The sequence below is a fragment of the Pantoea sp. Nvir genome, from assembly GCF_009829915.1.
Lineage (GTDB): Bacteria > Pseudomonadota > Gammaproteobacteria > Enterobacterales > Enterobacteriaceae > Pantoea.
Map to the genome: position 1 here is coordinate 1 of NZ_SZZW01000006.1, position 57,671 is coordinate 57,671.

At 40.6% G+C, this 57,671-nt stretch carries 38 protein-coding genes, 4 tRNA genes and 4 pseudogenes (1 of these 46 running past the window's edge); 15 read left to right on the forward strand and 31 right to left on the reverse strand.

The features are described 5' to 3' along the window. Positions 1 to 167 precede the first annotated feature (167 nt). Positions 168 to 752: a D-glycero-beta-D-manno-heptose 1,7-bisphosphate 7-phosphatase gene (gmhB, locus tag FD729_RS04330; protein ID WP_159932064.1), complete on the reverse strand. Its 585-nt coding sequence runs from the start codon at positions 750 to 752 to the stop codon at positions 168 to 170. 963 nt (positions 753 to 1,715) lie between these two features. On the opposite strand from gmhB, the gene FD729_RS04335 reads away from it, so the two are divergent. Continuing rightward, the gene (locus FD729_RS04335; protein WP_159932065.1) at positions 1,716 to 1,913 is read left to right on the forward strand and encodes a hypothetical protein; all 198 of its coding nucleotides are present in this window, start codon (positions 1,716 to 1,718) and stop codon (positions 1,911 to 1,913) included. A gap of 332 nt (positions 1,914 to 2,245) precedes the next feature. Here FD729_RS04335 and tatC read toward each other — a convergent pair whose 3' ends face one another. From tatC to metE, 5 genes are all read right to left on the reverse strand, one after another. Next, positions 2,246 to 3,007: a Sec-independent protein translocase subunit TatC gene (tatC, locus tag FD729_RS04340; protein ID WP_159932066.1), complete on the reverse strand. Its 762-nt coding sequence runs from the start codon at positions 3,005 to 3,007 to the stop codon at positions 2,246 to 2,248. Between the two features lie 2 nt (positions 3,008 to 3,009). Next, the gene (tatB, locus tag FD729_RS04345) at positions 3,010 to 3,549 is read right to left on the reverse strand and encodes a Sec-independent protein translocase protein TatB (RefSeq protein WP_159932067.1); all 540 of its coding nucleotides are present in this window, start codon (positions 3,547 to 3,549) and stop codon (positions 3,010 to 3,012) included. Between the two features lie 371 nt (positions 3,550 to 3,920). Then, positions 3,921 to 5,558: a ubiquinone biosynthesis regulatory protein kinase UbiB gene (gene ubiB / locus FD729_RS04350; RefSeq protein WP_159932068.1), complete on the reverse strand. Its 1,638-nt coding sequence runs from the start codon at positions 5,556 to 5,558 to the stop codon at positions 3,921 to 3,923. A gap of 432 nt (positions 5,559 to 5,990) precedes the next feature. Then, positions 5,991 to 7,466, reverse strand: coding sequence for a DNA recombination protein RmuC (rmuC, locus tag FD729_RS04355; RefSeq protein WP_159932069.1), 1,476 nt, complete (start codon positions 7,464 to 7,466; stop codon positions 5,991 to 5,993). 1,264 nt (positions 7,467 to 8,730) lie between these two features. Continuing rightward, on the reverse strand, positions 8,731 to 11,001 hold the full coding sequence (gene metE, locus FD729_RS04360; RefSeq protein WP_159932070.1) for a 5-methyltetrahydropteroyltriglutamate--homocysteine S-methyltransferase: 2,271 nt from the start codon (positions 10,999 to 11,001) through the stop codon (positions 8,731 to 8,733). Between the two features lie 144 nt (positions 11,002 to 11,145). Here metE and metR point away from each other — a divergent pair, with 144 nt between their 5' ends. Continuing rightward, positions 11,146 to 12,066 (forward strand): HTH-type transcriptional regulator MetR, encoded by a 921-nt coding sequence (metR, locus tag FD729_RS04365; protein WP_159932071.1) that lies wholly within the window; start codon positions 11,146 to 11,148, stop codon positions 12,064 to 12,066. Positions 12,067 to 12,097: 31 nt separating this feature from the next. On the opposite strand, the pseudogene recQ reads toward metR, so the two are convergent. Then, positions 12,098 to 13,969, reverse strand: a pseudogene (gene recQ, locus FD729_RS04370) (ATP-dependent DNA helicase RecQ). A gap of 279 nt (positions 13,970 to 14,248) precedes the next feature. Between recQ and FD729_RS04375 the strand changes: the two are divergent. Then, the gene (locus FD729_RS04375; protein WP_159932072.1) at positions 14,249 to 14,425 is read left to right on the forward strand and encodes a hypothetical protein; all 177 of its coding nucleotides are present in this window, start codon (positions 14,249 to 14,251) and stop codon (positions 14,423 to 14,425) included. 570 nt (positions 14,426 to 14,995) lie between these two features. On the opposite strand, the gene corA is transcribed toward FD729_RS04375, so the two are convergent. From corA to FD729_RS04410, 7 genes and pseudogenes are all read right to left on the reverse strand, one after another. Further along, positions 14,996 to 15,952, reverse strand: a complete 957-nt coding sequence (gene corA / locus FD729_RS04380) for a magnesium/cobalt transporter CorA (protein ID WP_159932073.1) — start codon at positions 15,950 to 15,952, stop codon at positions 14,996 to 14,998. Positions 15,953 to 16,140: 188 nt separating this feature from the next. Next, a complete protein-coding gene (locus FD729_RS04385; protein ID WP_159932074.1) occupies positions 16,141 to 16,305 on the reverse strand; it encodes a hypothetical protein in 165 nt (54 codons plus the stop codon). 32 nt (positions 16,306 to 16,337) lie between these two features. After that, a pseudogene (locus FD729_RS04390) lies at positions 16,338 to 18,441 on the reverse strand (UvrD-helicase domain-containing protein); the annotation flags it as partial. 88 nt (positions 18,442 to 18,529) lie between these two features. Continuing rightward, positions 18,530 to 19,246, reverse strand: a complete 717-nt coding sequence (yigB, locus tag FD729_RS04395; RefSeq protein ID WP_159932075.1) for a 5-amino-6-(5-phospho-D-ribitylamino)uracil phosphatase YigB — start codon at positions 19,244 to 19,246, stop codon at positions 18,530 to 18,532. Between the two features lie 296 nt (positions 19,247 to 19,542). Next, positions 19,543 to 20,367 (reverse strand): diaminopimelate epimerase, encoded by an 825-nt coding sequence (gene dapF / locus FD729_RS04400; protein ID WP_159932127.1) that lies wholly within the window; start codon positions 20,365 to 20,367, stop codon positions 19,543 to 19,545. Between the two features lie 29 nt (positions 20,368 to 20,396). Continuing rightward, on the reverse strand, positions 20,397 to 20,621 hold the full coding sequence (locus FD729_RS04405) for a lipoprotein (RefSeq protein ID WP_159932076.1): 225 nt from the start codon (positions 20,619 to 20,621) through the stop codon (positions 20,397 to 20,399). 88 nt (positions 20,622 to 20,709) lie between these two features. Further along, positions 20,710 to 23,265 carry a class I adenylate cyclase gene (locus tag FD729_RS04410; RefSeq protein ID WP_159932077.1) on the reverse strand — a complete coding sequence of 852 codons (2,556 nt, stop codon included), beginning with the start codon at positions 23,263 to 23,265 and terminating at the stop codon, positions 20,710 to 20,712. Positions 23,266 to 23,562: 297 nt separating this feature from the next. Here FD729_RS04410 and hemC point away from each other — a divergent pair, with 297 nt between their 5' ends. Both hemC and hemD read left to right on the forward strand, forming a co-directional pair. Beyond that, on the forward strand, positions 23,563 to 24,492 hold the full coding sequence (gene hemC, locus FD729_RS04415; protein ID WP_159932078.1) for a hydroxymethylbilane synthase: 930 nt from the start codon (positions 23,563 to 23,565) through the stop codon (positions 24,490 to 24,492). 8 nt (positions 24,493 to 24,500) lie between these two features. Continuing rightward, positions 24,501 to 25,241 carry a uroporphyrinogen-III synthase gene (hemD, locus tag FD729_RS04420; RefSeq protein ID WP_159932079.1) on the forward strand — a complete coding sequence of 247 codons (741 nt, stop codon included), beginning with the start codon at positions 24,501 to 24,503 and terminating at the stop codon, positions 25,239 to 25,241. 859 nt (positions 25,242 to 26,100) lie between these two features. Here hemD and FD729_RS04425 read toward each other — a convergent pair. From FD729_RS04425 to trxA, 6 genes are all read right to left on the reverse strand, one after another. Further along, positions 26,101 to 26,174: transfer RNA gene (locus FD729_RS04425), tRNA-Pro, on the reverse strand. 35 nt (positions 26,175 to 26,209) lie between these two features. Then, positions 26,210 to 26,292 (reverse strand) — tRNA-Leu (locus FD729_RS04430). Positions 26,293 to 26,309: 17 nt separating this feature from the next. Beyond that, positions 26,310 to 26,385, reverse strand: a tRNA-His gene (locus FD729_RS04435). 73 nt (positions 26,386 to 26,458) lie between these two features. Beyond that, a tRNA-Arg gene (locus FD729_RS04440) sits at positions 26,459 to 26,532 on the reverse strand. Positions 26,533 to 26,947: 415 nt separating this feature from the next. Beyond that, a complete protein-coding gene (rho, locus tag FD729_RS04445; protein WP_159932080.1) occupies positions 26,948 to 28,207 on the reverse strand; it encodes a transcription termination factor Rho in 1,260 nt (419 codons plus the stop codon). Between the two features lie 370 nt (positions 28,208 to 28,577). After that, complete coding sequence (gene trxA / locus FD729_RS04450) at positions 28,578 to 28,910, reverse strand: thioredoxin TrxA (protein ID WP_159932081.1); 333 nt, start codon at positions 28,908 to 28,910, stop codon at positions 28,578 to 28,580. A gap of 115 nt (positions 28,911 to 29,025) precedes the next feature. On the opposite strand from trxA, the pseudogene FD729_RS04455 reads away from it, so the two are divergent. Together FD729_RS04455 and FD729_RS05255 are read left to right on the forward strand one after the other, a co-directional pair. After that, positions 29,026 to 30,252 (forward strand): annotated as a pseudogene (locus FD729_RS04455) (DEAD/DEAH box helicase). Positions 30,253 to 30,261: 9 nt separating this feature from the next. Further along, a pseudogene (locus FD729_RS05255) lies at positions 30,262 to 31,403 on the forward strand (hypothetical protein); the annotation flags it as partial. 23 nt (positions 31,404 to 31,426) lie between these two features. Here the strand turns inward: FD729_RS05255 and rep are convergent. The 3 genes from rep to metB form a co-directional block, all read right to left on the reverse strand. Next, entirely contained in the window at positions 31,427 to 33,448 is a 2,022-nt protein-coding gene (gene rep, locus FD729_RS04470) for a DNA helicase Rep (RefSeq protein ID WP_159932083.1), read from the reverse strand. 666 nt (positions 33,449 to 34,114) lie between these two features. After that, positions 34,115 to 35,011, reverse strand: coding sequence for a methylenetetrahydrofolate reductase (gene metF / locus FD729_RS04475; RefSeq protein ID WP_159932084.1), 897 nt, complete (start codon positions 35,009 to 35,011; stop codon positions 34,115 to 34,117). A gap of 721 nt (positions 35,012 to 35,732) precedes the next feature. Then, on the reverse strand, positions 35,733 to 36,893 hold the full coding sequence (metB, locus tag FD729_RS04480) for a cystathionine gamma-synthase (protein WP_159932085.1): 1,161 nt from the start codon (positions 36,891 to 36,893) through the stop codon (positions 35,733 to 35,735). A gap of 284 nt (positions 36,894 to 37,177) precedes the next feature. Here metB and metJ point away from each other — a divergent pair, with 284 nt between their 5' ends. Next, on the forward strand, positions 37,178 to 37,495 hold the full coding sequence (gene metJ, locus FD729_RS04485; RefSeq protein WP_159932086.1) for a met regulon transcriptional regulator MetJ: 318 nt from the start codon (positions 37,178 to 37,180) through the stop codon (positions 37,493 to 37,495). A gap of 72 nt (positions 37,496 to 37,567) precedes the next feature. Here the strand turns inward: metJ and rpmE are convergent, their stop codons facing one another. Next, complete coding sequence (gene rpmE, locus FD729_RS04490; RefSeq protein ID WP_159932087.1) at positions 37,568 to 37,783, reverse strand: 50S ribosomal protein L31; 216 nt, start codon at positions 37,781 to 37,783, stop codon at positions 37,568 to 37,570. A 230-nt stretch (positions 37,784 to 38,013) separates the two neighbouring features. On the opposite strand from rpmE, the gene priA reads away from it, so the two are divergent. The 6 genes from priA (at position 38,014) to tpiA (ending at position 47,941) form a co-directional block, all read left to right on the forward strand. Then, positions 38,014 to 40,221 carry a primosomal protein N' gene (gene priA / locus FD729_RS04495; RefSeq protein ID WP_159932088.1) on the forward strand — a complete coding sequence of 736 codons (2,208 nt, stop codon included), beginning with the start codon at positions 38,014 to 38,016 and terminating at the stop codon, positions 40,219 to 40,221. Between the two features lie 1,064 nt (positions 40,222 to 41,285). Beyond that, the gene (gene hslV / locus FD729_RS04500; RefSeq protein ID WP_159932089.1) at positions 41,286 to 41,816 is read left to right on the forward strand and encodes an ATP-dependent protease subunit HslV; all 531 of its coding nucleotides are present in this window, start codon (positions 41,286 to 41,288) and stop codon (positions 41,814 to 41,816) included. 9 nt (positions 41,817 to 41,825) lie between these two features. Beyond that, positions 41,826 to 43,160, forward strand: coding sequence for an HslU--HslV peptidase ATPase subunit (gene hslU, locus FD729_RS04505; RefSeq protein WP_159932090.1), 1,335 nt, complete (start codon positions 41,826 to 41,828; stop codon positions 43,158 to 43,160). Positions 43,161 to 43,301: 141 nt separating this feature from the next. Then, the gene (gene rraA / locus FD729_RS04510) at positions 43,302 to 43,787 is read left to right on the forward strand and encodes a ribonuclease E activity regulator RraA (RefSeq protein ID WP_159932091.1); all 486 of its coding nucleotides are present in this window, start codon (positions 43,302 to 43,304) and stop codon (positions 43,785 to 43,787) included. Positions 43,788 to 45,938: 2,151 nt separating this feature from the next. Continuing rightward, positions 45,939 to 46,685 carry a ferredoxin--NADP(+) reductase gene (gene fpr, locus FD729_RS04515; RefSeq protein ID WP_159932128.1) on the forward strand — a complete coding sequence of 249 codons (747 nt, stop codon included), beginning with the start codon at positions 45,939 to 45,941 and terminating at the stop codon, positions 46,683 to 46,685. Between the two features lie 476 nt (positions 46,686 to 47,161). Beyond that, positions 47,162 to 47,941, forward strand: coding sequence for a triose-phosphate isomerase (gene tpiA / locus FD729_RS04520; protein ID WP_159932092.1), 780 nt, complete (start codon positions 47,162 to 47,164; stop codon positions 47,939 to 47,941). A 714-nt stretch (positions 47,942 to 48,655) separates the two neighbouring features. On the opposite strand, the gene pfkA is transcribed toward tpiA, so the two are convergent. The 6 genes from pfkA to FD729_RS04550 all read right to left on the reverse strand — a co-directional run bounded on the left by pfkA (position 48,656) and on the right by FD729_RS04550 (position 54,986). Further along, positions 48,656 to 49,618: a 6-phosphofructokinase gene (gene pfkA / locus FD729_RS04525; protein WP_159932093.1), complete on the reverse strand. Its 963-nt coding sequence runs from the start codon at positions 49,616 to 49,618 to the stop codon at positions 48,656 to 48,658. Positions 49,619 to 51,870: 2,252 nt separating this feature from the next. Beyond that, positions 51,871 to 52,692 carry a serine O-acetyltransferase gene (cysE, locus tag FD729_RS04530; protein WP_159932094.1) on the reverse strand — a complete coding sequence of 274 codons (822 nt, stop codon included), beginning with the start codon at positions 52,690 to 52,692 and terminating at the stop codon, positions 51,871 to 51,873. 69 nt (positions 52,693 to 52,761) lie between these two features. Further along, positions 52,762 to 53,778 carry an NAD(P)H-dependent glycerol-3-phosphate dehydrogenase gene (gene gpsA / locus FD729_RS04535; protein ID WP_204162614.1) on the reverse strand — a complete coding sequence of 339 codons (1,017 nt, stop codon included), beginning with the start codon at positions 53,776 to 53,778 and terminating at the stop codon, positions 52,762 to 52,764. Further along, entirely contained in the window at positions 53,778 to 54,242 is a 465-nt protein-coding gene (secB, locus tag FD729_RS04540) for a protein-export chaperone SecB (RefSeq protein WP_159932095.1), read from the reverse strand. The genes gpsA and secB overlap by 1 nt, the downstream gene beginning before the upstream one ends. Before the next feature lie 36 nt (positions 54,243 to 54,278). Continuing rightward, the gene (gene grxC / locus FD729_RS04545; protein WP_159932096.1) at positions 54,279 to 54,533 is read right to left on the reverse strand and encodes a glutaredoxin 3; all 255 of its coding nucleotides are present in this window, start codon (positions 54,531 to 54,533) and stop codon (positions 54,279 to 54,281) included. Positions 54,534 to 54,554: 21 nt separating this feature from the next. Further along, positions 54,555 to 54,986: a rhodanese-like domain-containing protein gene (locus tag FD729_RS04550; protein ID WP_159932097.1), complete on the reverse strand. Its 432-nt coding sequence runs from the start codon at positions 54,984 to 54,986 to the stop codon at positions 54,555 to 54,557. 312 nt (positions 54,987 to 55,298) lie between these two features. Here FD729_RS04550 and FD729_RS04555 point away from each other — a divergent pair, with 312 nt between their 5' ends. Beyond that, positions 55,299 to 56,291, forward strand: coding sequence for a glycosyltransferase family 9 protein (locus FD729_RS04555; protein ID WP_159932098.1), 993 nt, complete (start codon positions 55,299 to 55,301; stop codon positions 56,289 to 56,291). A gap of 841 nt (positions 56,292 to 57,132) precedes the next feature. Here the strand turns inward: FD729_RS04555 and FD729_RS04560 are convergent. Then, positions 57,133 to 57,671 carry the 3' portion of a sugar glycosyltransferase gene (locus FD729_RS04560; RefSeq protein ID WP_159932099.1) on the reverse strand. The gene runs 358 nt beyond the window's last position, so 539 of the gene's 897 nt are visible here — the last part of the coding sequence; its start codon lies off the right edge, out of view; its stop codon occupies positions 57,133 to 57,135.

Below are 57,671 nucleotides of genomic sequence, written 5' to 3' on the forward strand. Positions count from 1 at the left end.
GCTTTTATTCTTCAGAGTCAATCTCTTTTTTCAGAGATTTTCTCCGGGTTACTTAGCTGCTAAGTCTCCTGAATATCATACTCCGTTAGCTTTCGCGAGTGTCAGTAAAAATGCATTATAGGAAGTTCTCTTAAAAAGGAGCTTTTTAAAATTTTGTATGGCGCATCTTATTTTTGCAAAGAGCGAAATGTTGATTGATTTCTGATGGCTCGCGGTAGTGCAGCCAGGCTATCAATAACCCAGTCAGCTACAGCCTTTCCTTCCGATGTAACAATTTTACCACTGCGTACTAGTACTTTTGTACCTACTCCTGCTGCTTTACCAGCCAACATATCCTCAGTTTTGTCACCAATCATATAAGAAGCGGCTATATCAATATTAAGATTCTTCTGTGCAGAAAGTAGCATGCCCGGCTGCGGTTTACGGCAGTCGCATGCTTGACGATATTTTTTAACTTTGGCATCCGGCAAATGCGGACAAAAATAAATGCCGTAAAAATCAACATGATGTTGTGCCAACGAGTAATTCATCCATTCGGTTAATTGCATAAATAGATCTTTTGTGAAAATCCCCCTACCAATACCAGATTGATTGGTCACTAGCACCAAAGCAAACCCCATTTTTTTTAATTCTTTTAGTGCTTCAATAGCACCGTCGATAAATTTAAAATTATCAATTTTGTATACGTAACCACGATCAACATTTAAAGTGCCATCGCGATCGATGAAAATGGACGGAACTTTATTTACCACTAAGAAATTCCTATTACTTAATATTTTGCTAAAAAATTTAATAACTAAAAAAGATCAAAGTAATCTATCAAAATTCATATTTCACTTAACGCTGGTAAAGAAAATTTCATACACTGCAGTAACTTACTAAACTAGTAAACTCAGTTTATATATCTAGTGAACAACCGCTTTTGACCATTTTAAGTGCACTTTAGCTGACACTGGTATACTATCGTATTTAACTCATTTTCTGAGAGATTTACTTTAAGTATTTAATGAATTTATCTACGTTTTTTGTTTGCAAAAGCATACACAGTGGCGCTCTAAAATTAAGAAAACATATGATGTACTGACTTAAAACGTTTAGCCTAGCTGAAAAAACACAATATTATAATGCTTCACCTAAAATCATCTTTGATAAACAGAAATTTTATTTGACTTAAATGACCGGTGCTAAGAAAAATACTAAAAAGTCGCCCCTATAAAGAATTTTTGTTCCATGAGCCGCTCGCCATTCAATAGTCTTATAATTATAAACCCCGGAAAGGTGCACATATCGTACTTTCTAAAGATGAGATCAACCTAGTTCGATATTTTCTATCGTAAAAATTAAAAATGTACTTAGTTCAGTTAAAAAATAGCATATTATGTCTTGCCTCAAATAAAATAAAACGCGTCACAAAAGTCTGTGGTTTTTACTCTTCCCGCTTGATACAGAAGCAATCGAGCACAATGGTTACTAATTCAAGGCGTCCGGCAATACAGATATAATACTCCTTTAGAGTAATATCATCTTTTATTACTGCAGTTATTACTGTACGGGATGTCTCTTATACCCATCTCCCAACTCCTCAAGCAGAGGAATCACTTTCAGATTAATGTAATTCACTGCTCGTATGTTGAATTCAAATAGACCTTAAATATTCTGTAGTTCGCTATCACCCGAGCAAATTCTAATATATTCTTTTGGCTATTGAGAAAGGCATGAAAGTCAGCAATATCGAACGAGAACAGGAGAAGCCGGTTCCACCGGAAATCAACACAATTAATGGTGTACTTTCTTCTCACAAACAAGCGTCGCAATACAGTACCTCAACAATCATCCGGCAATTATCGAGATACGATCTGTCACTGCCATGGTATTATGGAGATCTAAATCAGATGCGCCAATGTGTATTTTAATAATTTTTTTCATCGGTGTCGAGGTAAGTTAAAAGGGATTTTTATCATACTCGTCCATCATTAATATTAAGTATTTCACCGTACAAAAAGTAAAAGCGGCTTCAGGAATTCGATCAACACGATACACGATTGCAGTAATCTTTTTAACATTCTCCTTATTTCTCTCAGAGGATACCGCCCGCTATGGTAAGATATATAGAAAAATAGTCTTCATTAAATTATGAGATATTTATTGGAAATGCATATCACTTCACAAAAATAATATTTACTTTCTTCAGCAGCATTTAATGCACTAGTGTCAAAGGATAATCCGGTGAGAAGTATTGAGAACATTAGATATTTTGGTGTGGTACCTTACTTTTTCTTTGACTAGACTCACTACTAACGTAGTAACGCGAAAAAAATACTCCGACTTCGAATAGGCAGTACATCGGAATAGCGAGTAAAGTTTGTGAAAAAACGTCTGGTGGTGTGAATAACATTCCTATTATGAACATGCCAACCAGAATATAAGAACGTTTTTTTTTCAAATATTCCGGCGTAGTTATACCGCTCCAGCACAGCAACACAATCACCACCGGCACTTCGAAAGAAACACCAAACGCCATAAATAGTGTCATCATGAAGTCGAGATAATGAGTAATATCGGTCGCAATAGTCACGCCCTGCGGCGCAATTTTAGCAAAGAAGCCGAACGCTAGCGGGCAGATGATGAAATAGGCAAAAGCTACTCCTACGTAGAACAGTAGTGTACTGAAGAAGAGCAGCGGCATAACCAGATTACGTTCGTGACGATAGAGTGCTGGCGCAACAAATGCCCAGACCTGGTACAAGATTATCGGTACTGCAATAAAGATGGAAACAATAATAGTAAGCTTAATCGGTGTAAAAAATGGCGAAGCGACGTCAGTAGCGATCATACTTGCCCCTGCAGGCATTTGAAGAATCATTGGTGCGGCAACTAAATGATATATATCGTTGGCAAAATAGATCAGCGCTAAGAAAATTACAAAAACTGCGATAATACAGTTCAGAAGGCGCTTTCGTAATTCGATTAAATGACTGATAAGCGATTGGGTATCTTCGATCACCATGATTATCGTTCATCATTTACAGAAATAGTTATGCCGGGCAGCGCAGCTGGTTCAGAGTTAACAACTGGTGCTTCCTTTTTCGAATTCATTTTAGATTTTATAATATTGTCAGTAGATTCAAGTAACTGTGCGGTAACGCTAGTGCTCATATCATGAGTCGTCAACGGTGTTACATGTTCTGCCATGCGTTGACACAGAGTATCTCTTGTATGAGATTCATACTCAGCCTTTTCGATATCAATTCTTTGCTGAACTGCGCGCTTCATCGAATCAGCAGTTTTACGCATCTCTTCCATAGACTTTTTTAGCTCCGGTGATGTAGTGGTACTACAGCTCATTTCTTCTACTTTTTTCAAGCTGTCCTGCAATTCCTGTAGTTTCAGTTCCTGAGCTAGCTCGTGCTGTACGTTGGCAGCTAGCGAGCGTATCGCCCGAATCCAACCTAATACAGTTTTTATTGCAACCGGCAATCGTTGCGGACCAAGGAAAATTAGCCCAATCACGAATACCAACACCAATTCACTAAAATTAATATCAAACACGTCTTATACCTTTACCTTCTTGTTGTTTTTGTTTTCTTATGTTAGCCGACATTTACTCTACCTCCTGATCATTTTGTTGATCAAGTTAACGTACTGCTCTTCGTATCATGTTTTTCATTATAACTTGTGATTCATGAGGCACTCACTCGATGAAGAAATCAAGATTTGAATATAAAGTTTTTAACTTATTAATTCTTAAAAAATATAAAGATGAAGGTAATGTTTAAAAATTGATCAGTACTGATACTACTCATAAAATATAATCTCTATTTTTATAAAAATTTATATCAAGGGACACGATGTTCCCTAAAAGTTATGATACCACCGTATTTAGCTTAATTTATTACCTAAATACAAAAAATAGCTGATAATTAATTTGTTTTATGCCAGCCAATTAACCAAATGAGGATACCTGTCACTATCCATATAAATGGAAGAAAATAGCAGTCTTGGCGGCTCAGTAACAAGGCTGTACCGCTTAATAGAAGTATCGCGCCTACTCCAAATAGATAGCTCGCTTTATAATGTCGTGTACGCTGAGCATGTATGTCGCCTACTAGCTTATCAACGCTATGATGTAAAAGCTCATGCTGATGCATGATGTCATAGAAAAGTTCTGGTAGCTCTGGAAATTTCTCTGCCCAGAAATAAGCTTGCTCTTTTAGAGAATGCAGCATTGCAGTTAACCCTATTTGGTCCTTAATCCAGTTTTCAAGAAATGGCTTCGCTGTTTTCCAAAGGTCGAGTTGTGGATAGAGCTGCCGGCTAATACCTTCAATACAAAGTAGTGTTTTCTGCAACAATACTAGCTGAGGCTGCACTTCCATATTGAAACGGCGTGCGGTGCTAAACAGATCTAATAATACATGACCGAATGAAATATCTGCTAAGGGTTTCTCAAAAATGGGCTCGCAGACAGTACGAATAGCGAACTCAAAATCTTCAACGCTAGTATCTGGTGGCACCCATCCCGAATCGACATGCAATTCAGCAACTTTTCGATAATTGCGATTAAAGAAAGCAATAAAGTTTTCAGCCAAATAGCGCTTATCTTTTTTATTCAAAGAACCAACAATGCCATAATCAATAGAGATATATTTCGGATCTTCCGGGTGATCATAACTGACGAAGATATTACCTGGATGCATGTCAGCGTGGAAGAAACTATCTCGAAACACTTGAGTAAAAAAAATTTGTACGCCGCGCTCAGCTAGCAGCTTCATATTGACGCCGTGATGTGATAGTGTTGCCATATCAGAGATTGGAATACCATAGATGCGCTCCATTACTAGCATAGTTTCGCTGCAGTATTCTGAATAGACTTCTGGCACGTAGAGAATATTACTGTCTGCAAAATTTCGTCGCAATTGAATTGCATTAGCTGCTTCACGTAGTAAATTTAGCTCATCGATTAACGTTTTTTCGTAATCGCGTACTACTTCCATTGAATGTAGACGCCGTCCTTCCCGCAGGAACCGTGGTACCCAGCAAGCCAAACGATACATTAGCTTCATATCTATTCTAATGACTGGTAGTATGTCCGGACGAATGACCTTTATCACCACTTTTTTATTATTACTTTTTAAAGATGCGGCATGCACCTGTGCAATTGACGCAGATGCCAGTGGTTTGATATCGAAATCATTGAACCAAGTTTCAATTGGGCCGCCGATCGATTTTTCTATCTGCTTTTTAGCTTTCACGCCATCAAATGGCGCAACACCATCTTGCAATATTGCCAGCTGATCAGCAATAACTCGCGGAAAGAGATCACGGCGTGTTGAAAGCATCTGACCAAACTTAATCCAGACTGGACCGAGCTGCTCTATTGCCAAACGCATCCTAACGCCAATATCTTTATGTTGATGACAGTGAGGAATCCATAAGACAGTGAAACGCCAGAGGCGTATCGGAAAAGTAAGACGCATAGGGGGAATCAGTTCATAAAGACCATAGGTCAAAAAGATTTTGATGATAAAATATAAACGGTGAATCTCACTAAACGTCATTTCGCCTCCAACTATGTTATGCTGAATGATTATTTAACGCATCAAGCGATAATCCATCGTGTCAAACTACTTACAGACCATCTAATGCGAAGCACCACTCTCCAAGTCAATACACTGTCTTAAATAGTTCCTCCGCGATGAGTACCTTGCTACCATACATTCTCTGTTATAATGGTAGAGGGGAAAACTTAGCGGTCAAATATCAGCTAGTGCTGATAAACAGATCTAATAGGAGATCTCTGTAGCACATGTTGCCACTATCTATAGTAAAATGTTACAGATAAGGTAAATCTCAAGTGGGACTAGAGCGTTCATCATATAAAATGCCACTGCTACTAAGGTAACCTTATTTGCAATACCTACTGTTGTACAGATAACACTCATCTACTTGTATTAGAGTCAGGATAATCAAGCGTACAACTGTCAGGTTATTCATAAATCCATTGCTTCAGTAACACCTCCTGGTCTATCCTTTTCATCCCATGTTTCCGGCATGGCTCGCTCAACTAACTGAGAATTAATTGACCGTTTTACTTCAATACCTAAGGCTTTAAAAGCCTCGCTCTGCGCAATTAAATTTCCACGTCCCTCCACTAGCTTTTTCATTGCTCCATGGTAACTATTTTGCACTTTATCCAGATTAAGGCCGATGCTACTCAGATCGTCGACAAACAGCCGTATCTTATCGTACAGACGAGCCGCATGTTCAGCAATATGCTGTGCATTACGGCTTTGATTTTCATAGCGCCAGAGATTATTAATAGTACGCAACGCCACCAACAGCGTAGTGGGACTAACCAACATGATATTCTGCTGTAATGCCTCACTGATTAACTCTGGCTGGCGGTCGATAGCCAGAAGAAATGCCGGCTCAACCGGGATAAACATCAATACATAATCGAGTGAACGTAACCCGACTAGTCGCTGATAATCTTTGCGTGCTAGCAAACGAATATGGCTACGTACTGCAGCGATATGTTCCTGAAGTGCTTGCTTACGCATAGCTTCATCTTCTGCATTAAAGTAGCGTTCATAGGCCACCAGTGTCATCTTGGCGTCTAACACCACATCCTTGCCTTGCGGCAGACGTACGATAACATCTGGTTGCATTCTCTCCTGTTGTTCCGATTGTAAACTTACCTGTATCTGATACTCATATCCTTCGCGTAGTCCAGAAATTTCTAGAACGCGGTTTAGCACTAATTCGCCCCAGTTTCCCTGAATTTTTTTATCACCTTTTAAGGCCTTAGTTAGATTAATCGTCTCCTGTGCCATCTGCGTGTTCAGATTCTGTAGCTGACGGATTTCATGTGCCAGTGTGTGTCGCTCTCGCGCCTCCTGACTAAAGCTGTACTGCACCTGATGACTGAAACCTTCAAGCTGCTCACGCAATGGAGTCAGCAAATTACTGAGGCTTTGGCGGTTCTGTTCATCCATGCGGCGTCCGCTGTTTTCAAAGATACGATTGGCTAGATTTTCGAACTGTGTGCTTAAAAGTTTTTCGCTGTTTGTGAGTAACCGCTGCTTCTCCTCGACAGCGAAGCACGTCTCTTCAAAGCGGATAGTAACTTCACTTAGCTTAGCTGCTTGTATGCTGTTTGCTTCTATCTGATTGCGCAGCTCACAGTTGAGTTTTTCACATTCTCCGCGCCAATAGTCGAGTTGTGTCAGCCGTTCCTGTGCACTACTCAGCTCGTTGAGAAGCTGACGTAGCTCCTTGTCACGCTGCTGCTGCTGCTGCTGGAATTGTTCAATCTGCTTTTGCTGGCGCTGCTGCACTTCCTGAAGCAAACGACGCTCGGTGAGAAAGCTAACAGTCTGATGGCTAGAGCGCAATAGTGACATAATCCACCCAATACTAAATCCGGCCAACACCAGAAAGGAGTTGATAATAATCTGATAATACATAACACCCTCACGATGCACGTTGCTGGGAAAAGATAGAATTACACTATATGGATATATAGATTTTTTACACTTAGATAAAAAATTACAGAACTGTTACCTAGAGGCAGACTTCTCTTAATGTATATGTAAAACAAAAAAGCATCAGCGCACTCTACTGAGTACTTTTTACTTGAATTAGAGACATGATGACTTGCTGCCTGCAGTCAATTTAATGGAGTGATTACGTTTCCTCTCTTTGACATCGTCTTACCTACCATGCTGAAGATGGATAAAGAATGATATTAATAATTAATAAGTCGTACTAATCAGTAAAGCTCTAGGTTCTGCTATAACTAGCTATAAAATTGTGCATGTAGTGGATATAATTAAGAGGAACTGCGACTGCAGTGACTTCGTGCTTCCGTATCACTAAAAATAAGTCATCAGTGTGATTGATGAATTGGCTAAAACAATTAATATAGTTACTTATAATGTAGTACGTATCTTATCAAGCTAGACACTGCAATTTTTAACGTAGCTTTTCAAGTATCTACCTACCATAGCTCTAGAGTAGCGTACCCATGTATAAGTTAGGTTTTGTAGAGATACATAAACATATTCTGAATAAGTCTTCCTCTACTTTATTACAGGGCTGACTGAAAAATGTCATAACAAATAGTACGCTACTTAAACTTTAATATTTAGAAGTTCTTTCTAACCATTGAAAATAATTCGTCACCACGCCGCTCTATTTAGAACTTAAAAGATCTCTAATACCGTTCAAACAAAGCACGGAATAATTTTCTGTGTACATCCAATTTTATCCGCTTATGATACGATATCCGTAGACCTATTTAAGAAATAAAATTCATAACAATAACCATCATTAAAGATAAATATCTCTTATTACTATAAGCAAGTTTTCAGAGCTCTCTTTATACTAATCATGTGCACTAAAATTTAGTGATAGTATTAAGATAGATTAATTTTGAATGGTCTTTATTCTCTTCCAGTCTTTCATGCACTTTATAACCTATAGATTATAGTAGAATTAACTTCCTGCCATCCTGGTAGAAAAAATAAAAAATACGGTACAAACATTCTTTACTATTAAATTTATAGTCGGCCTCGCACGCAGCTGACCGACACAATAAGAATATACACCAAAAAAACAGCTTGAATACACAAGCACAACCTCAGTGTAAAGATAAGGAAAAGAATACGACTACCTCACATGGAGATAAAAAGGTGTCGTGTTGACCAGTATTAAAAATATATAGCGAACTCAGGTAATTTTACTACGGAGTTTCTTCGCTGCTTTCACCATGTTGGCCAACGTTTGCCTAGTTTCTATCCAGCTACGTGTTTTCAGACCACAGTCCGGATTTACCCAAAGACGCTCTTTCGGGATGCTTTGTGCTGCTTTGCACAATAAATTTTCCATCCATTCGACGCTTGGTACGTTTGGAGAGTGAATATCATAGACACCTGGGCCTACTTCATTCGGATATTGGAATTTTTTAAAAGCTTCCAGTAGTTCCATATTAGAACGCGAGGTCTCAATAGTGATCACATCCGCATCTAGTGCTGCAATAGATTCCATAATGTCATTGAACTCGCAATAACACATATGACTATGGATCTGGGTTTCATCTTTTGCAACGGCTGCGTTCAGACGGAATGCATCTACTGCCCAAGTTAGGTATGCTTCCCAGTCAGATTGGTGTAGTGGAAGACCTTCGCGCAGCGCCGGTTCGTCAATTTGGATAATACCGATGCCGGCTTTTTCTAGATCTGCTACTTCATCGCGCAACGCCAGTGCAATTTGTTTCGCGATACTTTCGCGCGACATATCCTCACGAGGAAATGACCAACAAAGAATAGTTACTGGACCGGTTAGCATTCCTTTTACCGGTTTTTTAGTAAGAGACTGTGCATACTTTGCCCACTCTATGGTAATTGGTTGCGGACGGCTGATATCGCCAATAATCACTGGTGGCTTGACACATCGCGACCCGTAGCTCTGTACCCAGCCATTTTGAGTAAAAACGAAGCCATCGAGGTTTTCACCAAAGTACTCCACCATATCATTACGTTCAGCTTCGCCATGAACTAATACATCTAAACCTAAAAGTTCCTGCTCAATAATCGCTTGTTTAATGTGCTTAGCAATGCCGGTGCGGTAGCTATTGTCATCAATATTACCTTTTTTGAAGTCGAGACGTAGTCTGCGAATTTCAGTAGTCTGTGGGAAAGAACCGATTGTTGTTGTTGGCCAAGCTGGTAAATTAAAACGACGGCGCTGAGCCTTAGCACGTTCTGTATAAGGACTCCGACGTTGGATATCATGTTCAGAGATCGCTGCCAACCGTTTGCTAACCGCTGCGTTATTCACTCGGCTGGAATAAGCGCGATTACGGATAGGTTTGCTCCAAACTTCTAGAGAAGTTGCGTTATTCTCATTGAGAGCATCACTCAGTAACTTTAGCTCAGCACATTTTTGCAGCGCAAAGGAAAACCAACTCTTTATTTCATCATCTATATAGGTTTCAACGCTTAAGTCGATCGGGCTGTGCAACAGGGAACATGATGAGCCAATCCACAATTGCTTACGCTTATCGACTAGCGGCTGTAAGCGCTCAAACCAACTACTCAGATCAGCACGCCAGATATTACGACCGTTGATGACACCCAGCGATAACACCCACTCCGGAGGTAGTTGCTGATTTAGTTTCTCGATATCGTCATGGCCATGCACCAGATCTACATGTAGGCCATGCACAGTCAGTTCGCGAATTACGTCGAGATTTTGGCTGATACTATCAAAATAAGTAGTCAGCATCAGTTTTATATTGCTCTGGAAGGCATGATATGCAGGTTTAAAGGCATCACGCCACCCTTGCGGCAACTCTAGTGCCAGCGCTGGCTCATCAATCTGTACCCACTCGATATCACGTTTCTGCAACTCAGAAAGCACCTGCTGATAAACCGGTATAATATTATTCAGCAACTCTAGACGGTCAAACTGCTCACCCCTTACTTTCCCTAACCATAAATAAGTTACCGGACCAAGCAACACTGGCTTCACCTTATGCCCTAACGTCAATGCTTCGTCCACTTCTTCCATTAATTGCATCCAAGTAAGTTTAAATTTCTGACCTTTAGTAAATTCTGGAACTATGTAATGGTAATTAGTGTTGAACCATTTTGTCATTTCCGCAGCAGCCGCTGGTGCACCTGTCAATGAACAGCCGCGACTAATACGAAATAACGTATCGAGATCGACAGAACTGTCTTTATTTTGATGACGTCTTGGTAAATTTCCTAGCAATAGGCTAGTAGTCAGAACGTGATCGTACCAAGCAAAATCACCAACTGGCAGTAGGTCCACACCTGCATCTTTCTGTTGCTGCCAGTGACGAGCACGTAATTCTCTGCCTACAGCCAGTAACTCCTCCTGAGTAATATTGTTCGCCCAGTACTCCTCCTGAGCTTTTTTCAGTTCACGACGTAGGCCAACGCGGGGAAAGCCGAGCGTATGGTTCACAATAGTCATTTGCTATTCTCCCGAGGATATCTCTTTTAAAATTTGACTAGCAGGCGAAAATGTTTAGCCGTCCAGATGTTTACACTGCTATATTCTGCGATTACTGTATGTCCATCAAGCGTAAATTATTCAATCTTAACGTGAAGGATTCTCATGATCGAACTTAAGCACCTACGGACGCTACAGTCTCTGTGTAATACTGGATCTCTTACCGCTGCTGCTGCGCAGCTTCATCAAACGCAATCTGCCTTGTCTCACCAATTTAACGATCTAGAACAACGTCTGGGATTCCGGCTCTTTGTACGCAAGAGCCATCCACTACGATTCACACCGCAAGGTAAGATTTTTCTTTTATTGGCGGAGCAAGTACTGCCTCAGATACAGCAGGCGCTTCAGACTTGCCATGAGCCACACCAAAAGACGCTACGCATCGCCATTGAGTGTCACAGCTGTATTCAGTGGCTTACTCCAGCACTGAATACATTTCGTCAGACTTGGCCTCAGGTGGTAATAGATTTCAAATCAGGATTGACTTTCGATCCGCAGCCCTCACTTCAGCAGGGTGAACTGGACATGGTATTAACTTCTGATATTCTGCCACATAGCGGTTTACATTACATACCGATGTTTGACTTTGAGGTCCGGCTAGTACTAGCACCAGATCATCCGCTAGCGCAGATTGAACATATTTCACCAGCTGATTTGGCTGAAGAGGTACTGATGATATACCCAGTACAGCGACAGCGCCTTGATATTTGGCGTTATTTTCTACAACCGGCTGGTATAGATCCTGCGCTAAAAAGCGTAGATAATACGCTACTCTTAATACAAATGGTATCGGCGCGGATGGGTATCGCTGCACTACCGCACTGGGTAGTGGAAAGTTTTGAAAAACAGGGGTTAATTGTCACAAAAACCCTGGGTAAAGGCTTGTGGGGCCGTCTTTATGCTGCTGTGCGCAACGGAGAACAGCATCAGCCAGTGCTGCAAGCATTTATCCGCTTAGCATGTCAGCACACTTGGGAACATTTGTCCTTTGTAAGTGATATAGCACATCATACTCACTCAAATTGATATCGTTGAAATATAGTATGAGTATTGTCCTTTATGAATTATCATGATGCTCTCTTAGCATCCCTAAGAAAAATTTGCCAAAGCGCTCCAATTTTTGGTGATAGACGCCATTTACTCACAACATTGCTGATTCAGATAATTAGTATCTGCTCTGTCATTTTGATTAGAGTAGAATCATTAAACACCATGTAAGGTGAAATATTCTCCTTGTGAGCAATTGCCTCACGAAGTTTGCGTAACTTGACTAACAGTTTCTATCATAGTTGGTGCTGTCAATCTTTAAAGCACTACTGTTTTTCGACTGCTTAGTATTTATTGGGCGTAATGCCACCAGCATCAATGGTAATTTGCCGCGAAGCACCGGACGAGCAGCTTCCGTCAGCTGTAACGCAGAGTGCTTAGCGATATTTTGCGTTACTAATCCAAGCTGAATTAGCTGACGCAGCACGCTAACCCAGTGTTCGTAGCTCTGCTCTCGGCCAATGCCATAAACCCGCAGTTTATCATGACCTCGGTCTTGGATAATCCGATTTTTAGTTCCGCGCAACACCTCAACTATATAACCTATTCCGAAACGCTGTCCAACAAGGTAAATACTAGAAAGTGCCTTTTGCGCTTCGCCCAGACCATCGTAACACCTTGGTGGATTAAGACAAATGTCGCAATGACCACATGGCTGCTGAAGGACTTCACCAAAATACTTAAACAGCACCAATCGGCGACAGGTTTGTGTTTCAGCAAATTCCTCCATGGCATTAAGTTTATAGCGTTCGATATCCTGTAGAGGCCCTGGTGCCTTCTCTTCTAGATATTTGCGTAACCACGCCATATCTGCAGGGTCGTAAAACATCATCGCTTCCGCAGGTAAGCCATCACGTCCGGCACGGCCAGTTTCCTGATAATAAGACTCAATATTACGTGGAATGTTATAGTGTACTACAAAACGTACGTTACGCTTGTTTATGCCCATGCCAAATGCTACTGTTGCCACTACTATTTGTATTTCATCACGATGAAACGATTCTTGTACTCGAGCACGCTGTCTGCCATCTATGCCAGCATGGTAGGCACCGACAATCAGTCCACTACTTTGTAGACGCAACGTTATATCTTCAACTTTAATGCGGCTATTACAATAGATAATGCCACTGTTACCGCGCTGCCCCTGAACGTAACGCAGTAATTGCTTAATCGGCTTAAATTTTTCTACTAAAGTATAGCAAATATTAGGTCGGTCAAAGCTACTGATATGAATTAGAGGATCTTGCATATGCAACATGTGTATAATATCAGCGCGCGTAGTTTCATCTGCAGTGGCGGTCAGAGCCATTACGGGCAACTGAGGTAAAAACTGACGCAGCTGACCTAGCGCGCCATATTCAGGACGGAAATCATGGCCCCACTGTGAAATACAGTGCGCTTCATCAATCGCCAACATTTTAGGTTGCCAGTGCACCAGATTAGCAAGGAAATTGGCCATCATCAGTCGTTCAGGCGCAATATAGAGAAGTTTTACACGGCCATCACGACAATCCTCCATCACCTGTTGCTGCTGATCCCGTGACATATAGGAATTAAGGCACCTCGCCGCGATGTTGTTTGTCAACAACTGGTCTACTTGATCTTTCATTAATGAAATAAGTGGTGAAACCACTAAAGTTAGACCATCTTGTACCAGTGCCGGAATCTGATAACAGAGCGATTTACCACCGCCGCTAGGCATAACAACTATAGAATCCCGCCCATTTAGTGCCGCATCAATGATAATTTTCTGTCCAGTACGAAACTGCTGATAGCCGAAGGTATCTCGCAATACCTTCTGTACCAGCGATGCCTTATTATGTACTATAGAAATGATCGCTCTATTCCTATTTTTACAAGGTTGTATGAAGTCATGAAGCATAGTACTAACTCGTGTTTGGCGAAGATTGTAGTTAATAAATAACTTTTTTCCATCACTTTTCTATCACTATTAATACTTAGGTATAGAATTATAACTTCCTAATTTAAATACTTAATGCTACCTACAGGGATAATGCCGCACATTTGAAGGGTATCGTGAACCTCTAATATTTTTCTTTTTTGTTGATGTAGAAAATATAGGGAAAGAAACCCTTGCTACACGCAAAAAAGTGAAGATGAGAAATACTTTTTGACATTAGGAAGAGAGACTCATGAATCAATGAAAAGATATAATTCACCAATATTTCGTACCGCTAATTCAATTAATTCAATGTTGCTGTCTCAGCAGCAACCCCGTCGCCTAGTGGGTAAAAAATACTTTGTTTGTGGTATGCGTTTTAAGCAGGCACTGTTCCTAAAAATGGATAAGTTAAAAAGCACGCTCGCTGTTTATTAGCTGCTCCAATAAAATTTTACTGGTGAGTAAAATGATACAAAAGACCTTACACGGCGGTATTACTGCATTGTAATGGAATGATAAATACGATTATGTGATATGAGTCAGCCACAACTATCCATTACTCTCAACAAGAACTGAAAGGGACTATAGGTAATAAAGAACTAAATCAATATATATCTTGTAAATATGGGTAAGAAATAACATATAGTTTCTAACTAAGATCTATTTTTTGGTGTTATCTATAAGCTTGCTATTCATCTATCTAAGCTGTAACCCACTTAGCCACTAACCATTAACTGTTAACTAATGGTAGGAATACGCTCTATTCTTTGAGGTCTACACACCACCGCTATGTCTTTTTAATATCAGTTTTTTATTATTTTATCCACCCTCTAATGTAATGATTCTTGGGTGGATTCAGTAGTTACTGTACTGATAGCATTGATTTCTGATGTGGTAGTGACATGGCTCCGTTGGCCGCGGCCAATGCTTGTTTCTTCGGTCCATTCCCCCCTTGTACTTTTTTCCTCAAAAGTACTTTAAGTAATATAATAAGATGCGACACAGTTACAGCCAATTCTTCCGCTTAAAGTAGAGATATGGTGCTAAACCAGCGAGTAGCATTAGACTAAGCGCCGCTGGATAGCCCAAGCTCCACTTCAGTTCTGGCATAAATTCGAAGTTCATGCCATAGCTTGAGGCCACCAACGTCGGAGGCAGAAACACCACCGAAACTACAGAGAATATCTTAATAATACGGTTCTGTTCAATATTGATAAAACCCATCGCAGCTTGCATCATAAAATTAACCTTCTGGAACAACGATTCATTATGCGGTAGCAGGGATTCGATGTCACGCAAGATCTCACGTGCTTGTTTCAGTTGGTTATTTGGCAACCGCGCCTTACGTACTAAAAAGTTAAGTGCTCGCTGTGTATCCATCAGGCATAAGCGCACCTTCCATCCAACATCCTCTAACTCAGCAAGACGCGACAGTGCCTCATCATACTCTTTTCCTTGCTGCCCTTCCATAATGACGCGACTTAGCTTTTCTAGGGCGCTGTAGATGTTTTCAATTTCATCCGCCAGCTGCTCAATTTTAGTTTCAAATAGATCTAGTAATAGCTCAAAGGCATTACCGTCAATCAACGTCTGGCTGCGGGCACGCATTCGGTAAAGACGAAACGCGGGCAGTTCGCGCTCACGCAAAGTATACAGACGCCCTTCGCGGATGGTAAAAGCCACCGTAGAGTTACCGGCATGATCCTCCGCATCTTCGTAAAAAAAGAAAGAATGAATATGTAGACCGTCTTCGTCTTCAAAGAAACGTGCCGACGCCTCAATATCTTCTAATTCCGGGCGCGTTGCTAAGCTCTGGCCCAGCTCGCTCTGCACACGAACTCGCTCATTTTCTTCTGGCTCGACCAGGTCAACCCACACTGAGGTAGTGAGCTTGTCGTTTTCTTCATTTTCTAACTCTAGACGAGTTAGGCGACTGTGATCCAGTTTAAAAGCGCTCAGCATAAGAATACTCCCTATTGTAAAGATGGGACAAGGCCTATAGCTAACGGCCTTCGGTGCCGTTTAGGCACGCAACCGCCCCAACACGGAACGCTCCGTTAAAAGATGAATCAATACTGACTTGTGTGTGCGACGGGATGGGAAAATAGGTCGCTGATAACATATAAAGCTACCAGCAAAAAGCAGTAGTCTTAGATGTGATCCCTAGTCATCAAGTGACGGCCAGTATTGACTAAATGTATCCAAGGCATCATCACTCTCTTGATATCTAGAGAGTGCATGTTACGCTGAGAGGGAAAAGTCGTCAACTGATGACCAAACGGTTGGTTTCCAGCTTCACATAAGAAACGACTCACTACTTGATGCTTTGGTACTGAAACTTCACCTACACACGGCTAAAGTCGCTACTGTTTTCTAAATTGATAAAGTGCCCTCACCCAATTTCACATGCCTTACGTGCTGCTCTGATGTAAGCATGATATCTTTTTTTGAGAGAGTTCCCATACGCTAATGACTAACCAATTCATTGAAGCTGGTACATAGAGACATTTTTTCCATTTCAATTCATTTTCCCGGTAGTTCACTCATAAAGCGTGACGGTAGGTGATACATACTACTTTACCGTAGATCCGTCACATCTTGGCGTAGGTCAGCGTTAATTTCAGCATGGCACGTGCCACACAACCATAGGCAAGACTTTGTTCTTCCTCCAGACAAAAGATTTCATTGAGAGACATCCTACTTGGGGATATTCCCCATGACATACCAACAATGAAAACTTGACTAAATTCTAGCACTTTAGCCGAGTATAAATGTCATCATTTGTACTGTATCATGCCATTTACCCATCTGATATTCGTCTACTTCTAAAGCTACATGCAATATGCAATAGAAATTCTTGTCATAGCCTGAATTTTATCTTAATCTTTATATTGCAACTGGCGCGTCACTGTTAACAGTTCTTCAAGGTTTGAAGATGCATCCTTTGCCCCTTTCTTCCTCTTCCTATTCATCCATAACCCATAGGCTAGAATCTTTAATGACGCTATCGGTGGTTTGAACATGTAAATGCATGTCAGCGATTTTGTTAGCAAGCGAATTTACTCATTCACAGAAGTACTGCAGTGCCAAGAACTCTCATGCCATAGCGTCGTCTGACGCACATGCGCTACCTGCCGCACCATATTTAATGTACGTCCACCGAAGCCTCGTGCAGGGAGATTCACCATACGCTCGAAGGCTGCATCATTATTATGATTGGCTATCATAAGGTAAATAGGCAAGTACATTTTTGATCTTCTGACGTTCGAAGAAACGCACGCAGCCATAAATACGATAAAGCATAATTGCTCTTCCACAACGCCTTTTACAACACACGTGATTGAGTGTCTCTACTACAGAGAATGGCGTGATCCTCAGAAAATTGCCCTTCTCATACCAAATTTTGATACGGTTAACTACAAAGTGTGATTCTTCCAGTTCGTTAAGGGCACAATAAATTGAGATAGGATCGCCGTCGACAGTCCACATTTTTTTAAAAAAAAATACAATTATTATTGTTAATCAAAATATTATTCTACTTTAAAATATTATGAAAGGAACGATAATTTTACTCAAGGTAGATGATTTTCATCTTCGGAAAATCTTGCAAAAAACGTTGAATATTATCTACCATTGCACCAGGCCAATGGTAGATAGAATAATCGTCTTCACCAATGATAACAACCCGTTCGTTGTCACCTACCAAAATGCTGATCCAGCCATACTCAATATTATTGGTATCCTGACACTCATTTACTAGGATAGTATTGAAATGCTCGCGATAATGACTAAAAATATGCGACTTATGTAACCAAGGTTCTTAGACACGTAATAACAACTCTACGAAATCTATCAGTCCATCACGATCGCAGATTTTTTAATAGATATACAGCCAAGGTTTTTAACATAATTATCATATATTCCAATATTATGTGGTCGTAACCCTTTATCTTTTTCTAGTTGATGTCCCATAATATGCCCTGAAGAGCAGACCACTGTTTGTCATCTAGATTCATTGCTTTGATTAAACACTTTGGCAAACGTAATTGATCCCGCTATCGAGGATTTTAAAATCCTTTTAGAAGCCCACATCCAAGTAGTTAGCACGTAAAAAGCGATGTGCTACGCTGTGTAAAGTGCCAATCCACATGCAGCTTTGTTTTTTGTTACCAATTAGTTACTCAATACGATTGGGATATCTCTTCAGCGGCTTTATTGGTACAGGTCAGGTCACAGCTATAATTGAGTAAGGAGAAGAGCAATGCTCTAACGATAGCAACCAAGCTATACGATGTACTATAAAACGTGTGTGCTAATTAGTACACGTGTTTTGTCGCTGCCTATCTATGCCTAGCCAGTACTAGCATGGTATTGCGAGGAGCCGTCATGGCTTGGAGCTGTTTATCTTTTAGACAGTTGAGCAGAGCAAAAAGTCCATAATCACCGTTCATTCAAGATAAACAAAAAAAGAACAATAAAATACTATGATTTACGGTAAAACGCTTAATTCGAGTTTTATTTGTATAAATTTATAACTATTTATAATAGTAAGGTCAGGGATAACAGTCTCGAAATTTCAACGTGTGGCAGCAAGCGTGCTTCATCAATATGCATCAGGTTGTCGCCACGTAGATTAATCCAGCACGCTTGCATGCCGCAGCACACTGCGCCCGCTACATCCGTCCTTAAGTCGTCACCTACATGTAGAATATACTCAGGTACTATAGAGAGCATCTGTGCGGCAAGATAGTACATATCCTTATAGGGTTTTGCACGCCCATGCGGACCAGCACGAAACGTGAACTGAAAATAGTCGGAGATACCAAGTTTTTCTGGGCGAGCATTGCCATTGGTGATAGCTACCAAAGGTACTTTTTTGACGAGCGCCTGCAACGTTCGATGTGTCTCTTCCGGAATTTCAACTTGACTGCGCCAGTGATGGAATACGCTCATGATTTCCTCGGAACCTGCCGTCGCTTCCTGTGTCGACAGACCGACGTTAAGCAAGGCCAATTCTACTGAACGACGACGCCATTCCGATACGTCGTGATAGATATCCGGCTCTCTCGACAGAAGTTCGTCACGAAGAATCTGATAATCCAGCATAGTAAACTCACGTAGCGCCGGATGGTAAGATTGTAGAGCAGCATGTGATTCGTCGGTTGTTTTACGGATCACTGGAGAGTTATCGTAAAGTGTATCGTCAAGATCGAAAGTAATCGCCTTAATGGCTCGTAAAGGACGATAAAACCTCATGTATTCTCCTTATTGAATGTCTTACTACAAGCGGAACCTACCACTGTGCATCAGCTTTATCATTCTATAGTTACGCATTACTACTATTTTTTTTAATGCTACCTCCTCAAGCAGTTTTATATAACTGCGCTTGCGCGGTTACTACATGAGAAATACTTTTATATATTAGATACGGAATTAATATTTCTTAACTTGTTAAGGATTGCAAATAAAGAAGCTAGAATTTTACTTAGATATGAGCTCATTGCTTAATCATCTAGTGAGAATCATATTCTTAGCCAACTCTTTGAGATTTTTCATAGATAAATCAATCCATCGTAAACGTGTGTAGATGGTCCAGTCATAAATAGTGGCTGACCAGCCCCTTTCCATGTAACATATAACGTGCCGCCCGTCATATCAACGCGCACCTTTGGTGCCAAAAGGTTCTGGTGAATACCACAAGCTACAGCAGCGCAAGCGCCGCTGCCACACGCCTGAGTTTCTCCAGAACCACGCTCATAGACGCGTAAGCGGATATGCTCCAGTGCCACTATTTCCATAAATCCGACGTTGACGTGCTCCGGAAAACGTTCATGACTCTCAAGAATAGGGCCGAGAGTTTCAACCTCTGCGGTCTGCACATTCTTCACTCGAATCACGCAATGCGGATTACCAATCGAGACCACACCGAAGATCACGGTCCGTCCAGTAGTACGCAGCATATATAATTTCTCTGCTTTACTAACACGAAAAGGCACCTGCTGTGGCTCAAAATTGGGTTCTCCCATATTAACGCACACTAGCTCGTCTGGAGTAATGCTCAAAATTATGTGTCCTGTTTGCGTACTAATACGGATATTACGTTTATTAGTAAGCCCTTTCATACGAACAAAACGAGCAAAACAGCGTGCCCCATTACCACACTGTGCTACTTCACTACCATCGGCGTTAAAAATACGATAGTGAAAGTCGATATCAGGATCGTAAGGAGGCTCGACAAGCAGAAGTTGATCAAAACCGATTCCTAAATGGCGGTCCGCGAGCCGTCGGATCAACTCTGGTGAAAAAAATAAGTTTTGCGTTACAGCATCGACAACCATGAAGTCGTTACCAAGACTATGCATTTTAGAGAACTGCATTTTTTGTTCCGACGGGCGCACCATTACAATTACTCTACTAACACGCTAACGTTATTAATATTTCTACCTATCACTAATACAGGCGCATTTGCCTGTATGACGCGTTGTTGCTGGTACTGATTTTGTTGCTCGGCTTGTTGTGAATTGTGCGTTTTTGGCTGGTAGTTTCCGGACGGAAAGTCAAGTGGTCCTTTAAGTCCACACCCGGCCAAACTCGCCAGCGTTATTGCCAACAGTCTTTTAATTGTCTTCATTGTTTTGTTCTATCTGTTCTTAACTTAATAATTTACCATGGGTCTTAAATATGGAATCAAAGTAATCACTGTGAGGGCCAATGCAGAGTTAGTGTACTTGATAGCGCGGTTGATAATCTCTTTTATCGTTATTTCGATGCATCACACATGGTGGGGTTAGGGCATGGCTACGGAATGGGATCACTTGGAAGCGATCTCTAGTATTGACGATCTGGTAGAACTGAGGAAGATTAAAGTTAATAAAATTGGAGACGTAGGTAAATCGATTATGTGAAGAAGAGTAAAAACGGCTGACATCATGCACCAGTTCCTCTTTGCTACCTTCACAATGGTGATAAACCTCAACTCGGTTAGTCTCATCTAAAACATAGATGTTGAAAACCTGCTGGTCGGTGATATCTTCAAAAAAGAACTGGATAATGCCTTCACTGGCATAACCATGTACTACTGGCGGCAGTGCCAACTGATTTAATTCTACCTTAATCGACAAACCATGCAGTTTATTGTTAGAGATGGCACCGTAAAACTCCACGGCATTTTCCAGCTTCTGTACTGAAACGCTCATGCGCTCAAAAAAAAGTCCCCAGGTCTGGCCTGCGATACGTAGTGCCTTAAAGCACCCTGGCTCCCGATGCGTGCTAGAAAGACGTAGTTCGATACACTCAGAGACTAACTGCTGAACGCGCATGCATATCAGTCCACGAAGATGTTGGCTGTAGCAAAACACTTCCACCGAATCTGGTGGTGCAGCATCCCGATGCATTTTGCCCAAAATAGTTTTAAGCGCTTTAATCATCGCTTGCTCACCACTAAAATGCAGAGTATGTATTTCGTTCCAAGAGTTTCGATAAAGCAGATCAATGCTACTAATCAAGCACTGTCGCTGATCAAAACTAAAGATGTCAAGATTACGAAAATCGAAATGTACTACTTGATCACGGAATACCGAAGTCTGATCATACTCCAGGTTGACGATAATTGCTAGATGGCGAATTTCACACGGGCTATAGAGAGCTTTCGGCGTCGGTACGGACACACGCAGTGGAAAATGGGATGACACATCTTTAACCAATTCTTGTAAACGTACTAAATCACAAATCTCATTGCCTTTTATGTGCAGACAAGTCTTGTTCGTTACAAGACCATTAAACCATGCCCAGGCCACCAACTTATTTAGGTAACGGTTATACTCCAGAGGCTGATGGCTGATAATCGAGGTTATATCAGGTGCCTGGTTGTAGAGATACCAGCCTGCGCGGTTAGCTCGATCCGTAGAAACATGAATAAAAGTGAGATTATCTTCTGAAAGGTCGGGCGATATCTGTGGATTGACCAGAGTTACCTTACCCGGCAAAGCTTCAAAGGCAGCGTATAGTTTACGCGTTATTACTCCGATATCCTGTGGACTTGCGCTCACTTTTAAATTGTTGCGTCGTGCAAAAAGGAGAAGGTTGCGATAGCTCTGCATCATTGCATCCAGCAATTCATCGTGCGCTTTCCGCACGCTCTCTATTTTCCATCCGTAACGGTTGTCAAGAATAGACAGTTTTTCATCGTTCCAACCCCAATCTTTTACTAATTGCAACAGGACCTCGTGTCGCCAACTTGAAAGGTTGCCGTCTTTGTCACCGCTTAGTTTCTCACATACTTTTAAGTAGAAACAGCGCCGCATCAAATCAAGACGAGCTGGATCGTCAATACTAGTAAGGTAATGCGTCACACGTTCCAACATCATGCAGTAAGGATCAAGCCCGAAGCTAACAATTTTTCCATCGTGCAGACGTCGTTTCATATCCATTGACAGGAGCTTCGTATTGGGATATTCCCAGCTGTAGGCCTCAAGTAGCAAAGTTTTTAGAGCTGCTTTGTAGGGTGAATCAATGCTCTTATAGAGTTGCCACAAACTCGCGCCGAAATATTCTTCTGCCGATAGAGTGCCAAGCCCACCTAAATCAAGCCACTCATTAGGCGTTAACACACCCTGCGCATAAAGCGATATTACATAATCATCATAGTGATCCTCTTCTTGGCATGGCACCATATGCCATAGGATACGTTTTCCTGCTATTCGAACGGAGGTGCGATAAAATTCATCAAGCAGTAGGATATGCTGTGTCGAGCCACAATCTTCTAAGCCTACACTGCCGCTTTCATGATGGCGGAAGCGGTTCTCATCAATGAGAAAGAAACTGATCTCTACACCAATTGACATGCACCATTTCTGCAGTAGTGTGCATTTGCGCTGCAAATTTAAACGTTCTTCATAATCAAGCCAAGATTGATGACAAACCCAAATATCAAGATCTGAAATATTATTCTGTCCAATCGATGAAGTACTACCCATCGAATAGATGCCAGTGATCGGCATCTCGATAATGCGCGATGTTTCTAACGTCAGTTCGCTACTACCTGATAGCTCTTGTAGAAGCTGCAAATGATTTTTTTCAGGAGTGAAAGAGCTAATACCACAAGGAACATTACCGTCAAGGTAACCCGGTATTAGAGGATGATGATAATGTAATAAAGTTGGCAGCAAGCCGTATACTTGCTGAAAAGCAGGTCCCATCGTAGCTAATGCTCGATCTACACGCAGCTGATTAATTGCATCCAGTCTCTGTTTTAGAGTCTCAATGTAAAAGTACAAAACATTTCGCCTGATCGTCCTAGGATTTAAGCAACATATTTTTAATACTTGCCGCTTAATAATGGAAAAGTTTGGACAGTTTATTATTGGAACCGTGGTCAATCTAACACCTATTAGATTGACCGTAAAGAAACGTATACTACGTTAGTACATTAATGTGTTTTTATGCGCTTGTATCCGTTTCATGTTTTAATCCAAAAAACTTTCCAGTGGTCCAGATAAATAATCTGTAAATTTTAAAAAAACAGCTGACAAAATGATAAGATGTCTAGCAGCTGATAAAAAATAGTTAACAGAATGTTAGAAAATATTTTCAGAATTGCTACAAGAAAAAGTCCCCTTGCACTTTGGCAGGCGCGCTATGTCCAGCAACGTCTGATAGCTGCTCATCCTAATATATCTATAGAGTTAGTCCCCATAGTGACCAAAGGAGACGTTATTCTTGATATAACGCTAGCTAAAGTAGGCGGGAAAGGGCTCTTCGTCAAAGAGCTTGGATTGGCTATACTAGAGAATCGTGCTGATCTCGCTGTCCACTCCATGAAAGATGTACCTATAGTGTTTCCTAAAGGCTTAGGTTTAGTTACTGTTTGCAAGCGCGAAGATCCTTGCGATGCTTTTGTCTCAAACTACTATAAATCACTCGATGAACTACCGCCAGGCGCGGTGGTCGGGACTTCTAGCCTGCGGCGCCAGAGTCAGATTAAAGAACGCCGCCACGACTTAGTGATCCGCTCTCTGCGTGGTAACGTTGGTACACGTCTTTTAAAACTCGATGCGGGGGAATACGACGCTATTATTCTGGCGTCCGCCGGATTGAAACGGTTGGCTCTTGAATCTCGTATTCGTCAACCGTTACCACCGGAGATTTTCTTGCCTGCTGTCGGCCAAGGAGCTATCGGCATTGAATGTCGTCTCAATGACAGAAAATTGATTCACTTATTACAAGCGCTTAACCATAATGATACAGCCGTGTGCGTTAAGGCGGAACGAGCCATGAACACGCGTCTCCAAGGCGGATGCCAGGTGCCAATTGGCAGTTTTGCAAGATTAGAAGGCAACGAATTATGGCTGCGTGGACTAGTCGGAGTTCCGGACGGTAGCATGATGGTACGTGGCGAACGTCGTGGCTCGCATGCAGAAGCAGAGAGGATGGGTATCTCTCTCGCGGAAGAACTGCTTGATAGGGGTGCGCTTGAAATTCTAACTAAAGTGTACCAAGGTTAACTTTTTACATGACTATTCTAGTAACTCGTCCGGAACCCGCAGGAAGCGCTCTGGTAACACAGCTGCACAAATTCGGCTACGAGGCCTGGAGTTTACCGTTAATCGAATTTGCTCCGGGCTGCGACCTTAATAACTTACCGAAGCAGCTTGCTACTCTGCGCACAGGGGATTTAGTCTTTTTACTTTCTCAGAGGGTGATTCACTATGCTCATCCTGTCTTGGAGCGTTATAATACAGCTTGGCCAGCGGAAATAAAGTATTACGCAATTGGTTATAAAACCGCAGTGGCGTTTCATACAATTAGTGGTCATAATGTAGACTATCCACGCACAAAGGAAATTAGCGAAGAGCTCATCCGTTTGTCATCATTGCAACAAATATCTGGTAAAAAGGCTTTAATTCTACGAAGCGATAAAGGACGTAAAGTATTAGCTGAAACGCTCAACCAGCGCGGCGCGAAGGTTTTATTCAGCCAATGTTATCAACACTGTCAGAAGTTATATGATGGCGTTATCGAGGGTAATCGCTGGCGCAGCTACGGCATTAAAACACTAGTAATTACCAGTGGTGCAATGCTACAACAATTGTTTTTTTTATTTCCTGAAGTCGATCGCACAGAATGGTTATTGCGCTGTCGAATAGTTGTCGTCAGCGAGCGTTTGGCTATATTGGCCAATCAACTAGGCTGGCAGGATATTCAAATAGCCAATGGTGCAGATAACGATGCGCTGTTGCGCACGTTATGTTGAAATTGATCATGGGATATGCTCATGCTACAAATGATGGAAAGAAAAGACTTTTGCCAAGGGACTTTTGCCAAGGTTGAAAGAACTATGTCAACGTTGGACAACTTGCACTTATCTCACTCAACATCACTATGAGACAATAAATCGGCGGGTTCATACTAGTAGGCATGGGTATCAATTGTCACTATCATACCCTTACCGTTAGAGTAGGGTAATACCACCAATGAATGGTAAACAGTACATTGCACTGTTGTCACTCTATTAAATAAACCTAGGTAAAGGGATAAACTCCTTAAGGCAGGAAGAGGACAGCAATAATAAATATCAAGCTTATTCTAAGCTTGGGAAAAGCAGCGCTAAGTGATATGACTACTTAGTAGGCGGTTACTATTGCGAAAGGGCGGGAAGTACTGCGTGAGAAAAACTCATATGCCCAGAAGACATAAATTCTTCCTATGCAAGCTATATAGGCTTATTCCTTGATAAAATTAGCTGGTCGCATGTTTTTTGAAAAGACCAACGATCACAGCGTCATTAGCATATGACGTGCACCATTCTCCGTTAATAAGATCTACTATGAAAGTATAGTCCTCAAACTAAATCGGTGATCAGGAGAAATTGATAATTTTTGTTCTTAGAGAAAAGTAACTATGGTGATCATAGGCCAATGGATGGCAATAATGGTGGTGCCTTTGCTTTTTCGCCGCGCGATATGTATATGATTGCTTAATCAGCAGAGCAAGCGGTGCTTCATCACAATCGGAGCCGTTCGTTTGAATGTGAATATAACAACGGAGTAGCGTGGAAAATAGTAAGAAAGCCAGTAGATCGCGTACATATTCCGAGCGGTTTTATAAAATGATCGGCGAGAGAGGATTTGAACCTCCGACCCACTGGTCCCAAACCAGTTGCGCTACCAAGCTGCGCTACTCGCCGATAACCGTTGTATTTATTTCTTCTATTTCTTCTAGTGCGAAGAGAGGGACTTGAACCCTCATGTCAGTAAGACACTAACACCTGAAGCTAGCGCGTCTACCAATTCCGCCACCTTCGCATATACCTAACTAAATTTGGGGTGGCTAATGGGACTTGAACCCACGACAACTGGAATCACAATCCAGGGCTCTACCAACTGAGCTATAGCCACCACAACCTTCTTGATATTAGTAAGACATGTGGCGTACACGTACGGTGTATCACTGTTCACTAACGTAGTAGTATGCGCCCGACAGGATTCGAACCTGAGACCTCTGCCTCCGGAGGGCAGCACTCTATCCAGCTGAGCTACGGGCGCGCAGCATGGGCATGCTACGGATTTGTGGGAAGGCTGTCCAGACTTTTTTGATAAAAAAATCATATAAACTATTTTTTTGCATTTTGGCAAAAAATGCAGCCTCGAAACCCTATTCTCTTTCTTAAAATAAGTATGAAGAGCTCTTTTAAATCTACACAAAAATTCAATATGAACTTACTTAAGGGGCTCATTAAAAAAATCGTAAATTCCGCTAAAGAACTTTACATGGAACAGTTTAAACAGCGAATACGAAGAGTATTAAATCATTAAATCTGTATTTTCTGACTATAGCGGCTCATCTAGAACCATAACGGTGATCATCACATAGGTAGTAGTGGCCATACAGTTGAAGAGTATAACTTCCTATCCATTTTAGTAAAAAGTAATTTCACCAGTTCTATTAGTCTAGGCAGGATTAGGAACGTTTCATCATGTCGAAAAAATCGTCGTTAGTCTTAGTCATTGCCAATTTATTGATAAGGAATTCCATTGCATCGATTTCACCCATCGGGTGGATAATTCTACGCAAAATCCACATTTTCTGCAACTCTTCCTGAGAGGTAAGCAGCTCTTCTTTACGGGTACCTGAACGGTTATAGTCAATTGCCGGGAAGACGCGTTTTTCAGCGATTTTACGTGAAAGATGCAGCTCCATGTTACCAGTACCTTTAAACTCTTCGTAGATCACTTCGTCCATTTTTGAACCAGTATCTATCAACGCGGTGGCTACAATGGTCAGACTGCCGCCTTCTTCCACATTACGAGCAGCACCGAAAAAGCGCTTTGGACGATGAAGGGCATTAGCATCCACCCCGCCAGTCAGCACCTTACCGGAAGCTGGTACCACGGTGTTATAGGCACGTGCCAAGCGAGTAATAGAATCAAGTAAGATAATAACGTCTTTTTTGTGCTCAACTAAACGCTTTGCCTTCTCGATTACCATCTCGGCAACCTGGACGTGACGCGATGCCGGTTCATCAAATGTTGAAGCAATTACTTCTCCTTTAACCAAACGCTGCATTTCAGTTACTTCTTCCGGACGCTCATCTATCAGTAGCACAATTAGCACGCATTCTGGGTGATTATAAGCCATGCCAAGAGCGATATTTTGTAAGAGTATAGTCTTGCCTGCTTTTGGCGGCGCCACGATCAGACCACGCTGACCACGTCCTATTGGCGAAGCTAGATCTAACACACGCGCAGTTAAGTCTTCCGTTGAACCGTTTCCACGCTCCATACGTAGACGTATATTGGCATGTAACGGTGTAAGATTTTCGAACAAAATTTTACTACGAGCATTTTCAGGTTTGTCGTAGTTAACCTCGTTAACTTTCAATAGTGCAAAATAGCGTTCACCCTCTTTCGGAGGACGAATTTTTCCTGAAATAGTGTCTCCAGTGCGAAGATTAAAACGACGAATTTGGCTGGGAGAAACGTAGATATCGTCAGGACCGGCGAGATAGGAACTGTCTGCAGAACGCAGGAAACCAAATCCATCCTGTAATATCTCTAGAACACCATCACCAAAGATGTCCTCGCCGCTTTTCGCATGCTGTTTAAGGATGGCAAAAATTATATCCTGTTTGCGCATACGCGCCAGGCTTTCCATCCCCATATTTTCGCCGAGAGTAATCAGCTCAAGAACCGGCGTATTCTTTAATTCGGTAAGATTCATATTAATGGATTCTTAAAATCGGGGTAGTTCTTGAAATGGATGTTGGTCGTGACCGATATGGTATGGCTTAATAGTTCATATTTGTTAACAGTTTTTTTAACTATTCTCAACGCTCATTATCGATTGCCAGATGACTAGATTGTGGTAATTGGAAACAAAAGTTGGTTAAAATGAGATACACAAAGTTAGTGCCATAACCGTCAAGAGTCGTAAACCACCGTTTTAAAGGAACAACATACTTCAGGTCTTAAAAAGAAATGCGTAATATACAACTTAAAAAGTAAAGACAGATGCTATTACGGTAACTTAACACGCTAAAATAAGCACGTCTAGCAATGGAAAAATTTGCCACTGCTGGACGTTTTTTTCATTATTCTAAATTACTGTTTATAAACTCTTTTAGCTGCGATTTAGATAACGCACCGACTTTTGTAGCGGCTACCACACCGTTTTTGAACAGTAGCAGCGTTGGGATGCCGCGTATGCCATATTTCGGTGCCGTACTCGGATTATTATCAATATTCATCTTGGCGATGGTGAGCCTACCGCAGTACTCTTCCGCAATTTCATCTAGAATAGGGGCGATCATTTTGCAAGGACCACACCATTCAGCCCAGAAATCTACTAGAGTGACGCCTTCTGCTTTCAAAACGGTTGCATCGAAACTTTCATCAGTGAGATGAATAATCTTATCGCTGCTCATGCATTACCCCACAAGATTATACCTGGTGAATTGAGTAAAATTTACCCATGTAGGTGACATTATTTCATCGGATATGCTTTCGCAAACCGAAAGTAAAATGATATCCTACCACACTATGAATAAAACACACTTAACTGAAGAGAAGTTTTCTAACTTCGCTCAGCAACATCATGTAGTGAAAGCAATTGAAAAAAGCTTCCATGATTGCACTTCTATTTAAGCATTAAATTTGCCTCTTACTCTATAAGAACGTGATATCGCAGGTAAGGCACAAAATGATACTAGAAAAACAATGATTTTTCTGAAATTTATGTTTCATCATCTTATCTCTTCACAGAATAAGAAGGCTATTAAACCAATCATCCTCGTGCCTTAATTATGGCGCCGAAGCGCGAACTGACTATACAGATCTACAATGATGCTGAACCTCTTGCAAAAGACACAGGTCTGAAACTCAGTTTGGCCTATGGTGGCGACGGTTACGATAGGCAGGTGAAAGTACTAGATGAAGGTGTCGATATTTTGTTCGGCACAACAAATCTAGTAATAGACAATACCAAACAAAATCATATTAACCTTACAGCAAGTCAAGTTATAGTACTGGATGCATCCAATCATATGTTTAAGCTTAGCTTGATTAAAAATATCCGTTGGCTATTCCGTCGTATGCCGCCCACAAAGCATGAGTCTGAGTATGCTCTTTTCCGCCACGCTCTCGTGGCAAGTACGTGATCTAGTTTTCAAATATATGAACAATGCCAAATACATTGAAATCTAGCCAGCGCAGAAAATAGGTCAACATACTCAAAGAAGAGTTTTTTTATCCGTCAAATAAAGAAAAATTCGTCTATTGCAGGCTCTTCAATATTTATTAACACCAAATATCGTTATCTAGATATTTACAAACATCTGGTGGTGCCCGTCCGCCTGTTGATCGGAGACGTAACACAGAGGGAACATTTACGCATTTTGGATGACCTTAAAAGCAGAATGACTACGGATTTAGCAGCTCTCGGTCTACATATTCCAAGCGGTGACTGGACTGGACGTATTCACCTATGATCTGCCTGACGATCGAGAGGATTATGTTCATTACATTCAACTAACAGTTACGCAACCTATAGTGGACACCCCATTAGCTTGGCCTGCAAATAATACGTGATAAATCTACCGGCGATTGAAAAGTAGTTCGGCCACAATATTCCTACAAGGAATATACAACATCGGTGCTCTGATAAATAATCTGCTTCCATCAAAACGTCTAACGAGCAGCCGTTCTGGCAACAATGTAAATCGCCGCAGTGAAGCACAAGGTAACAACAATAGTAAAAATACAGATTAAATCCATATCATGCTAGGAGCATCGTCACTTTATGTTGCTGTTGATCTGAGTTCTAACAGCTTCTATATGTTGGTAGTACGCAAAATTTCTAGAAGAGTATCTAGACTGTCGCGCGTATTAAGCGCCAGGTACGTCTGGCTGCAGGATTAGATAACAATAACCATATCTCTGTTGATGCAGGATTAGATAACAATAACCATATCTCTGTTGATGCAGGATATTCCTTTCGAACAAATTCGGGTGGTCGCTACCGCCACGCGACGCCTTGCCGCTAACGCAAACGACTTTCTTTTTACAGCATAGCAAACCTTGGCTGCTGCTCCATTAATGTGATGAGCGGTACAGAAGAAGAACGTCTTATTTATCATGATTTTGCCCATATTACTAACGGCTCAGATAAGTACCTAGTAGTCGATATCGGCGGAGGTAGTACCGAGTTGGTGACCTGCGATATTCAATGCGGCAAGCTAGAAGAGTTAAAAATGGAAGGATTAACGCTGGAATGTGCACTATTTTTTTCCTAGCGGTCTCTCAATTCTTGTCGCTGTATTTCAAAAAATTGGCATAGAAAACCTGACTTTGGCAGGTAGCGAGCTACATGAAGGACTGATATACAGCATGCTACATATCTCCAGTAGTTCAAGATATTCGAGTCACACATTATAGAACGTACATCTTTTTTCCATCAATGTAGAACAGGCAAAATGTATGCTAACTGGCCAAAGGCTTCTCGCATCAAGTAAGCGCCGCATGGAAACTGGAGCAGCACTGTTGCGATTTACTACTGAGTGCCATCTCAATACATGAGATCGGTCTCAGCATCAATTTTTACCAAGCTCCGAAGCACGCTGCATATCTAGTTCGCCACCTCGATTTACCTGGTTTTACTCTCTGTCAGAAAAAGCTCCTGGCCTACTTGTTACAAAACCAAAGCGGCAGCATTGATTTACTGCTAACGACACAGCAAACTGCCGTACCACCTCTCTTTTCTTGAACGTCTGTATCGTCTGCTGCGGCTGACGATTATTTTATCAATGCTCAGTCGCGATAACGCCCTGATCGAGGCATGATTACAGGCTGAAAAAGATGCATTACGTCTAACCATACTGTTTAGATGGCTAAAAGTTCATCCCATGTACGCAGATAAACTAGTTTTTTATCTAAAAAAGGATTTTCAGCCGCCTTTAGCTTTTTCTAACATCTCCTTCAATCTTGCGACCCGCATTTGCCCAGTTTTCATACTCTCATTTGCGCTGATAACCTTGAGATCAGTTTCCCAGATTAAATCTTCCTGTGGTAGCTCTAGCAAAAAACGACTCGGTTTTATGCACACTAGTGTACCATACTGACGTCGTTCGCGGCACAGTGTAAAAGTTAGCTCTTTCTTCGCACGCGTAATACCAACATAGGCTAGTCGACGTTCCTCTTCGACATTATTCTCAACAATACTGTTACGATGGGGCAACAATCCTTCTTCTATGCCTACTAGATAGACGTAAGGAAATTCCAATCCTTTCGACGCGTGTAGTGTCATTAGCTGAACCTGATCAAATTCCTCATTACTTTTATCACGTTCCATCATGTCACGTAGGGTAAAACGCGTCACCACCTGCGCTAACGTCATTGGCTTATCAAGATCGTTTCCTTCTAGCATCTCCTGCATCCACTGCAATAACGTATTTACATTTTTCATACGCATTTCAGCTGATTTCGGGCTGACAGAAGTCTCAGATAGCCAGCTTTCATATTCGATGCCACGAATTAGAAAGTGTACCGCATTGATCGGTTCACGCTCAGCCATTTGCACAATCTCATGCAACCAATGAGTAAAACACTGTAGATGTTCCAGACCCCGACCATTCATGGCCTGCCCGATTCTCAAATCTAAACTAGCATTAAATAAGCTTTTATTGCATAGAGCACCCCACTCTCCTAGCTTTTGTAGAGTCGCAGAACCGATCTGGCGACGTGGTGTATTAACGATCCGAAGAAACGCGCTATTATCATCCGGGTTAATTAATACGCGTAGATAGGCCAAGACATCCTTAATCTCCTGACGAGAGAAAAAAGAGCTTCCACCAGAAATGTGGTAGGGAATACAGTTTTGTATTAGTAGTCTTTCAAACGCTCGTGATTGATGGTTACTTCGATAAAGAATAGCGTAATCTTTATACTGAGTCTTATTGATGAAACGGTGAGTGATCAGCTCGCCTGTCACACGCTCTGCTTCATGATTCTCATGGTTGGCAGTTAGCACTTTCAATTTACTACCAAGACTTAACTCGGAAAAAAGTTTTTTTTCAAAAATATGTGGGTTATTAGCAATCAGTATATTCGCTGCTTTCAGGATTCGTTGTGACGAACGGTAGTTCTGTTCTAGCTTCATTACTTCCAATGTTGGGAAATCCTCTTTCAACAGTACCAGATTTTGCGGACGTGCTCCACGCCAAGAGTAAATAGACTGGTCGTCATCGCCTACTACAGTGAACCTTCTTCCTCCCCCTACCAACAGTTTTATTAGCTCATACTGATTTGTATTTGTGTCCTGATACTCATCTACTAAAAGATAGCGAATACGCTGCTGCCAGCGTTCTCGTACTTTCTGGTTCCGCTGTAGCAATAATGTTGGTAGCAAGATAAGGTCGTCGAAATCTAGCACATTACAAGACTTAAGATACTTATTATATAAGCTATAGCAGTGTACTAAAATATTGTCACGCTCGCTGCGCGCCTGCTCAGCGGCACGTAGCGGATCGATGAGATCGTTTTTCCAGTTGGAAATGGTAGTACTCAGCTGTTGTAACAATGTTTTGTCTTCTTTTAACCACGGTTGCGTTAAATCCTTCAGTAGTGCTAGCTGATCAGTATCATCAAATAACGAGAAACTCGATTGAATACCTAATGCTGCATACTCACGTCTGATGATTTCCAACCCTAGTGTATGAAAGGTAGAAATCATCAAGCCGCTTGCCTCTTGACGTCCAAGAGTCTGTGCTACACGTTCTTTCATCTCTCGCGAGGCTTTATTGGTAAAAGTTACCGCTGCAATGTGACGCGCCTGATAACCACATTTACGGATTAAATAGGCAATCTTGTTTGTGATAACACGAGTTTTACCAGACCCAGCCCCGGCGAGCACTAAACATGGACCTGTAACAAATTCAACCACGCATCGCTGGCTAAAGTTTAAAACCATAAAAAATCACTCAGTCGCATAATAAACAAAAGGAAGGATAAAATGCTGGGCGCTTATTCTACACAATCAAAACGCGTATTATTAGGTAAATTTCATTAGGATGCTAAATGTTATTTACCTTTGGTAGGTATCACGATAATATTTAGTTATAGATATCAATATTACTTAACCGCAATCTATCATTTATTTTTTAGTAGCACTAAAGGAGAATTTAATTCTTCAGATAATTGATAACTTCACGTAATCGACATGAAGTTATCGTTGCCTATAGGAAGCGTAGCAGTGTGTGTTCACACTGAAGAATTCTTGCGTGCAAAATCTTTTAAAAAAATCCATGAAATACGTTATAATGCGAACATATATGATATATTTCATATTTGTGTTGGTTGGCTAAAATATGATGTGGAGTACATTATCCACATCCTGATTAGGAAATCACATCAGTTCAAAAATTTATTTTTAAGCTAACATGATATCATTTAAGCCTTGTTATGGTAAATGAGCATCGAATTATGCCAGAAATACACTGTAAGTCTATGCCGAAAGCATAGACGTGGGATGTTTTGTGAGTACCACATCGAGTCCTTATCTATATATGAGGAAAAATCGAGTATGGTTGATTTGGTGTGGGGTTACTGGACAACTTTACACTTTCTGAACAACTTATTACGCTGCTAGTACGGGGCGCACCCCTATCGTATGGCAAATAGCATAGCTCATCTCCGCACGGTTCAGAGTATAAAAATGGAAATCTTTTACACCTTCTCGTGACAGGATTTTCACCATATCCATGGCAATATTGGCACCAATTATTTTACGTGTCTCCGGGTCGTCATCCAGCCCTTCAAACATGGCATGCATCCAGCCCGGAACGCGTATGTTAGTCATATTGGCAAAACACTTTAGCTGTCTGAAATTTGATACTGGCAAAATACCTGGTACAATCTCGACATCAATACTAGTGGCTACACAGCGGTCACGGAAGCGTAGATAACTCTCCACATCAAAGAAGAATTGTGTAATTGCACGGTTGGCGCCCGCATCAATTTTACGTTTTAGGTTAATCAGATCGGATTGCGCGCTTTTTGCTTCAGGATGCACTTCTGGATAGGCTGCTACGGAAATATCGAAATCCCCTACTGTTTTTAGTAAAGAAACTAAATCGCAGGCATACATTTCTGGTTTGCTGATGCCTGTAGGCAAGTCTCCCCGCAACGCTACAATATGGCGAATACCGCTGTTCCAGTATAATTCCGCTACAGTGCGTAATTCTGCATATGAGGCATCAATACAAGTTAGGTGCGGTGCGGCTTCCATGCCAGTCCGTTTTTTAATATCTGCAATAATGCTATGGGTACGGCTTCGCTCACCCGAATTAGCTCCGTAGGTTACGGAGACAAATCTTGGTTTTAAGCTACTTAGCCGTTCAATAGAATACCATAGCGCCTCCTCCATTTCGCTGGTACGGGGAGGGAAAAATTCGAATGATACATTAATTTCTCCGTTTAGATCCGAGAAATGCTGGTTAAACTTTTCTCGCTGGCTGGTATGAAAGAAACTCATCCTAATTACCTCGTCAAAAAAGTGAGTTTAATTTTTATCTAAAACATCCATACGTTTAGACGTCCAGATGTTTAAAATGAATGAATTCAGCCAAAGTATCAACTGTAAAATCGGGCAATATTGTGATAAATTTTCAAAGAAAATGAGAAAAATTCATACTAGAGAAAGTAAGCACCCATCACAATCTCCTTCCGTACTACTACGTTCCGCTCCCTTCAATTGAGTTAAATGGTGTTTTATATCTGAATGAATCAGTACATTCCCAAAAGGCACCGTTGTCATTAAACTGATAAACATCTAGGAACGCTAGGTAAGATAGTATGCTAGTGCTGATATTAAAATTACAAAATTATTGAATGGAAAAGGGAGGAGTATATCCATACTTCTGATAAACTGATTGAGGGTGAGAAAGCAGCGAATATACTGAATGATCCTTGAAAATATTATGAACCTACAAAGTTACTCAGATAAATGCAATGTGCATTATACAATAGATGTTTTAATAACATAGATCCTTATACCCTTGTGCAAAGAATTAATATTTGGCTTTTCCAATACAATTAATAATTTAATTTCTGGCAAAATTGTGATACAGCACATAATGCTTCCCATTAGATAATAGATACGACTTGTAGCAGGGTTTAGGAACTAAACATATTTAATATTGACAACATTGATTAAGCGCAGCATTAAAGCAATCTTGTAGGAATTAGGAATTGTTTTAATCTCGGGATGCTGTGCGGAACGCATTATCTAGATCAGCTATTAAATCTTTATGATCTTCAATTCCTACTGAGATACGCAGTAAAGTTTCAGATATGCCTGCAGCTGCGCGTGCTTCCTCAGACATGCCTGCGTGCGTCATAGTTGCGGTATGGGAAATAAGGCTTTCAACGCCGCCTAATGACTCCGCCAGCGTAAAAAATTGCAAAGCCTTCAGGAAAGAGCGTAGTAACATTTCGTCTCCATTGAGCTCAAAACTTAGCATCGCGCCAAAACCGCGCTGTTGACGTGCCACATATTCGTGTCCGACATTTTCTGGAAGAGAGGGATGATACAATTTTTTCACCAGAGGCTGCTGCTGCAGATATTCCACAATAGCCAATGCATTGTACTGTGCCGTTGCCATGCGAGGCGCTAGAGTACGTAAGCCGCGCAATAGAAGATAACTATCGAAAGCCGCGCCGGTGACACCAATATTGTTCGCCCACCACATAAGTTCTTTTACTAGATCCGGGTCTTTGGCAATGACAGCACCTGCCACCACATCAGAATGACCATTAAGGTATTTAGTACAGGAATGGATCACCAGATCAGCACCCAGCGCTAGGGGATTTTGTAGCACTGGACTCAAGAAGGTATTATCAACTACACTGACTGCACCTGCATTACGAGCTGCATTGCAAATGACGGCAATATCTACCACGCGCAATAGCGGATTGCTTGGGCTTTCTAGCAATACTAACTTCGGATGTTCGGCTAGCGCTGCTTCCAACTCTACATAATTGCCTTGGTCCACGAATTTCACGCGCCATGCACCACGTTTATTCATACTTTCAAAAAGGCGATAACTCCCACCATAGCAATCATGGGGAGCCACTAGAAGATCACCAGGTTTTAGAAATACCATTGTCACTAAATGGATTGCCGACATACCGGTATTAGTCAGTATAGCTCCCGCTCCACCTTCTAGTTCCGCTAGTACGCGCTGAACTGCATCGCGTGTTGGATTACTACGACGGGAGTAATCATGCATACGAGGTTGTTTGAAATCAAGGAAATTATAGGTGCTAGAAAGATAAATAGGCGGGACAACACAGCCATATTGTTCGTCATCGTTTAAACCGCTGTGAACTGCAATAGTTGCCTGTTTACGCGTCATGGTACTTACTATTCCTGAAGAGAATAATGAAAGAGGAAACAGGATAACACTCTATAATTAGACGTCAACACATCTAGACATCCAAATGTCTTTGCATATAGAGTGAATATAGAGCTGTAACTACTAAAAATACCCTTTATTGCTTGCGTTTAGCTCCCTTATTTTTGTCTAGAATAAAAGAACTCCCCCCCCGCAAGAGTTAAGAGGTCAGGAACGCTAAAATAGAGCATAATCCAAGAATTCCCTCCCCCCCACGTTTAACTTTTATTGATGTAAGGTAACCCATGGCCGAATGGAACGGCGAATATATCAGCCCTTATGCTAAACACGGCAAGAAGAGTGAGCAAGTTAAAAAGATCACAGTTTCTATCCCGCTCAGTGTGCTGAAAATTTTAACCGACGAGCGTACCCGTCGTCAGGTGAATAATCTACGGCATGCCACAAATAGTGAACTGTTGTGCGAAGCCTTTTTACATGCTTTTACCGGACAACCCCTACCGGACGACTTTGATCTACGTAAAGAGCGAAGCGATGAAATCCCGGAAGAAGCAAAAAATATTATGCGTGATAAAGGCATTGACCCCGATACTTGGGATTACTAAATTTAGTCAAGAAAAACCCAGCTACAACTGGGTTTTTCTTATAACTGCATCAACTAGGAATTTATATATAATTTATTTTTTAGTGCTCTGAATGGCAAAACGCTTATTAAAGCGTTCAACTCGACCCCCAGTGTCAATAACACGCTGCTTACCAGTATAAAAAGGATGACATTTGCCGCATACGTCTAGGTTTAGATCATGTGCTATGGTAGAACGAGTATGGATCACGTTACCGCAAAAGCAGGTGATGGTCACAGTTTCATATTTCGGGTGAATACCTTTTTTCATGGGGTAACCTCATAAAAGGCCGTGCCGTTCTCCATGCCAATTCGAAATTTGCACAGCACCACACGGTTGAACATTAGTCAAAGTTCTGAGGAGTTTTTTCTCACTCTAAAGTAAATTACTTTACAGAAAATAATGATTTTTGGCAAATTCTTTGCGAGATACACGTAGTCAAGTTAAAGTGTAGAATCGATGTTGTCTATGATGAGTTATTAAATTGGAAAGGGATTGCAATGTCTGTCGTTCAAGTTGCCCTACCCGTTCCGATCCTACGTCTCTTTGACTATTTGCCACCGAATACTCATGGGGCACAGCCGGTAATAGGCGGGCGCGTCAGAGTGCCATTCGGCAAACGTAAAATAATAGGAATTGTAGTAGGCTTTCAAGAACGGAGTGACCTGCCGGAAACTCAGCTCAAACAAATTATCGAGGTACTGGATACAAAATCGCTTTATCCTCCTCCATTATGGCGGTTGCTTCACTGGGCGGCCGGCTACTATCATTTACCCGTTGGCGAGGTACTAAAGCAAGCTCTGCCGGTACTTCTCCGTCACGGAAAACCAGCGCAAGAGAAGCCGCTTTGGCAGTGGATTATTACTAAGAAGGGCCAGACAACTACACTAGAAAGTCTAAAATTCGCGCCAAAGCAGCAGCAGGCACTTGCAGTGCTACGTCATCAGCCAATATATCGCCATCAAGTTGCAGAGAAGAATCTAAATAACGCAGTTTTACAGGTACTACGAAACAAAAAACTATGTGATTTACGTGAATATCATCAACCGCAGCAACAGAGCGATTGGCGCACGCGATTTATAATCAAAGGTACACAGCTAAAGCTCAACACCGATCAGACGATAGCAGTAGGCAAAATCCGCAACGAAGATGAACGTTATGCTGCTTGGCTGCTATCCGGCATTACCGGATCAGGTAAAACCGAAGTTTATCTCAGTATTCTGGAGAATATATTGGCACGTGGCAAACAGGCGTTAGTGCTAGTACCAGAAATAAGCTTAACTCCGCAGACTACCGCGCGGTTTCGAGAGCGTTTTGAGGCTCCTGTTGATGTACTGCACTCCGCTCTAAATGATAAAGAACGTTTCGCCGTTTGGCAACGCGCACGCCGAGGCGAAAGCGCTATTATTATAGGCACGCGTTCGGCACTTTTTACGCCGCTGTTACAGCCGGGCGTAATTATCATTGATGAAGAGCACGACAGCTCCTATAAACAGCAAGAGGGCTGGCGTTATCAGGCGCGTGACCTTGCTGTATTCCGTGCACGCGAAGAGAATATCCCCATTGTGATGGGCTCGGCAACGCCCGCGTTAGAGACGCTGCACAACGTACGTCGTGGTAAATATCGCCAGCTCGATCTTACTCGACGCGCCGGTAGTGCAAAACCAGCTCTGCAACAGTTGGTAGATATTAAAGGGCAGCAGCTTATCGGGGGACTGGCACCTGTACTGATTAGCAAAATGCGCCAGCACCTTCAGGCAGATAATCAAGTACTCTTGTTTCTTAACCGCCGTGGCTACTCTTCTGCACTGCTGTGTCATGACTGCGGCTGGGTTGCAGAATGCCAGCGCTGCGAGCGTTATTATACTCTACATAAGAAGCAGCGACAGCTGCGCTGCCACTACTGCAACAGCCAGTGCCTATTGTCGAATCAGTGCTCACACTGCGGCTCGACTCACTTGTTGCCGGTGGGAGTGGGCACAGAGCAACTGGAACAACATCTCTGTACTCTATTTTCAGGTATCCCAGTCTCGCGTATTGACCGAGACACTACCAGCCGTAAAGGTGCGCTGGAACAGCATTTAGCTAATGTGCATCGCGGAGGCGCACATATTCTAGTGGGTACACAAATGCTAGCAAAAGGCCACCATTTTTGTGACGTGACATTAGTCTCAATGCTAAATGTAGACAGTGCGCTTTTTTCTACCGATTTCCGCGCCGCTGAACGGTTTGCCCAGCTCTGTACACAGGTTGCAGGTCGTGCAGGCCGCGCAGGTAAACAAGGTGAAGTACTTCTACAAACGTATCATCCGGAACATCCTTTATTGCAGACGCTACTACATCAGGGCTATCTAGCTTTCGCCCAACAGACGCTTTTAGAACGCCAGTCAGTGATGCTGCCGCCTTGGACTAGTCACGCTCTCTTCCGTGCTCAAGATCGTGATAACCACCAGGCTGCTGAATTCTTACAGCAGTTACGTAAATTATTAGAAGCAAACCCTTTAAAAGATACCTCTGTATGGCTCATGGGTCCTGTACCGGCTTTGCAACCGAAACTCTGCGGACTCTGGCGTTGGCAGCTGTTAGTACAGCATGCCTCGCGTAAACGTCTACAACAGTTCCTTAATAACGCGCTACCGCTAGTTAAAAGATTGCCAGCCGCTCACAAGGTGATGTGGACGCTCGATGTTGACCCTATAGAAAGCTAACTGTATAAGATATCTATCCGGTACTCACTAGTGATTAGACATCCCAGACGAATCAGTAATGCAAATTTGCCATATCTGAATTAGGAGGGCATGATGCTACTATGGCTAGTAGATTTTTATAAAATCTCTTCATGATGAACACGTAACTGCTGTAAAAGGACGCCCTATTTAAAGTAAGTATCTTGCTTCTACTTATTGAAGAATGTGTCGATCATTTGTTTTGAAGATATGAATCTATCATGTTAATAGGAACCATTGATCGGTAGAATTTTTAATTCAACTTAAAGCGCTTCGACTACTCTACTTTTAGATAAGTAGCCGCACTTATCTTAAGTAAGATAGTGCCATAAATAAGCCAAGAAATAGCGAATATTTTTATTATTTCAATACTTACTACCTAAGGCCGAATGCTGCTGTAGTACTTGTAACCTTTGCGTGTAGCGTGTGTTTTCTACCACATCATAAAAAAGACGATACGCTAGCAGTGATCACGGATTATGTAGTCATGGTATGCTACAGTCCTAAGAGCACTGAAAGAGTTCTCAAGAGCTAGAGAACCATTAATTGCTAATGCCTATAAAACCTTCAGCAAAAGGAGAGTTCATTAGTACGCTCTTCTCCAAAGATATACGTTCTCCAAAGATATACGTGCGCAGTGCAGTTAGTAGTTAAATAAAGTACCTTGTAATCAAGAAATCTGAGTACAGTGAGAAAAACAGTTATAGATCCAAAAGTTCTACTAATCATAAGTCTAAGCAGACGCAGCAGCAATCTACTTTCATAAGAAATGATGAATGAAATATTTTTCAAGTCTTTCTAAGAAGAAAGAATGTGTTTTGGTCTATCATTTAAAGATACCTCATACTAATTAATTACTTTTTAAAAAATCACGGTAATGATGAATGATGCCAGCATTTTGAGGAAGTTGTGCGACAACAGCTATTTAACTATATTCCTCCGATCATCAGGGGTTGAAACCAGATAAACTCGCCCCATATATGCTTACATAAAGCACCGTACCTTCCTACAAGACGCTTTATCTTAATTGTACAAGGGGTCTGCGCGTGACAACAATAGTAAGTGTCCGACGTAATGGACGAGTCGTTATCGGCGGTGATGGCCAAGCTACTCTTGGTAATACTGTAATGAAAAGCAATGCTAAGAAGGTGCGTCGTCTTGACAATGATAAAGTGATTGCTGGTTTCGCTGGTGGTACTGCAGATTCCTTCACGTTATTTGAACTCTTCGAACGTAAATTGGAAATGTATCAGGGTCATCTGGTGAAAGCTGCTGTCGAATTGGCGAAAGATTGGCGTACAGATCGTATGTTACGCCGGCTTGAAACACTACTAGCCGTTGCAGATGAAAGTGCCTCACTTATCATCAGTGGCAACGGCGACGTCATTCAGCCCGAAAATGATCTGATAGCTATTGGTTCCGGAGGCCCCTTTGCTCAGGCAGCGGCTAGGGCGCTGCTAGAAAATACTGAGCTAGGTGCTCGTGCGATCGTCTCAAAGTCACTAAACATCGCGGGTGACATTTGCATATACACTAACCACAATGTTAACTTCGAAGAACTTCCGTCCAGGGCGTAAGGATTAAACATGTCTAAGATGACTCCCCGCGAAATAGTCAACGAATTGAATCGCTTTATCATTGGCCAAGAGAGCGCAAAACGTGCGGTCGCTATTGCACTGCGTAACCGCTGGCGTCGTATGCAGCTCGATGAAGAACTGCGCTATGAGGTGACTCCTAAAAACATTCTTATGATTGGTCCAACCGGAGTTGGTAAAACTGAAATTGCCCGGCGTTTAGCGAAGCTTGCTAACGCGCCCTTCATTAAGGTAGAAGCTACTAAATTCACTGAAGTCGGCTATGTAGGTAAAGAGGTAGACTCTATTATTCGTGATCTAACAGATACAGCCGTAAAAATGGTGCGCAGTCAAGCAATTGAAGAGAATAAGGACCGTGCTGAGGAAATGACAGAAGAGCGCCTTTTAGATGTTCTGATCCCTCCAGCTAAAAATAACTGGGGCCAACTAGAACACAGCAGTGAGCCTTCTGCAGCACGTCAGTTATTTCGTAAGAAGTTGCGCGAAGGACAGTTAGACGATAAAGAGATTGAAATAGATCTCACCGCTTCTCCAGTCGGGGTAGAGATCATGGCACCGCCAGGCATGGAAGAGCTGACTAATCAACTTCAGTCAATATTTCAGAATTTAAGTGCCCAGAAGCAGAAGCCACGCAAGCTGAAAATTAAGGACGCAATGAAACTGCTACTCGAAGAAGAAGCAACAAAGCTGGTAAATCCGAAAGAGCTAAAACAGCATGCGATAGAAGCAGTAGAGCAAAATGGCATCGTTTTTATTGATGAAATTGATAAAATTTGTAAGCACTGTGGCCAGTCTTCCGGTCTAGACGTTTCGCGTGAAGGCGTACAGCGTGATCTGCTGCCGCTAGTGGAGGGATGTACCGTCTCCACCAAACATGGAATGGTGAAAACTGACCATATATTATTTATCGCCTCTGGAGCTTTCCAAGTTGCTAGCCCCTCGGATCTTATTCCTGAGCTACAAGGTCGTTTACCTATCCGTGTTGAATTACAAGCGCTTACTGTGAACGACTTTGAACGTATTCTCATCGAACCAAATGCTTCCATTACCGTACAGTATAAAGCGTTGGTGGGTACTGAGGGTGTTAATATTGATTTCACCAAAGACGGTATCCGTCGCATTGCAGAAGCAGCATGGCAGGTGAATAAGAGCACTGAAAATATTGGTGCACGTCGTCTACATACTGTGCTAGAGCGTCTGATGGAAGATATTTCCTATAATGCGAGTGACCTTCAAGGTGATTCAATCACCATTGATGCCGCCTACGTCAGCAAGCATCTAGATGAGCTGGTGGCAGACGAAGATCTGAGTCGTTTTATTCTGTGATAAGATTTTTTATGTGCTTATGAAAGGTGTTTTTTTATTTATATGCTACATATGCAGCGCCTTCTTTCTTCTGATGATTTTGATGAGAACACGTTACTGACAGTATACTTGCTATTCCTGTGATAAACAGATAAAACTAACATGAAATATGATACTTCTGAACTCTGCGACATCTACTATGAAGAAGTGAACGTTGTCGAGCCGTTTTTTTTAAGCTTCGGCCACCGTATCTCATTTGGTGGGCAGATAACCACAGTTAAGTGCTTTGAAGATAATGGACTGCTTTACGATTTGCTTGAAGAAAATGGCCAAGGTCGCGTGCTGGTGGTGGACGGTGGTGGATCGATGCGACGTGCGTTAGTTGATGCAAATCTAGCTCGTTTAGCGGTGGAAAATGAGTGGGAAGGTCTAGTGATTTATGGCTCCGTACGTCAGGTAGAGGATCTAGAGGGACTAGAAATCGGTATTCAGGCAATTGCCGCTATTCCAGTAGGTGCAGCAGGTGCAGGAATAGGGGAGAGTAATGTGAGAGTCAACTTTGGCGGCGTTACTTTCTTCTCTGGAGATCATCTTTACGCCGATAATACCGGTATCATCCTTTCTGAAGATCCACTTAGTATCAAGTAATATCATCAAAAATTAAAGCGGGAGAGCATATCCTCCCGCTTTCCATATATGAGGATGATCATAACATTTTTTAGTATTAGAAAAAAGTACTGTTGTAGCAGCTGCTGATTATTTTGTAGCTATTGGTTCGTTTTTTTTGCAATTTTACTTTCATTATTTATTTCTTCACTTTCTATATGTAGAAAGGTGAGAGTATCAACTATCTGCTGTAGTTTAGCTGCCATTTTTTATAATACTTCAAATGATATTTCTCTAACCTCGTGTAGTTATCACATGGCATGGATAATATCAGCCTTAGTACGTTACTTACGTCCCAGCCTAATCCAGGACACAATACTCTTCAATTGTCTGAACCTCCATTTAGAGTGTTTGCTGTAGAAAATCACCACATAGATTGGCGAGACAATCCAAAAAAAGGCACATAAACGCTTATTTTTGCGTTAGCATACTCAATAAAGCTCGTGCCTTTAATTAAGGTTAATTAAGGAGCACAAACAAAACAGCCATAGATTTTATCTTCAATCTAAAAAATATCATAATTAATTAGACAATAAATACACTGAAAGAAAGGCTAGCGCGTTACTTAATTTATTGAAATATAATTGATATCTTTTCGTTATGAAACGTGAGAGCATAGCTACTATGAAACTAACAGGCACTGTTTTCATTCAATAGGAATTTGCAGATCTGGAAATTAACTGAGACTCAATAGTCTGTTTATTTTGCTAGGGTTTACTACTACTTATAACACTTATTTATAACATATTTTTGTAAAGCCATTACACGGCAAGAAATAAATTCTACTACCTTAATGTAGAAATATCTTCTTAACGTCATATGGACCCTTGTACATCAGCACAAGATAGGGATACCGTGTGGATCCTCCCCCTGGTGGGCAATGTTATTAATCAACTTACTGGGAGGCCATACTTAACAGCTTATGGACCGGCTGACTAATTTTACATTTGACAAAACGAATAATTATGACCTAAAGCTCTTTGCCTTCTTTATCTTTAGAGATAACATTAATTCCACAGACGGTGCTCAATCTATAACTACTTATGAGTCTAAATTTTGTGTGTTTATTGAAATCTTCTTTAGTGTATTAGTGTATTAGTGTATTAGTGTATTAGTGTATTAGTGTATTGAGCTTGTTGTGTACTGAAGGTCATACACGCAGTACACATAAATCGCAATAGTAAAATAGAAAACCGACCGCACTTTTTAAAAAACATAACCCTTCATTTATACCATAGCCATCAGAATTAGAAATCTTCACCATCGGTATTATTAATCAACTTCAAACTACTGTCTATCGTCCGGGTCAAATAGACATATAAACTCATTTGGGGTATCCTCGCATAATTTAGAACAGTGTATTCTAAATACATCCGTCTTAATGATTAATCCCTGATTCTCCAACACTAAGTACCGTAGATTCTCGATTAACATTGCATGTTAAAAAAACACGCGCGGTAAGCTGATTTATTCACTAGAGATAAGATTTGGCTAACAATATAGAAAATAAAGTATTAGGCCTGCATATAACGTATTGCAGTAACACTTTACTTACGACCAGATCCAATTCCCAAGAGATGTCTGTTAATCAATTTCTTCTCAGAAAGAATTGCTAGCCTCTCAACAATGTTATCGAGAGAGAGAACACAAATAGACTAGTCGTGATGTATCGTATATCACTATATATGATATATGGCCATAGTCAAATACCGTAAGATTCCGTAGTGTAAGTTATATTATTCATTATAATAACCGCCAAAACAGAGATAGTCTCCCCTCACCTGCCTAACCTCTAGCAACATAGCGTTGATTATCCATTTTTATAATAATCTTATTTTACTCAATAAGGTTAATGCAAAAATAAAATTTAGGTATTACGACCTATGGTAATAATTTGAGAAATATTATAATCATTTGACAAATTAAGACTCTTATGTAGGATACGAATATCCTACAACTTAAATATGTTAAATTTTTACACGACTCTTTTCAAGACATGTAAACGTTATTTTTGGAGAGGGGTGCACCTTATTTATTAATTAAGCCCTGAACGTAGGTACGCGGGTGAATACTAAGGTGTACAGCCGTGATGATGTTCCTATGTTTAGAAAATACATGTTCAGAGGAATAATTATGGGTGCATGGGTTGATGCTCAAGTAAAGGAGATAAAAAACTGGACAGACACACTCTTCAGCTTAAAAATTCAGGCGCTCATCAATCCATTTACCGCCGGTCAATTTACTAAGTTAGCGATAGAAATCGATGGAGAACGCGTGCAACGTGCTTACTCTTACGTTAACCCTCCCACGAATCGGTTACTAGAGTTTTATCTGGTTAAAGTGCCGAAAGGTAAACTCAGCTCTCGTCTACAGGCGCTTAAACCAGGCGACGGACTCATGGTAAACAAAGAAGCATCTGGTTTTTTCGTGCTGGATGAGATCCCGATGTGCAATACCCTGTGGATGCTAGCTACTGGCACTGCCATTGGGCCTTACCTCTCTATTTTACAAGAGGGAGAAGGATTGGATCGCTTTGAACATATAGTTCTAGTACATGCGGTACGTTATGCGTCTGATCTGAGCTATCTGCCGTTGATGCAGTCACTGAAACAAATTTATAAAGATAAACTACGTATCCAGACGGTGGTTAGTCGTGAAACTGCAATGGGATCTTTGACTGGACGCTTGCCTGACCTGATCAATAGCTGTATTTTAGAACGTGCGGTCGGGTTGCAGATAGAAGCAAAATCAGGGCATATTATGCTGTGCGGCAATCCAGAGATGGTACGTGTTACTCAGCAATTACTTAAAGAAACGCGCGCCATGAGCAAACACCTAAAACGTAAACCAGGACACATTACTAGTGAGAACTACTGGTAATTTTTTACGTTAAAATTGTACTACCTACGGCGTAGAAACTTAATAGTGCTCGCTATTGGTATAGCAATAGTCGTATAGCAAAATACAGAATATTTCTATCGGTATTTATCCGCCTGCTAAAATACCCAAAAGTTATTCAATATGATTCAATTTACTCCAATAGTCGCTAAGAAGTGCTCACTTTTAAATTCCCCAATAGCACAATGGTGATGATCATGAATATACTTCATATAAACATACGCTGCTCTGGTCAGAAAGTCTGCAAAATTATGTAGTAATTCCATAATCTACTTATCTAACCAGCAGATCGCTGTTTGTTAGAAGAAAGCACATAATCAAAATAAAGCGACACTCCTATAAGTGAAATAAAAGGATGGAAAATGATACTACTGATATAATACGGGTATATACTGCCTGACAAAACACAGTACCTACTGGAAGTGTATTTTAATAAATCACGTGACGTGGAGGGTAGTATGCGACACCCATTGGTTATAGGTAACTGGAAACTAAATGGTAGCAGGCAGGTAACAATTGAATGGATTAAAGACCTACGCAAAGCGCTAACTAATATTAATAAGAATTGCCGCGTAGTGATCGCGCCGCCAACTGTCTACCTTGACCAAGCAAACCACGAAATATCCGGTAGTCATATTTTATTAGGTGCTCAGAACGTCGATGTGAACCTTTCCGGCGCATTTACTGGTGAAACCTCCGCAGAAATGCTAAAAGATATAGGTGTGAAATACATCATTATCGGTCATTCTGAAAGACGTATTTACCACAAAGAGAATGACAAAGTTATTGCTAAGAAATTTGCTGTTCTAAAAGAGGCCGGGCTAGTGCCAGTACTTTGTATCGGTGAGACAAAAGAAGAAAGAGAAGCACGCCAAACGGAAGAAGTATGCGCTCGTCAGATAGAAGCAGTGCTCGAGTTCCAAGGTGCAGAAGCTTTTAACAGCTCTGTTATAGCCTATGAGCCAATTTGGGCTATTGGTACTGGAAAATCAGCAACCCCGGCACAGGCACAAGCAGTACACAAATTCATTCGTCATTATATTGCGAAGCAAAATGCCAATATCGCCGAACGGATTATCATTCAGTATGGTGGCTCCGTGAATGATAAAAACGCCGCTGAACTCTTCATACAGCCAGATATTGACGGTGCTCTAGTTGGCAATGCCTCTCTAAAGATGGAAACATTCGCAATGATTGTTAAGGCGGCGGCAGAAGCAAAAAAAATAATGTCAAGCTAAAAACAGATACGTATCCATAATCTAAAATTTAATAGCTGTGGACGGTGCTGCGGAGTGTTTTTACCGCTCCACAATTAAAAAAACTGTTTAAGTTAGGTTTTATTAACGTAATAAGGGCATCTGAGTAGGGCTATCATCAGTTATCTAGAATCAGATTTTATTTATAGAGTGATAATGTCTCCTGTTGCTCCGCAGGCAGACTCGGAACAACATAAAATTAAGCATATAGAATTAAGAAAAACCGGATACTCACACTGTGGTATTTTTTAGAAAATAATGCAGAAGTTTCGTTAAAATATTTAAGTACAGATAACTCCTTTTGAGATCAAATATCTTATAGAGAGTTGCACATCATTTAATTGATTTGGCTTCAGTTTCTATCTGACACTTTCTTATAATGCATTATTACTGTTTTTCGCTAAAAATAAAGATAAGGAATGAGCTATCTAATAATGCCTAGCAGGCAAATACCTTACTACTTAGACTAAGTGCACAGCGACACTCATTATAAAAAATTTTATCTTGAATATTATTTATTCGTCAATTATGGTGAAGAAAGTCATTGAGGCAATGTTACTTCCAAATTTAGCTAACTCCATCCATATCTATAGAGCAGTAAAAATTTTGTCATGCCGGTAACCTAAATAATTTGAAAACGGAAATAATTATAACAAAGAAGCGCCGATGAAATCAAAGAGTGGGTATCTTATCGGATTAATAAAGTTTTTTCGCAGTTTCTAGCCAATCACGTTTCAATGGACGCTTCATGTTTTCGATGGCATCTATAATGTCGTGATGTACTATCTTCTCGTTCTGGATGCCAACGCAGCGACCTCCATAACCTTGCAGGAGTAGTTCGATAGTGTAGGCGCCCATACGTGATGCTAAAATACGGTCATAAGCACAGGGAGCACCCCCGCGCTGAATATGGCCAAGTACGGTAGCACGGGTCTCGCGTTTAGTTTCTGATTCTATGTATTTTGCCAAAGCGAAGATATCACAGATATGCTCGGTAATCGCTACGATGGCATGTTTTTTGCCCTTGGCAATACCAGCTTTAATTTCCACTACTAATTCTTCTCGGGTGTAAGGAATTTCTGGTAACATTATAAATTCACAACCGCCTGCAATAGCAGCTGCCAGCGTCAAATCGCCGCAACAGCGGCCCATCACCTCAACAATAGAAATTCGCTGATGTGAAGAGGAGGTGTCACGTAACCTGTCTATTGCCTCAACTATAGTTTCAAGCGCGGTAAAGTAACCGATAGTATAGTCGGTTCCTGCCACATCGTTGTCAATAGTGCCGGGCAAGCCAATACAGGGGAATCCCATTTCTGTCAGACGTTTTGCACCCATATAGGAACCGTCACCTCCAATTACCACCAAAGCATCAATACTTCGTTTTTTCATGTTTTTAATCGCGACTTGCCGAATATTATTATTGCAAAATTCAGGAAAACGTGCCGAACCAAGGAAAGTACCACCACGGTTAATCATGTCTGACACGCTATAGCGGTCGAGATTATTCATGCAGTCTTCGTATAAGCCTAGATAACCGTCATAGATACCACACACTTCTAGTCCTTCGCTTAGTGCTGAACGCACAACACCCCGGATGGCTGCGTTCATGCCTGGGGCATCCCCTCCGCTAGTTAATACACCAATTCTTTTGATCATGACAACCTCTGGGCTTATTAAAACTAAAAATTAATCTTACTTGTATTGCGCTGCTACTAAGCGGAATATCGTTATGCGCAACTCGTTAGCAGGCAGTATAACAAAAGCCTACTGCTGAATTGATTCAAGTAAGGCAAGTTTTCACTAATTTTTTGCAAAAATGTTAGCGTACTATTTTAAATATAGTTAGGGTGATTTGATAAAACTAAAAATCAAGTGAATTTCTCTGTTCGCTTAGCATTATCGAACAGAGAAATCTAATGAATAATTAGTACCAATTTATAAAAAGACTGGTGTGATAATTTTTTAATTTGAGAGATGCATAGATTATGCACTTTCACAGATGTTAAAGAATTACCTAGTGAAGAGGTATCTGTCTAGATTTTGGTCTGCCTTAGCATAGGTTAGCAAAATTTATTACCGCTGCGACAAACTGAGCTTAATCATAAAATGCAGTGAGTAAAGGCATAAACGCTGCTGAAAAACGTACGATAATAATGATTACAGCAATAGTTTCTTAAGATCAGGAAAAACTGTGTTCACCGTAGTAGCTGTTCTGACCTCATTGTTGCTTATTGTCAGATCCTTTACGCGAATTTTCCTGAACCGCTACGATGTCTTATATTCACTAATTCCGTTAATGTTAATTAAATTCATTTATTTTATTTATTAAATATTTAATATATCCTAGATATAAATTCCTCTTAGGAGGATAATAATAAATTATATATTATAATATATAACTTTAAATAAATTAACTAATAATTAAAAATTCTATTCCTTTAAATTTAATTTAGAATAGATAAACAGGTGAACAATGCTAAAAGTAGGCAAATCGGAATCTGGAAAGAATGATATTTATAGCTATTTTAGCAAACTAAAAAAGGATTCTATGTTCACACCCGTACCAATACTTATTTTACTTTTCATTAATTACATAAAAATATGATTATAAGTTCGAGATATTACATCTTTCACTAAGAGATTTGCAATACTAATATATTGTTTAGCATTCGGCTACAGAAAAATTTTTCCAAGATGGATACAAATACTAAATGAATTAATAAAAGCATTTGCTGTAATGATTTAAAGAATAAAATATGTGCACATCAGGACTCTGGTATCATCTGTGAATATTTTTTTCAACTAATTAAATTTAATTTAATTAGTTGATGATAACTGCGAACTTACTTTGCTTCTTAAAGATTTATTGAATAGAAATAAGTTAAAAGACTTTATATGATTCGATCAATCACATCAATCTTCCGTCACTTGATGTGATAATGTAAAAAACAAACGGTGTTGATACTCTAAAAGAGCTTCGCCATCAATATCAAATACCAATCATTATGTTAAATGTACCCGGCAGCGCGGTCGATAGAGTATTTGTTCATTAAACTAAGTGCCTATGATTATTTATCTAACTCGTTTAACGTTCACAAGTATAATAACTCATACACGTATAGTTTTACGCCTCTTTCACTGGAGAGAACAGCAGCAACAATACAAAAAAACAGACCTCCTTTGTCTCTGTCCAAGCTTTTGGAAGAAGAGTGTTGATCACCAGTATTACAGAACTAGCTTTGTAGTAAATAGCTATGGTACTAGCAGTACGCGTAAATGAAAATGGCCTAGAGGTTATCTCTGAACATTGCGAGCAAATATTATTCTGATTCTATCATAACAATAAAGCACACGACCGCCAATCTACAGTACCAGTCTTAATTGGGACATTGTCGAAATCGTGATCCATCAGCCTCGCGGTTGTACGAAGGCAAGTAGCCACAGATTTCTTTGGCAATCTATTCTTTACTAGCTGATGCTTTACTCTTCTAGCAACTAATAATTAATTTGATATTTCTTTATCACTCGTTCTCTAAAATAGATAAACTTAAACACCCCTTTATTTTAGATAAGAAACCCTAACGCTAATATTTACCTACTATTTTGTATTAAATATTTAATTGATATCACTCTAGCTTAGTTAAGGAGTTCAAAAGAACTTGTATCTCGCTAAGCTCGGTCAACACAAATGTACCTCTCATTTAGTATTTCCACATAACTAACAGCTAAACCAATTAGTTACATTTACTAAAAAAGAAATTTTTGCCACAAAATTTTCAAGAATAATTCTGCTGTCTATTTCTAATTCATGTATCCTACTAATGATAAAAGTTTATCCAACAAATAAGTTTGATAGTGTAATGTAAAGATTAGCACTAGCTCAATTAAGCAAGCTCGCGAGCTCGCGGTTAGATCCCGTCGCCAAATTCAAATCCCGGTATAGTTCCGTTAAAGTGCTGATCCATATCCATTGAGGGTTTATCGCTTACCGGTTTTCCAACAATACGAGCTGGCACTCCCGCTGCAGTAGTATGCGGCGGCACGGGCTTTAATACTACAGAGCCAGCGCCAATTTTTGCGCCACGCCCTACTTTGATATTGCCGAGAATTTTAGCACCGGCGCCTATCATAACACCTTCTCGAATTTTTGGATGGCGATCTCCACTTGTTTTACCGGTACCACCAAGTGTAACTGATTGCAGGATAGAAACATCGTTTTCTACTACCGCGGTTTCACCGATAACAATACCAGTTGCATGGTCAAGAAGAATACCATAGCCAATACGCGCTGCAGGATGAATATCAACGCCCAACGAGACAGAAATTTCGTTTTGTAAATAAATTGCTAACGCACGGCGTCCCTCGTTCCACAACCAATGGCCAATACGATATGCCTGAAGAGCGTGAAATCCTTTTAGGTAAAGCATTGGTGTGGAATATTGATCTACCGCTGGATCACGCTGCCGCACCGCCTGAATATCGTGAGCAGCTGAAAGGATCATTGAGGGATCCTGACGATAAGCTTCCTCAACAATTTCACGAATGGCAATAGCTGGCATGATCGAATTAGATAGCTTGTTTGCCAGCATATAGCTCAGGGCGCTACCGAGATTTTCGTGTTTCAACAATGTGGCATGATAAAAGCTGGCCAGCATCGGTTCGCAATCGGCCAAGGTGCGTGCTTCCGCTGTAATATTGTTCCAGACCAGTTCTAACTCATCAGACAACATTTTTATTTTCTCCTGAAAATAAAAAGGACTTTAATAACGTTACAAGTAATGATTCTATCTATCTCTTAATTAGATTATGATGTTTTCATCTTTTCTCGCACGTCCTAATAGGCTCCATGCTGCCTCTCTTGCCGGTTTTGCACAATAGAGTACCTGATAGATTTGCTCGGTAATTGGCATTTCAACACCAATACGATCAGATAGCACCTTGACTTCTTTAGTGTTTGTATATCCTTCTACAACTTGACCGATAATGCGTTGCGCATTAATAACCTCTTCGCCTTGTCCTAACATCAGACCAAAACGACGATTGCGCGACTGGTTATCGGTACAAGTCAGCACAAGATCTCCTAACCCAGCCATACCCATAAAAGTAGTGGGATTAGCACCCATCGCCGTGCCAAGACGGCTTATTTCTGCCAAACCGCGTGTAATCAGCGCAGTGCAAGCATTCGCGCCAAAACCGATACCATCGGAAATACCAGCGCCTATAGCGATGACGTTCTTCACTGCACCGCCGAGCTGTACGCCAATAAAATCAGGGTTATTATAAATGCGAAAACTTTCGCCACAGTACAGCGTTTGCTGTAAATCTTTAGCAAAAATTGTATCAGTCGAAGCTAGCGCAATTGCAGTCGGAAGGCTCGCCGCCAGCTCTTTAGCAAAAGTAGGACCAGAAATTACCGCAAGTGGAATATTATCGCCTAAGATATCACGCGCCACATCTTGCAATAGCCGTCCAGTCTCTCTTTCCAGCCCTTTTGTTGCCCAAACGATGCGAGATGCCAAATGCAAATGTGGCTTAATCTGCGCCAGCACCTCTCCAAATACATAGCTAGGTACTACTACCAACAGATCGCGGCTGATAGTAACAACTTTTCCTAAATTAGGCTCAAGCTCAAGATTATCTGGAAATGGCACATCAGGGAGAAAAGCGCTATTACATCTTTCTACTTGTAGTTGAGCAATATGCTCGGGATTATGACCCCATAACAATACGGGATTACCACTACGTGCTAATGTAATAGCCAGAGCTGTACCATACGAACCAGCACCGATGACGCTAATTGAAAAATGTGTGCTCATCAGACTTCCTGATGTATTTTAGCCTTTTCGTCTTGCTTATGCAGACAATTCAAAAACAGAGCATCAAAGTTTACTGGCGCCAAGTTAAGTTGAGGGAAAGTCCCGCGAGATACTAAATTATTGATGCATTCACGTACATACGGAAACAAAATATTCGGGCAGTAGGCGCCAAGGCAGTGTGCTCGCTGCGTTACTTCAATTCCGCTGATGGTAAAGATACCTGCTTGCTGAACTTCACATAAGAAAGCGATCTTTTCGCCAACGCTAGCGATTACAGTAACACGCAATACCACTTCAAAAACTTCGTCATTAAGTTGTGATGATGTGGTCTCTAGATCCAACTTTACCTCTGGCTCCCACTCTTGCTGAAAAATCTGTGGCACGTTTGGAACTTCAAAAGAAACATCTTTGGTATAAATGCGTTGAATCTGAAAATGCATTTTGCTAGTGTCGTATTCTAACATCAGACTGAGTCCTTTGAATAGAAATTTTGCTCCTGCTCATTTCTCCAGTAACGGATCTAATCCTTCACGACCATCCAAGTCATAAAGGTCATCGCAGCCACCGATATGTTGAGCATTAATAAAAATTTGAGGCACAGTAGTTCTCCCACTACGTTGGATCATTTCTTCTCTTTTTTCCATGTCTATATCAATAGGAATCTCTTGAAATACTACACTTTTTTTATTTAAAAGCTCCTTTGCCTGGTCACAAAAAGGACAGTACTTTTTAGTGTAAATTTCGATATTAGCCATATTAATTTCCTCAGTATTTGGTTATTTACTACGCACCAGTGGAAGGTTTTCTCCACTCCAGCCTCTGATGCCGTCTTTCAATATATTTACCTGACTAAATCCGTCTGCGCTCAGTTTTTCAGCCAGTGTTCTTGCATTCTGTCCAGTTGCGCATACTACGATTATGGGCTGAAATTTATGCTTATCTAATGGTCCAAATCTACCTTTTTTGATTTCATCCTCTACCACGTTTAACGCACCGAAGATGTGCCCTTTTTGGTAATCTTCGGAAGACCTCACGTCCACTACTACCGCTTTCACCTTATTTATAAGGTGAATTGTTTTGCAACAGCTGATAACTTCTACTTTAGAAAAGATCCTCTTAAACGAAATTACAATCGTTAACATGAATAAAACTACCCATACCCCACTGAGAATGGCATGTCTACTTGCAAATTGCATAATTTCTTGCATGGATTATAAGGACCCTAGATTGCACTAATCAAGCTAAAAACGAGACTTTTGAGTATACTTGCTCTTTTTTTTATGTACATATAATACTTTGTCAATAGTTATGATTTGAACATTATTTCCCAACAGAATAACTTTTCCTTAAAAGATTTATATGCTATTATGGACACAATATATTATTTTGATTTTAGTGTTCGCTTTCCTTTTCCTTAAAAAAATTCTTTGATCCTTATGAACCCCAAAAGAAAGATATTTTTTATTAACGTGATTATCTCTCTCTACTCACTGTTTAACAGGCAAAGAAACAAGTCGGTTTTGACCAAAAATATTGAATTCAAACGAATTGCTATCTACTCTACAACAGCATTAGGTGATCTGTTATTTAACACACCTGCTATTAAGGCAATAAAAAAACGGTTTCCCCAAGGAAAAGTGTTTTTTGTCACCAGTCAGAAAAATATTACTCTGGTTAAGGGAAGTACCTGGTTCTACCAAGTAGAAGTATGGGACAATAAAATAAAAAATATACACAAAATTTTGAAAAAATTATGGGTATTTAAACCAGAAATAACCTTTATTCTGCATGCAAATATTTATTATGACGTACTATGTGCAAAGATATCCGGCTCTACCTATATCGTACGCGATAATTTTGCTAATTCTCCAACAAGCCTTAACCGTTGGTTAGATCATTATTCAAAATCTGAAAATACACATATTATTCATCGTAAATTAAGGATGATAGAGTATCTAGGATGTGACACGACTGATATCCGAATGGAATTTCCCATTAATATTGCTATACCACCGAAACCCACTAATAAATGTCTTATTGGTTTTCAAATGGGTGCATCTAAGCCAGAGCGCTGTTGGCCAGTCCAATGTTTTATAGAGTTGGCTACGTTAATTTTAGCTGCGGATAAAAATACCGATATAATACTAACCGGTACTCAAAAGGATATAAAGTTAGAACAAGATTTTCTTAAAGTTCTGCCGGAAGAGTTGAAAAAAAAAGTTATTTCTCTTGTTGGCAAAACCAGCCTAGTTCAATTGATACAGCAGATTGGCACATTTACGTTACTAATTACTGGTGACACTGGTCCTCTACAAATTGCTATTACAGTGCAAACTCCGACAATCAGCTTATATATAGGAGCTAATCCGCGTCACACTGGTCCTTACCAGGATCTACATCTACATAAGACCATCTGTATTGAAACACAGGAAGATGACGATAAATCCCTTCCACTGTGGAAGATAAGTGCTGAATCAGTGTTCGCACAGATGCAGCTGCTACTGCAGCGCTAAATCAATCAATACTTGTGATACTCTACATCATAGATGTAATACAAGCTGTACGTGTGAAAAAGGATGTCCTAAATAATTTTAATAACACCTTAAAATCTCTGGACGAACTAACATTAAAATCCCCTGTAAAAAATAAAAGAAAAACAAGATATATACATCTCATCAACACTCTGGTATACGTATCTCAATTGACAGTTTCTCTTTCATTCAATATTGAAGCATTCAATATTGAAGCTTGTATAATATATTTCCTTAAATAAGCATTTATCAGACCTTAAGAAAATTTTCTGTCGTAATCAGGATGCAATAAAAAGCGGATAATCACTACACATATAGCATTCGTAGATAAATTGAATGTGTATTTTTTTACATAAAATCACAATTCTAATTGTGCGAAATTACTTAACTCAATCATATGCAAATAGTTTTTATTTCGTCCTTTCCACTGAATTCTCCTTGATAAGCAAAATACTTCAAATGGATAAGGTGAAGTTCGTATGAAAAATTAGCAATAAAAACAGTATCAACCAAATCTTATTTTCTATAAGATCAGTCGCTATTAGAACAAAATAGCGATACAGAATTTGTACTGTAAATAAAATATAATATATTTTTTGTATTGTTCTAAAACACATTAGAATACAACACTAAAAAAGTTGATGAATGTCAACTATAAATTTAAGGTATTTCATAAACACCTTAAGAACTTGCTGTTCCTCCAGAAACACACACCAACAAATAAAAAATTATCATCTTTGCCATGAGAAATAAACATCGATCTTAAAATAGTAATTTAATTCTTGAAAGAAAAGCACTTTTTACTTTTTATTTGTAATATACATTAAGTATCATTTAATAATATTTTTTTAAAAATTTCACTCCCCAGAGCACTATTCGGAGACAAGTTATAAACCACAACATTTTCCTTCTGCATTATCCTACTAGAATGTAAAAAAGAGGGCTTAATCAGAGATTGAAAACTCGACTCTAGCGAATTTTGCATAATATCTGTTTCATTTTCATAAAAACGCGGTGCAGAAAAATTAGTCATATCAACTCCAGCAATGAAGATAGTTCTTGCGCCTAGATAATAGGCGATTTGTAAAGCCCAGTAAGAAACTGTAGCCGCATCAATTACTCCTTGCCGAATATCTTGGCAAAAACCGATATTATTATTTCCTGGAGCAAGACTCATGCCAGAAAGCAAGTGACTTTTTTTAGCATAATTGGCAAGTGTAACGTGAGCTTGAAATACCTTATATCTGATATCTTCTACAATGGTAATACGACATTTTATAGTGTCGCATCCCATTGTAATGAAAATATCATTAAGACAATGAATAGTAATAAAGAGTATCAAATTTTGATCTTGAATGATTC

Bases quoted from the DNA above. Each gene is read 5' to 3' on its own strand.
- FD729_RS04335 (WP_159932065.1), top strand. From the start codon at position 1,716: ATGAAAGTCAGCAATATCGAACGAGAACAGGAGAAGCCGGTTCCACCG.
- tatC (WP_159932066.1), bottom strand. From the start codon at position 3,007: ATGGTGATCGAAGATACCCAATCGCTTATCAGTCATTTAATCGAATTA.
- ubiB (WP_159932068.1), bottom strand. From the start codon at position 5,558: ATGACGTTTAGTGAGATTCACCGTTTATATTTTATCATCAAAATCTTT.
- rmuC (WP_159932069.1), bottom strand. From the start codon at position 7,466: ATGTATTATCAGATTATTATCAACTCCTTTCTGGTGTTGGCCGGATTT.
- metE (WP_159932070.1), bottom strand. From the start codon at position 11,001: ATGACTATTGTGAACCATACGCTCGGCTTTCCCCGCGTTGGCCTACGT.
- metR (WP_159932071.1), top strand. From the start codon at position 11,146: ATGATCGAACTTAAGCACCTACGGACGCTACAGTCTCTGTGTAATACT.
- FD729_RS04375 (WP_159932072.1), top strand. From the start codon at position 14,249: ATGAAAAGATATAATTCACCAATATTTCGTACCGCTAATTCAATTAAT.
- corA (WP_159932073.1), bottom strand. From the start codon at position 15,952: ATGCTGAGCGCTTTTAAACTGGATCACAGTCGCCTAACTCGTCTAGAG.
- yigB (WP_159932075.1), bottom strand. From the start codon at position 19,246: ATGAGGTTTTATCGTCCTTTACGAGCCATTAAGGCGATTACTTTCGAT.
- dapF (WP_159932127.1), bottom strand. From the start codon at position 20,367: ATGCAGTTCTCTAAAATGCATAGTCTTGGTAACGACTTCATGGTTGTC.
- FD729_RS04405 (WP_159932076.1), bottom strand. From the start codon at position 20,621: ATGAAGACAATTAAAAGACTGTTGGCAATAACGCTGGCGAGTTTGGCC.
- hemC (WP_159932078.1), top strand. From the start codon at position 23,563: ATGTTAGAAAATATTTTCAGAATTGCTACAAGAAAAAGTCCCCTTGCA.
- hemD (WP_159932079.1), top strand. From the start codon at position 24,501: ATGACTATTCTAGTAACTCGTCCGGAACCCGCAGGAAGCGCTCTGGTA.
- rho (WP_159932080.1), bottom strand. From the start codon at position 28,207: ATGAATCTTACCGAATTAAAGAATACGCCGGTTCTTGAGCTGATTACT.
- trxA (WP_159932081.1), bottom strand. From the start codon at position 28,910: ATGAGCAGCGATAAGATTATTCATCTCACTGATGAAAGTTTCGATGCA.
- rep (WP_159932083.1), bottom strand. From the start codon at position 33,448: ATGGTTTTAAACTTTAGCCAGCGATGCGTGGTTGAATTTGTTACAGGT.
- metF (WP_159932084.1), bottom strand. From the start codon at position 35,011: ATGAGTTTCTTTCATACCAGCCAGCGAGAAAAGTTTAACCAGCATTTC.
- metB (WP_159932085.1), bottom strand. From the start codon at position 36,893: ATGACGCGTAAACAGGCAACTATTGCAGTTCACAGCGGTTTAAACGAT.
- metJ (WP_159932086.1), top strand. From the start codon at position 37,178: ATGGCCGAATGGAACGGCGAATATATCAGCCCTTATGCTAAACACGGC.
- rpmE (WP_159932087.1), bottom strand. From the start codon at position 37,783: ATGAAAAAAGGTATTCACCCGAAATATGAAACTGTGACCATCACCTGC.
- priA (WP_159932088.1), top strand. From the start codon at position 38,014: ATGTCTGTCGTTCAAGTTGCCCTACCCGTTCCGATCCTACGTCTCTTT.
- hslU (WP_159932090.1), top strand. From the start codon at position 41,826: ATGTCTAAGATGACTCCCCGCGAAATAGTCAACGAATTGAATCGCTTT.
- rraA (WP_159932091.1), top strand. From the start codon at position 43,302: ATGAAATATGATACTTCTGAACTCTGCGACATCTACTATGAAGAAGTG.
- fpr (WP_159932128.1), top strand. From the start codon at position 45,939: ATGGGTGCATGGGTTGATGCTCAAGTAAAGGAGATAAAAAACTGGACA.
- tpiA (WP_159932092.1), top strand. From the start codon at position 47,162: ATGCGACACCCATTGGTTATAGGTAACTGGAAACTAAATGGTAGCAGG.
- pfkA (WP_159932093.1), bottom strand. From the start codon at position 49,618: ATGATCAAAAGAATTGGTGTATTAACTAGCGGAGGGGATGCCCCAGGC.
- cysE (WP_159932094.1), bottom strand. From the start codon at position 52,692: ATGTTGTCTGATGAGTTAGAACTGGTCTGGAACAATATTACAGCGGAA.
- gpsA (WP_204162614.1), bottom strand. From the start codon at position 53,778: ATGAGCACACATTTTTCAATTAGCGTCATCGGTGCTGGTTCGTATGGT.
- secB (WP_159932095.1), bottom strand. From the start codon at position 54,242: ATGTTAGAATACGACACTAGCAAAATGCATTTTCAGATTCAACGCATT.
- grxC (WP_159932096.1), bottom strand. From the start codon at position 54,533: ATGGCTAATATCGAAATTTACACTAAAAAGTACTGTCCTTTTTGTGAC.
- FD729_RS04550 (WP_159932097.1), bottom strand. From the start codon at position 54,986: ATGCAAGAAATTATGCAATTTGCAAGTAGACATGCCATTCTCAGTGGG.